The organism is Anaerolineales bacterium (assembly GCA_037382465.1).
Taxonomy (GTDB): domain Bacteria; phylum Chloroflexota; class Anaerolineae; order Anaerolineales; family E44-bin32; genus WVZH01.
Genome location: JARRPX010000001.1, coordinates 57,672 through 108,116 on the forward strand (window position 1 = coordinate 57,672; position 50,445 = coordinate 108,116).

The following is a 50,445-nucleotide window of genomic DNA, read 5'->3' on the forward strand; positions in this document are numbered from 1 at the left end:
CAATGCCTCACCTAAGACGATTTCGATCGTGCCCGTGTACGGAATTAACCGATCGTCCACTTTGTCTTTGATCGTCTGCAACCCGGTCCGGCAAATCTCTACGGCTTGTTGCAGCTGTCCTTGTGCGCGGGCAATATCTGCAAGTGCGTTAATCCCAGCCGAAGCGTTGAACAAATCATTGCCGGCGATCCCGGTGTGCCAGGCTTCTTCGAAAGACTTTCTGGCGGAATCAAGGTCTCCGAGGCGTGAATATCCATTCCCCAGGTTGTATGCCAGCGCGCTGCGAAAGAGGGTTTCGTCTTCTGGAAGACGCGCAATCGATTCAAGGGTGAAGTCGATCACTTTTTGAGGGTCTTCTAAACGCAACTGAAGTAAGTAAGCCCGCACTTTATCGATGTAGTGTCTGGCGACAGGAAAGGATGCTGTCCGTGGTTTCTGCGACGTGGCTTCCGCCTCCAACGATGTTTCAGCGATTTTCAGCCACTTTTTTACCAATCCTGCAGATTCGGGTGTGTCAAGGGTGTTAAGGTGCTCCAACAGAATACAGCTGGCGAAGACGGCACTCAGTAATGCGTGGGAATGTAATACCTCTTCCGGCAGCGATTTCAGCCACTTGTACACCAGAACAGTTTCGCTGCGGTAGAAAGTGCTTAGTACATGCCGATTGATAATTTCTGCTGTGTAATTGAAATCCTGCGTCGCCAATGCATATTTAATCGCTTCATTGATCAGCCCCTCGCGCTCGAACCACCGGCTGGCTCGAATGCGGATCGAACGAATATCTGCCTCGTTTGTCGATAGACTCAGGCGGTGATAGAGTAAATCGGCAAAAAGATGGTGGTATCGGAACCAGAATCGACGATTGTCCAGTGGAATGGTGAACAAATTGATTCGTTCCAACTTGTCCAGTATCTTTTGGCTGTCATCTCGATCGGTGAGCGCATCACAGAGTGGACCGCACATCCTTTCAAGTATCGACGTTTGATAAAGAAAATCCTGAATGTGTGGCGGTTGATATTGAAGGATCTCTTCGACCAGATAGTCCATCACATAACGGTCATCGCCTGCAAACGCGTCAATGAATTCCTGCTTCCCTCTCGCATCCAATGCTTGTAGGGAAAGCGCAGCCAGATGTAGACCGACGGCCCACCCTTCCGTGCGTTTCTCCAACGCAGCGACATCGTCGTCATTTAGATCCAGATTGGATATCGTATTGAGGAATTCGCTGGTCTCTTCTTTTGTAAACCTTAGATCGGCGACTCGGATCTCCGTGAGTTCTGCGCGTGCTCGCCACCGGGATAGTGCCAGAGGGGGATTTTCCCGCGTGGCAATTACGAGGTGGATTCGCGCTGGCAGATGATCGATGAAGTAATCCAAATTATGATGGATTGATTCCTCGCGTATGAGATGGTAATCATCCAACACCAGAATGAGAGGCGAGGGGATGGCAGAAAGATCATTAATGAATATGGTCAATAAGGTATCCATGGGTGGTGGTTGAGACATCTGCAGCGAAGCTTTTACCCCTTCCCCGACCGATGGATGTAGTGCTTGAATGGCTGCAATTAAATACTGCCAGAACCTGCTATGATCGTTATCTTCCGAGTCCAACGAAAGCCACGCGGCGGAATTGCTGTGCTCTTGCAGCCAAGCACTCAAAATTGACGTTTTTCCAAAACCGGCGGGCGCGGAAATTAGTGTAATTCGCCCCGCCAGCCCTGCGTTCAACTGCTCGATCAAACGCTTGCGCGGAACGAGGTCGGGGCGAGTAGGAGGAATGTACAGCTTTGTTGACAATAACGGGTTCGACATAATTGACTACCGATAGTAATCCCTTGTTTGCGTGTGAAAACGACACGATCTTAGCATGATTTTAAGGTATTATCACTTCCCCTCGAAATCCGGGTTTTGGCATCGGGGGATTCTGGCGGTCGACGCCAAGATCAATAGTGGTTTGATACTCACATCGACCAGGAGTTATGGCAGCGTCGTTTCTTATTGACCCTGCTCCCATTGTACATAAGCCGCGTACATTTCCGGCAGCGTCATCCACTGCACCTGTCCGGATTGCACGTACGGCTGGAGGCGCTGCAGCCAGGCCTCGACCACCCCGGTCTCGACTGGCGACCCGATGCTCTTGCCGACGTAATAGATGTTCACCATGCCGGGTTCGGCGAGCGAAATGGCTTCCTCGAGTTCCGCGATGAATGCGTCGATGTCTTCCATCTGCGTGGGCATCTCGCCGTTTTCCGCAAGGATCACCAGCCGGCCATTGGGATCATGGGTGAGCCAATCCAGGCCGCTGTTGGCGCGCCAGGGATGGATCCGCTCGGCCAGGTCGGCGGGAATAACGTCGTGGCATTCCGAAGGTGTCTTGCAGTCGCGGTACTCGGGCGGGCGCAGCGCTTCAGGCATCGACATCACGCTGTACGATACGATTCCGGTGGTGAAGAGATAGCCGGCATCGGCCGAAGCGGTCACCCAATCGCAATGCGAGGTGTTGCCCGAGAGGTGCCGCACGACCACCCCCAGGGTTTCGAGCTGCTCTTTTTCGGCGCGCAGGTCGTCGCTGAAACGGGCGCAGTTGTAATTTTGCTGCCCCCCGATGTCCGCATGCACACCGACGCCGTGGCCGCGCTGCTGCATTTCCAGCAGTACGTTATCGCCCCAGCGGATCGATCCGTCCGTGAGTTCCTTGCTTTCGAACGTAAGTTTCGCGCCGTAGGATTCGAACAAACTGGCCCACTCGCGCACGATTTGGGCATGTTGTTCGAATTTCGCTTCGTCTTCATCGTCCCCCCAACCTTCGAGATGGATCATGAGGCCAAGATAGAGCACGCGTTGATTATCTGCCGCAGACGGCAAACTGCAATCCGCCGGGCAGTTGTCGATGGTCTCCGGTCCATCGCAGACCCCGTCGCCGCACCTTTTATCGGGTGTGGGGGGACGCGATCCGGTCTGTGCAATCGTGGCCGGGCTGGCTTGACAAGCAGTCATGACCAACGCAAGGATGACGAAGCAAGGCAAAGTGATTCGCTGCATGAGGCTCTCCTGGATGCCGAAGGTACCTTCAGGCGAGTATTATATAGAAATCGAGGCATCTCGCTTTTCATGATCGCGTGCTGTGGAAATAACAATTGAACCCCTCATCGTTTTCTTGTATGCTGTAGGCGGAATTTGGCAGCACATCGCTTGGCCCAGGGAAAACGGCAGGCTAAGGCGCAGCGGGGAGCCCGATATCGACACGATGAGAAACCCGACTTCGCAGGAGAACCGGGTTTCTTTCTGTATGCTGCCAAATCGCCCGGCGATATTAGAAGACGGATCCTGCACATCGCTGAGCACGAGATCGAACAGAGAGCGAGAATTTTGATCTGGCGGGGTGATCGAATGGCTGAAGCCGACAGCAACCTGTTGATCGTGAGTGATACGCATTTGAGCGAGGGCTTCAGGCCTGAAACCGGAAAATGGTCGCCGAATGAGGATTTCCTGGCCGATAAAGCCTTCGCCGACTTCCTGCGGTTTCACGAAACCCACCGCCGAAACGGGCTTCCCTGGAAGCTGATCATCGCCGGGGACGGTTTTGAATTCCTGCAAATTCTCTCATTACCGGCAGCCGATCCGCATGCGTTACAGCGCAAGGTCACCCACTACATTCAGGATGAAAATGCCAGCCCATTACGCCATCACGTCGCACTGCCCGAGATGAGAAGGCGGCAAGCGCTTACGCGCCTGGATGAGTCCGTAGAAGTGATGCAGGAGCGATTCGGCGAAACGCACAGGGTGCTGATTGAACAAGCGCAACGACTGAAAGGTTGGGGAGAAAATATCAATCCTGAACGCCTCTGGGATTTGGAGCATTTGACAAACGAAATCTGCATCCTGGCCTGCCGGAAGGAACCATACTTGTCGAAAAGCGAACGCAACTACGGATTGGGCACCACGGAGCCGGAAGCCGTATGGAAATTGGATCGCATCGCCGAGGGCCATCCGATTTTCTTCAGTGCTCTCGCCTGGTTTCTCGATCGGGGGAATTCACTCGTGATCATGAAGGGCAACCATGATGTCGAGCTGTTCTGGCCCGGAGTGCAGGAACGAATTCGTGAGCTGATCCTCGATGCCGCGGCAGATTTGCGCCTCTCCGATCCTCGCTGGTCGACGGAACCGATCAGCCTTGTTCAGAATTTACCCCAATTGGCTGAGTGGGTGCATAACGACTGCACCTTCGCGCCCTGGATTTACTTCAAGCCCGGTGTAGCTTACATCGAACACGGCAATCAGTATGAGTTGGCTGATTTCTTCGAAAATTTTCTCTATCCCGTGCTGCAATTCGATCCTCGACGCCTTCGTCTTCCGCCCGGCGCTTTCTTCGTGCGTTATTTCTTCAACAAAGTCGAAGAGACGTTCCCCTTTGCAGACAATTTGAGACCCATCACGCGTGTCATCACCTGGACTTTCAAAAACCGATTAAGGGACATGATACGGTTGTTTACAAAACACGGGCCAGGTTTGTGGAAGTTCGTCAAAGTGCTCGTCTCGCGCAGCTTCAAGGATTATTTCCGCGATCGACGAAGATCCAGGCTCCGTTATCGCAAGGTGCACAGCGGGGATGAACTGCGCGCCGCCGAAAAATGGCAATCGACAGCGGATAACTATCACATTTACACCCTCGCCAATCTGGCTCGAGGAAACCTCAGCCTCGAACACCTGGAACGGATTGAAGACGAAGCTTTTGTGAAACGGGTCACCCCCCTGCGGAAAATCTTTCGCTTTATGGTTGTCGTAGTGCCGCCGCTGCTGATCATTTTGTTCCTTTTGCTTGTCTTTGTAGGGCCGTTCGTCTGGCAGTTCCTCGTGTCCGCATCTTTCGATATGCTTCTCGACAGTTATCTCAATCATGCGGTCATTTTGGGAATACTGGGCTTCTTGCTCAAATCGATCCTCGTGCCGCTTATCTTTTCAAAGGATGAGGGAGTCGGAGCGTATGACTATATGTTTGCGGCATCGAAAAAAGTCTGGAAGATTCTATCGGATCCCATGGACGCCGGATCCGCGCCGGTTGTCAAATATCTCGTCTTCGGACACACGCACGACCCAGACTGCCGCAAAGTGTCCCGGGATCCTTCTTCCCCCTGGTACATCAACACGGGTTCATGGCTACAGCGGGTGGACGAGATCGACAGGTGGGATCAACTTCAACGGGATTATACCTACCTCATGATCGTGGTCGGTGAAGAGACGACTACCCCTGGACTGTACCGTTGGAATCCGGCTTCCGCACAACCGGAACGTCTCCGCCTCAGGACCTCGGAACAAAAGCAGAGCGGCGGTCAAAAGATGAAAGGTGACAGCGCATAACACCGATTGAAGGGTGTTATGCGCTGCGGATGACGGCGCTCGGATCTCGTTAACGGCTCAAATCCAGATTCGGACTTGAAGTGCGCTGTGACTACGCGCTTTCGGCTGCGATCAAGTTGCGATAAGCCAAAGTCCAAGAACCGGTGACAAAAGTGCGTACGATGCCGTTGGCGACCAACAAGACCGGCAGGTAGAGCAGGATGCCGATGATGGTGTTGGTAAAGCTGGCGAGTTCGTGGCCGTTGACCAGGTTGATGATCAGGGGCAAGACCATCAGAGCGATGGGGATCATCAAAATCAATCCGGCAATGAATCCACCGACGCCCAGGACCAGGCCTACCAGGATGATCTCCCCGGGATTCGTGCGCGCGACTTCCCAGGATCGTTTGAAAGAGCTCATGATGTCGAGTTCTTCAACGATCACCGCGACCTGCGTCAGCATGGTGTAAATCGAGAGCAGGATCATCAAAGGAATCAACAAGCATACGAGCGGGAGCAGGCAGAGCAATCCGATGCCCAAAGTCAGGACGGAGAACAAGGTTCCACCAATGATCCCTGCGATCACGATCACCAGAATCCCTAATCCAATGATGAGTTGGATTGCCATCAGCTTCCAGAAATGACGGATTCCCTGGCGGAAGGATCTGGCCAACGTGGGGGCTTCGCCCATATCGGCCATCTGAAAGCCGGAGATCAAACCGCCGTTGCCGATCGCCGAGAGCGCCCAGAAAATGATCGCCAGCAGGATTATCACGCAGGTGGCGACGACGGCGATGGTGATCCAGGTTTCCTCCGGAACACTCTGTATCCAGTTTTCGATTCGGGGGAAGTCACCCTCGTTGAAGCGGTACTCCATTCTGGGGCCCGCGTTTCCCGACCCCTGACCGCTGCTTCCGGAACAGTTCGCCAGGATACCCAGTACCCAGAGCCCTTTATTCTTCCAGGTAACTTCCCATGCGCGTTTGAAAATGTTTGCGATATCCATATGTTTTCCTTTCATGAACGTCGTTCGTGTATAGGATGATGCTACAGTAGAAAGTGCGGTTTCTTTCCTTTTTGGTCCCTCATTAACCTGACAATAATCCTACGCAGCGGTTCGTTCGTAGATTTATAGGACGATCTTGATTTTTTAGAATCTACTGCTGTTCGACGATGTCGCGCGAATTTTCAACTCTGGCATTGATGCGAGTGCATTGCTTTATAATAAACGGAAGCAAGAAGACGTATGCAGAATGGATAACATCTTTCACGCACATTCAGGTTTGGGGGTGTCTTACCTCTCCCTTTTCTTGATCTGAGAAGCAGTATGGTGAGATACGAAAACGAGCATATTGGTTTTAGGAATCATATTTCGTGTCTGGCAATGGGCTTGATTTACTGCCGGTACATACATTGTAAAGCGTAAAGCGCGGACGTGCGATATCGTGCGTTCATCGAGGAGGCAGACGATGCCCGATGGATCGGGAACGCAAACTGGTGCCTGGGCGGCCAGAGAGCTGCAGGCCTGGCGCGAGCGTACGCTGCGCAAGATTCTGATCGCCATACTGGTTGCGGGTGTCATCCCCATCACACTCACGTTGTATAGAGCTTACCAAGTCCCCCATCACCGTTCCGCCGCTGCGAGCGCTGTATTGGCATATCTCCTGGTGATCCTCCTGCTCGTGTTGAAGCGGCTTCCGCACAGCGTCAGGGGTTGGGGGATGTTGTTGGGCGGATATGTGCTTGCCGCGGAAACACTGGTCGCAGGCGGAATGATCGGCAACGGACGTTTGGTGCTGGTCGCTATTCCAGTGGCGGCGATCGTGTTGATCGATGTGCGTTCGGGCGTCGTGGCTGCCGGACTTAGCTGGCTCCTGTACATCGGCTACACCATCGGTGCATCTCAGGATGCCTTCGCGCAGTGGATGGTCAATCCCAATCCTGCACTGTCCCCTTTCACCTGGGTTTTTGAAATCATCGCTTTTACGGCGATGTTGACCGTATTTACGCTTCACGTTGCGTTGATCGTTCAAGTACAGGGCAGACTGCTCCTGCGCGTGGAGCGTGCAGCGGTGGCGCTGGATGCGGCCCGGGCGCGTGTTTCTACGGCGCGCGAACAGGAGCGTCGAACCGTCGCCGGGCATCTGCACGATGGCCCCGTTCAGGATTTGATCGCCTTGAGTTACCAGCTCAGCGATTATCGAGATCGATCGCAAGACAAGCTCCTGAGGAATGCACTGGAGCAGACGGTGCGGGAGGTCCATCGGATCATGCGAACCGTACGTGATGCCTGCAGCAGGTTGCGCTCCGGTGGATTGGATGCAATGGGGTTGGAAGCTTCGATGGCGGAACACGCCACGCGGTTGATGGAGAAGAAAGACTTAACGGTAAACCTCGATGTACCCGAAAACCGTACTCTGGCGGACGACTCCGTCGCTACGGCGCTGTTGTCGACGTATAAAGAGGCCGTGAACAATGCGGCAAAACACTCCGGTACCCGCGAAGTGTGGGTGAGACTTCGCCTGGACGAAGACCAATATGAACTGGAAGTGCGGGATGAGGGGCAGGGTTTTACCGTGCCGAAACACCTCGACGCGATGGAACTGGAGGGGCATTACGGTCTGGTGATGATGAAAGAACGCCTGGAGAAAGCGGGAGGTCACCTGGAGGTGCATTCGGAATCAGGACGCGGGACGACGGTCCGCGCCTGGGGGCGTTATGAAGGAATCTCATCCGCGACCGATGGAATTCCCAACGAAATTGAACTCGATGCGTGACTGCAATCAAACGACGTCGAGCGGCGAGGTGCATGAATGAACATTCGTGTCGTGTTGGCAGACGATCATCCGGCGATCCGCGCCGGCATTCGGGCCAGGCTGGATCAAGCGGACGATATCGAGGTTGTCGGTGAAGCCGGTGACGGCCTCGAGGCATTGAAGATGATCGACGAGCTGCGGCCTGACGTTGTGCTGCTCGACTGCCGGCTGCCAGAAATGCCAGGATGGCAGGTGGCAACAGAGGTCCGCAAGAAGAACATCCCGACAAACGTCGTCGCGCTGAGCGCGTTCAAAGAAGATCAGGAAATTTTCAGCATGCTCCAGGCCGGTGCAAAAGGTTATATCTTGAAAGAAGAAGCCCTGGATACCGTGGAGCGTGCGGTACGGCAGGTAGTGCAGGGCGACGAGTGGTACAGCATGCAGGTCGTGCGTAAAGTGGCTGCCTGGGCGCGCGGCGAAAGGGAAAGGCCGGTTCTGGCGGATTTGACGCCGCGCGAGATCGAGGTGCTCGGATTGCTCGGAAGGGGGTTGGATAACGGTGAAATCGCTGCCGAATTGTGCGTCAGCGTGCAGACGATCAAGAACTACGTGCACTGCATCTACAGCAAGCTGGGGGTCAACAACCGCGTAGCGGCGGCAAAGATCGCCGTCCAGTTGGGGTTGGATCAGGAAGTCCAGGAATAAAAGTACCGTCGTACTGGGTGAAATCCCTACGCGTGTACCTACAGACCGTTCCATCTTTGATCTACCATCCTATTTGAATTTCCCAGCGCGGCATGGATTTGAACTCGCCGGAACGTTATCGATCAACGCTCCTTGGGCGGAAATTACACGAACTCCATTGACGGCGAATGCGCGTGCCGCTTCCGGGATGAAATGGGGAGGAGCAATGAGTGCCGAAGCCATCAAGCCGTCGAACGAAAAACGTGTAGAGAACGCTGCATCAAGTGATTCGGACCTTACGCATGCCGAGGTGCAGCGTGACAACACCAAACGAGGTATCGGCGGTTGCCTTCTATACCCGCTTATGCTGCTCATCGTACAGCCGATTCTATTTCTGAGTATGTTGAACTCAGTCTCGACGACGTCATATCCGTCGAAGCGCGAAGTGATCTGGCCGTACATGATTTACGATCTTTTACTGCTCGCTGCGGTAATCGTTCTCCTGGTTCTCTTTGTAAAGAAGTCGGATATCTTGCCGGCGATGTTCGTTCTGTTCTTGATTATCTTTTCGATTTTGTCGACTCTGTCGGCAAACCTTTTCTGGCGATTTCCGGAAGCGAGAGTGGCCGGGCGAGGAGATCCAATGCTCAGCCAGATGGTAATGCTTTTCCAGACTCTGCTCCTCGTGCCGTATTTCGTGCTCGATGATCGCGTCCGCAACACGTTCGTGACAGATCTTGCAGCAGATTCCACACTGGGAATCATTACCAGGCCTCTTCTTCCCGTGGCCTCAGGTCTCTATGGTTGGCTGGCGGGCCTTGGGAAAAAAGTTTACGTGTTCGCCATCGTTTTTGTGATTGCAGTTTTTATGTTTGGTTATGCTGTGGATTCGATCGTGCTGCACGGCTTTATTGAGTAAATACGAATATGCGTCCACTGGGGCGAAAGATTCTACAGGTGGGAATCGATGTCGCCGTTTCGCGGTGGAGCAAATGGCTGAAAGAGTCAATATCAACGTGTTATCAGGCGTTCGAACCGGCGAGGTGACGACGATAGCGGTCATGCAAGGGTGGTGCGGACCAAAGAATGGAATGCGGCACAGGAAGTGATGAAAATCCGCATATTGCTGGTCGACGATCATGCAGGAGTGCGTCAGGGAATCCGCAAGGCGCTGGACAGTGCGCCTCGGCTGCAGGTGATCGCGGAGGCGGCGACCGGCGCGGAAGCGCTGCGGTTGGTCGAACGAATGAATCCTGATGTGATCTTGCTGGATTGCAAACTGCCGGACATCTCGGGCCCTGAGGTGGCGCGAAGAATCCGAGATCGCGGGCTGTCGACGAGGGTCTTGGCGATGAGCGCATTCCAGGATGAGGAATACGTCTGGGGCATGTTGCGCGCTGGCGCGAAAGGATACCTGCTGAAAGAGGAAGCCCTGGAGGAGGTCGTTGCTGCCGTTCAGTCCGTTGCAAGCGGCGAGGCGTGGTACAGCCGGGGCGTGATGGATAAGGTAATTGGTTATAGCAAGAACAACGGATTATCGGACAATTCTCTCGAATGAGTGATCTGGAATCGTATGAGTGCAGATGAGAGTTCACGAGGGCAAGGCACTTCATGAATCAACCGGGAGTCTGAGTACATGAAAGACACATTTGTATTGAGTGGACTTTGTATCTTTATCAGTCTATTGATGCTATCGCCGTTGCTCGTAATTGGTTTCCTTCTATTGCGTAAAAAGGGATTGATCAATGTCAAATTCCCCCGGGGCGGTAACCTGAAACGCTTGTTCCTGATTTTAGGGATGATCGTCCTCGGCATAGGCGTCTTCGCAGTAGTCGCCGAACACCTCCAGGACGCAAGTACCTTTCGCAAAGGTCTTCAGGCTTGTCAGAGCGGAAATTTCCTGACCGCAGTGGATGACTACGATGGCATTATCTATTCTTCAAGATTTACAGACATCGGTAACTTCGTCAATAAAGCCATGGAAGAGAAGGTTTCGTGTTTTGAACAGATGGCTGCTTCGAGTAAACAGGACGGGGACTTAGGTATGGCTCTCGTCGCATACCTTGGGTTGATTGGAACCAGCGATGACGAAGCCATTATCGAATCCTCCGGTTCAGAAATCGAAACGATCTTGATTGAAAATGATCCCGCCGACCTTGCGAATCTGGAATTGTGTGACTCGATCGAGCTTCTTTCCGAAGGCCAATGGGTTCCTCAACCGGCCACCCGGCTTCCTCCAGTCTACCTGGCTTGTGGGCAGGTCTATCTGCAAGAAGGCGAGGATTACCAATCGGCGATCGAAACGTATCAATTCGTAATGGATCGATACCCGTATTCAGAAGAAGCATCATTGGCCGCGGACGAGCTTGAGTCGACGATCTACGCGTCCAGCCTGGACACCGGCGAATATGGGAAGTCTCTCATTCGAGAATCATGGGAAGCGGTGTGCAATGGTAAGCCTGCGATTTCGCCCGCTGTAGGCCTGTCAGATCGCGAGTTCGGCAAGCTTTGGTTTGGAGGATCTGAATTCGAGTTGCCATCTGATATGCAGGCAGCAAGTCCCGGTGAGTTTCAGTATGCGATTTGTGTCGAGCGGGGAGTTGAGATCATCGAAACGTGCATTTACGCCGGTGGAACGTCCGTATCCAGAGGGCGGCACTGGCTCAAGGTCAGCATTCGGGATGTTCTCACCGCTGAAATCGTCAAAACGAGGACTTTCTCCGGATCAGATCCTCGAGGATGCCCGCAGTCGATTTCACAGGGCTACAATCTCAACGGAAGCCGGCCGTCAGACTCATTGGCCTTTGACTGGGTGATGGAGAATCTAAGGGGGATCGTTCGATGAGAATTTCTACTCGAACGTATAAGTTTTTCATCGCCACAAGTATGACTTTCTGTATTTTTATTATGACTGCTTGTGAGAATTCCGGATCGGGCGGGCCAATCGTGGCCAGCTCAAGCACACCGGAAGATGAAATATCACGACCAACAGCATGGGTCGTCGACTCCAGCGAAAGCGAAGGCCCCGAATCCTTGATTCTGCACGGCGATCCATTGATGATCTTCCCATCCGAAGTCTTGCAAATGACGGATCTCAAGGAATTGGATCTGGAAGGTAACGATCTGATCGAAATTCCTTCTGCTATCGGTCGATTGGAAAAACTGGAAAAATTAGTCCTGTCCTATAACCTTTTTGGTGAACTGCCGCCTGATATCGGACAGTTGAAGAATTTAAAAACATTGGTCCTATCCAACACCCCTTTTCTTTCGAAATTGCCGCCCGAGATCGGGTTGCTTGAAAGCCTTGAAGAATTGAATCTGGAAGAATCGGCGCTGCGGGAACTGCCGCCGGAAATCGGGCAATTGCGAAATTTGCGCATCCTGAATCTGCGTGATTGCCAACTGAGGGCGCTGCCGCCGGAAATCGGTCAGCTCGAAAACCTGGAAACACTCATTATAAGTGAAAATCTATTTTCGAAATTTCCCATCGAAGTCACACAACTTAACAGACTACGTGAACTGGATCTGGCGAGCAATCAGATAACTGATATGCCCCCTGAAATTGCCGGGCTCGAAAGCCTGGAAATCCTCCTTGCGGACAACAACTCGCTTCAAGAAGTGCCGGCAGAAATCGGCTCATTGTTGAATCTGAAAGTGCTGGATCTGACCGCGATCGATGCGCGAACCGTGCCACCGGAGATCGGCCAACTGACTCAACTGCGCTCGATGACGATAGCCTGGAGCATGCTTTCGGAGCTTCCGCCGGAGATCGGCCAGCTCACTAACCTGGAGCAGTTGAATCTCAGCGGTGATTTGCTGACCACATTGCCGGCCGAGATCGGCGAATTGACTCGGCTGAAGTCCCTGGACGTGTCCAGCAACATGATCGAGGTCTTGCCGCCCGAACTGGGGCGGCTTCAAGCGCTCGAATCGTTGATTCTGTACGGCAACTTCGTCAACGCCGTGCCGCCGGAGATTTGCCAGATTCCGGGATTGCTGATCGATCCGGCGTCGTTGTGCGAAAGTTGAGTTCGCTTTAACCGGATTTCATTCGTTGCATGAACGTGCAGGTAGATGACTAACCACAAAACCGAACACTAAGGAGGGAAATCGATGCGTTGCCGAAAATGTGGAAGGATGTTTGAAGAATCGATCATGATCGGTGGAGGCGCAGTCCAAGTCGCAATCTGTGGCGTCTGTCCAGCGAACAACGTGTACACCATTTGCAGCAACTGTGCCGATCTGGAACAGGTCAAGCGATCCGCGTGTCCGCAGTGCGGGGCTAAAAATATGTGGCAAATCCGCAGTGTAGATCCACGCTGAAGGCATTGAAATCGTCCAGGATCTCACACAACCGTTCGCTAATTTCCATTCAGAAAAACGTACGAGAGTGAAAAGGAGAGCCGAAATGTCAGAGACATCACCAAAAGTAGAAGCCTTGCGCAATAAAATCCAACAATACTTGAGTCAGAAGAATTTGAGTTACGAAGTCAAACCGAGTGGGGAGTTGTGGGTTCGCGAAGGTTCTACCGTCGTGGCGATCGTTGCATATGATTGGAATGAGCAGACGCTGGTGAGCGTCATGGCACCTGTTGCCCTGGACGTGAAGAAAGTTACGGCTGAACTCACACGTTTTCTGGCTGAGAAAAACCACGAACTGTTGTTCGGCAAGTTTTCTCTCAATCCTGAGAACAACAGCGTCTGGTACACACATGTGCTTCTCGGCGATTATCTGGATGAAGCGGAATTGTTCGTCGCCGTTTCCCAGGTTGCTATCGTTGCCGACGACTACGACGAACAAATCGTGAAGATGACGCGTGGAAGACGCTGGATCGATTAGTCGAGTCAAAAGCGATCTTCAGAGGAGGTTGGTAACATGAAGTACATGCAGGTTTCCGGAAACGAGATGGGCAGCGCGCTTTGTTCTGACGACGCCTGTCCATGCGGCTATCCGGGCGCCACGCTTCAGCGCGGCGAAGGATACATTTATATCTCTCCGGAAGTCGTGGAATTCCGGCGGGATTGTCTGACGGAAGCAGAAGCGCAATTGAAGATCCAGCGCTTGTCGAGTCAGATGGGCACGTACCTCGTCGCCGGCGCCGGCGTCTTTGCCCCCATCTTGATGTGCGAACAAGGAGCGAGAAAACGAGGCCTCGACATGAAGGTCGCTGCTGCAGACGCAAAGCACTGGTGGGATACCGGCAAAGTGCCGCTACGAGCGACACCGAAAGCATGAAACAGGAGGGCGTGTGCCATGGCGTACGAAGCAGAAGGCAGAAAAATCGCAGCCGATGTTGCCAATCAATTCGGCCGTCTGCTGGCTGTGAGGTTGGAATCGAAGAGTCCTTCTCGAATCGTTCTCGAATGTGAGCGTCAGGAAGTGACCCTGCCCAATGAATTCATCTTCAAGTTCGGGTACTCGGGTTCGGGTCCGGACTGCTTTCATGCATTTCTTCAAGCATCGGGATTTAACGTCACGAAGGAGCAAATTGCACAGGCCAGGGAGGGAGATGTTTTACGTCCCTGATACCTATGCGTGAACTCGGTGGTCGATCGTCGACCGGAGGCGCGAGATGATGCCCAACATGCCCACACTGGGGATACGTTTCGAGATCGATAAAATCGAATCTGCGGATTACGGAACTGCTAGTTGGAAGATATTCTGGAAGGCGGTGGACGTCAGCAAGCTTGGTGGATGCGTTCTCTTCGAGGGCGATACGCGCGCAAGCCTGAATGGCACGGAAAATGTGTATTGTCTTGCAATTCAATCCCGGGATGAAAAGATCCTCGATGAAATTCGCAGCGTCCTGGGAGAGAGCGTCGATTATCGGGCTTTGGCGGCTTCACCGAACTTCATCGAGGGAAACACCGTGATCAGCGAGCCGTTGCCCGAGGCCGGCAGAGTCGACTTGGCAGGAAATCTGACCGGCGGCTACAACGCTCGTTCCGCGTTGGACGCAGTTCGGCGCGACCAGAGTCGCGGGTAGATCGATTATGAGCCCAAAAGGCGTTTCGGGTTTCGCGGCAAGCGCCGAGAAAGTGCGAACCGGATGGAGACAATGCAGCACATACAAACCCCGTCGGCGATAGAGGCGACGAGGGCGCTGTTCGAACGGGCGCTGCCTTCTATTCCCGTCTGGGATCGACAGCGTATCGAACGAGAGTTTGAAGGATTCAAGCAGGCATGGGGCTCGAGAAGCTTGATTCAAGGTACGGAAGAGTCTCTGCATCAACTCGTTGAAAGAAATCTCGAAAAATCGACGCGAGAATATGGATTTCATTTCTTTACCATCGACGTCATGCCTCAGTTGGGATGCGGCCAGGTGATGGCCTGGTCCGATGGAAACGCCGCTTCGGTCTGTCTCTGGCGTTCGGCTGAGGGGCTACATCTCTGTGGAAATTATTTCTTCACGGAAACGTGACTGCAAACGGCAGCCAGGGAGGAAAATCATCATGGCAAAAATTGAATACAAAATCACGTACATGTATTGTCCCAAGTGTAAAGCTAAATTTGGAAACCGGCGTATTGGACCGGCGCAGATTAAATGCGGATCCTGTGGCGCGGTGTTGGACACAGGTCTGCCGACCTGGGATCAACTCTCGACATCCGAAAAGCTGCGTCTATACCTGTCTGAGATCATCCTGCCATCGTGGCTGGGGGTCAAAGGCTGCAACGGGATATTTGTCGGCTGCCTTACGCAAGTGTTCTTGTGGGGGATGGTGTCGATGCCTTTTATGGCGATCTTGGGTTCCCTGATGGACTCGCCGGATGACATGTCCCCGTTGGCGATGGCCCTGGTGATCGTGATGATGTTTGCCATCCCATTTGCTTATCCGGCGATCCTCGCCCTGCGCGTGCGCCGCATGGCTCGCGAATCCCAGAAATTTGCAGAAACCGGACAACCACCGGTTTGGGGTAAGAAAGAGCGCGTCGAGGAGGAAGAGATCGTCAGTACGGCGCGTTACACAAATGGTGGATACGAATTGCTTTTACGGCTTGGGGCGTTGGCGATATTTCCGATGTTCATCCTCGCGGTGCAGAAAACGATGTACACATTTTTATACGCTGAAGCGCAGCTTGGTGATTTTGTCGTGATCGCCGCTCTTTGGCTGCTCACCTACGTGGCAGGCACGTTCATCCGCCGGGAATTGTCTCTTTGCCTGGGCCGATCGGGGAAGATCGGGGTGATCAGCATACTCTTCACACCCTTCATACTGGCCGTACTCGCTCTCGGCCGACACCGGATCGATGCGGCGATCGGAGAGATAAAGCAGATGGACCGAGACGTGCGTTCATCCCGGTCGAAGTACATCGATCCGATCGATCATTCCAAGCGATACCGCAAATTGTTGGATTATCTTGAAGAAACGCGGGATCCACGCGCCGTTAAGCCGCTCATGCGCGCCCTGCACGATCGGGAAGCCCGCTTCCGCATCATTGCCGCGAAGACGCTCGGCGAAATTGGTGATGCGCGGGCACTTGAAGCTTTAATGGGGACTCTCAAAGACAAAGATCCACAGGTGCGAGCTGCTGCGGCTGCGGCGTTGGGGAAAATCAAAGATGGAAGGGCGAAAGCCGGACTCGAGGCGCTGCTCGAGGACGAAGAACAGGAAGTACATATCGCGGCAAAGAAAGCGCTCGATACGTTGGCTTGATCCCCGGGAGTATCATTTTCTCACGGCGCTGAGCACCATCGAGAATCAGAGTCATGAGAAATGGAGAACCTTCGATGAAAGAATCAGGAATGATCGACGGATGCGCTTATCGACGAGCGTGCACAGCATGCGGTTCGATTCGGACCACGTTGACGGCGCTGCTGATCATGATTCTTACGGCGTGCAGTACAAAAGGGGTTGAAACGAAGAGCATGAGTCTCGAAGAAGAAAAGACTCCGCTGCCTTCGACGACGGCCACCGCGACGCAGCAACCCTCACCGACCTCCACTCCAGCACCGATTCCGATAACGATCGAGAATGCATCCTCGATGACTCGGGTTTCAAAGTTAATAACCGGGAATCGAGACATCATACCCATTATTAGCCTTGCCCTATCGAAGGATGGCGAAACGGTGGCAGGAGAGGACATTATTGGCAGTATATATTTGTGGAATTGGCGGAGTGGGGATTTAGAAATCGTCCTCGAAGGAAGTGAATCCCACGACCTCAGCCAGTACGTCGTTGCTGTCTCCCCGGGCATTGCCTTCTCCCCGGATGGATCACAGATCGTGTCGGGTTCTTATGAAAGTGGGGTCGTTCAACTCTGGGATCGATCGACGGGGAAAGTGTTCGGCACGTTCATCGGCAACGGTGATTACCTTTGGAGTGTGGATTATTCACCTGTAGGTGAGATCGTTGCCTCCAGCAGCCTGGATAGCACGGTAAAAATCTGGAATGTGGCAACCAGACGGCTGGAAACAACACTTAATGGATTGTCCGGGGGATTAAGAGTTGTTTTTTCTCCGGATGGTCGCATATTGGCGGCGGGAGATTACCGCGGCAACATATGTTTGTGGGATCTAGATGAAGGCAGGAAGCTCGACGATCTCATGGGGCATAGAGATATGATCTCGGACCTGGCATTCTCTATCGACGGTAAACTGCTTGCTTCCTCCAGTTTCGATAAGCATGCCCGACTATGGGACATTGAAGCAGGTATAAGCCTGGCGACATTTGACAATGAAGACGCCTATGCAACTGCCGTTGCGCTTTCCCCCAACGGTGAGCTTCTCGCTGTAGTGGGAGGGGATGGTCTCATTCGAGTCTGGGATGCAACATCCGGAAAACTGCTGACGGTGCTTGATGATCATTGTTATGGCGATCTACTCTTTTCCCTCGATGGAACGACCTTGATTTCCAGCAGCGACGACGGAAGCATTCGATTGTGGGGAATCGATCAAACTGACAACTAGCGCAGGCAGCAAAACCGTTAAAATAGGGCGTTGGTTTAGACTCTGCGTGGAAGGAAATCACATCTATGTCCAAAACGGAACTTATCGCACTGCCAATACTCGTTTGCCTCTTCATGCTCGTGGGATGCAGCAACGAGGATAGACTCAGTGAGAACGACATTCCGGACATTTCTGATTTGACCGGCGAAGTGGATTCCCCACCCGTGGATTTCGGCGGGGAATCGGGTGGATTCCAATTCGGCAGCAGCGCGCAATGGCCAGATTATATTCCTGCGGATATCCCCGAACTTAAGGGGCAGATTTCCACGGTGATGGCAGCGCCCGAATCTCACATTCGTATCTTTTACGAAAATATCACCGAAGGACAGATCGAGGATTACCTGGCAGAGCTCCAGGCTGCGGGATTTCAGTTGGAGTACATCGTATACACACGCGAAGGTTTCCCCGACAACTCGGCCGAGAAAATCGAAAAAGGCGAGTACGACGCCGTCGATATCACCAAGGGTGAATACCACATGCGGCTCGAGTTTGGCGGCAGCGAGGCAACGTACGATATTTACACCACCGGATTCGAAGCCGAGGTCATCGCCGCAACCACGCCGCAGTGGCCGGTTGCGTTAATCGATATCGCCCCACCACCCGAGCGCTGTAAGCTGACGAGTGTTAACCAAACGAGCCGTGATGGATTGGGGTACACGATTATGTGTGAACCTGCGGACGACGGAGTCTTCGAGGATTACGCCGATGCGTTGTACGCGATAGGATTTCACAAGGACGCAAACATCGTCTCTGTGAACGAAAGTGAAAACCTGTGGTTGACGGATGGCGAGACGTCGATACGAATCATGTATTCGCTCACATCCGAGTTGATGTTGACGATTGAAAAGGAAGAGGGGAATGCCTCGCCGGCGTTGACCTGGCCGCAGGAACTCGAAGGCTTGATTCCACCGCCCGAACGCTGTGAAATCGCCAACGTTTTCCCCAGCCAGGATGTGCTTCTGGAATGCACGCCGGCGGATGCGGAAGTCCTGCAGGATTATCTAGACGTACTGGTAGGGCTGGGATTTGTTCAAAGCCACGCGCTCGAAGGTGTAAACGGCGAGATCATCACGGTTACACTAACTGACGACGGCGTCTCGATCGAGCTGATGGCCGGTTCGGCCGACAGTATAATGATTCGCATCGTGCAGGACAATCCATAGTCTACCGGCGTATGCTTCTCGTCTGTCATACCCTGTGATCCAGGGCCGGGTTAAAGCTGTGTCTTATCGATTCGTCGAGTTGCCTCGAGTGTATTAAGCGCGAATTCGTTATGCTTCGCAGACACCTGATGAAGATGATGAAACACGCGGCGTGTGGTTACATCCCGCTTCTCATTTCCGTGTCGACGTAAAAAATTACTTTTCGTTGTGCGAAACCATTGATTTGAAGGATCTCTGCTGGCCTCCGTGTATTCGTTTCCTCATTGTCGATTGACGCTGAATCACAGTCCACACTTGGAATTCACTTCCTCCTCCTTCATCTACGACTGATATTTCAGAAGAGACTTTCAATCTAACTGTCCCATGTTCCACTATCCGGGTTGTGACAGAGAGATTCCCGTTTGCAACCCTGGAGACGATCCTGCGTAAAGGGAAGAGAATTGCTTGGGTGTGAATCGGCCTGAACCTTCGACAACACCCCGGCAGTCCACAAAGGAGGAGACATGAACACAAGTACTACCCTGACAAGCGAAAACGGCATGCGCATCGATCTGCGCGAGGTGGTGAAGACTTACGAGTCGGGCGCTGGTGACGTGACGGTCTTGACCGACGTGTCGCTCAAGGTAAAAGAGGGTGAACTCGTCGGAGTCGTCGGCCCCTCGGGGTCGGGCAAGTCCACCCTGCTCAACATGATCACCGGCATCGACCGGCCCACGGCGGGCGAGGTGTTCGTTGGCGGGCAGGCCGTGCACGGGCTCAGCGAGAACCAGCTCGCCCGCTGGCGCGGAAGAAACGTCGGCGTCATTTTTCAATTCTTTCAACTGCTGCCGACGCTGACGATCGCTGAAAATGTGATGCTGCCCATGGATTTCTGCAGCATGTATTCCCGCCGCGAGCGCAAGCAGCGCGCGCTGGAACTGCTCGACCAGGTCAACATCGCCGATCAGGCGGACAAGCTGCCCAGTACGTTGAGTGGTGGGCAGCAGCAGCGTGCCGCCATCGCGCGCGCGCTGGCCAACGATCCTCCGGTCGTCGTGGCAGACGAACCGACGGGGAACCTGGATCGTGCGACGGCCAATGAAGTGTTTGGTTTGTTCCAGCAACTCGTCGAAAAAGGTAAAACGCTCATGATCGTGACGCACGACCGCAGCCTTGCAGATCAAATGGATCGAGTGCTGCATCTGCTCGACGGACGGATCGACCGCGACCGGGCCAACGGCAACGGGAGCGGTGGGCGATGAGTGTAACCTGGAAAAAGGTGTGGCGCGACCTGACGCGCAATAAAGCCCGCACCGTTCTGGCTGTACTTGCCACGGCAGTGGGCGTCTTCGCACTCGGATTGACCTTCGGCCTTTCCGGCGTGATGCGCGAGTCCATGACCGAAGCGCACAAAGCCGTTTTACCGGACCAGATCACGTTCTACGGCGGTCCCTTCGACCAGGATGCCGCGAACCTGTTGTTGGATGAGCCGGACGTCGTGGCGGTGGAAGGCGAACGTAACGCAATGATCCGTTGGAAACTCGAGGGGGAGCAGGATTGGCGCAACGGCTTACTTTACACGCGCCACGACTATGAGAATCAAACCACATACTTCGTCCAACGTGTCGATGGCCAGTGGCCTGCGGGCGAGACTCTTGACGTGGAGCGGTTGGCGTCGGATTACTTCGATATCCCTACGGGTTCCAGCGTTCTCATCGAAACCGCCGGGGGTGAAGCGGAACTGCCCGTGGCGGGCGTGGTGCGCGAGCACATGGTCTTCCCTCCGCTTTGGGGAGGCAATGCGGTCTTCTTCTCTACATCCGAGACGGCGAATTGGGTCACGGGTGTGAATATCGAATACACCAAACTGCGCGTGCGTATCGATGATTACGACGAAGAAACCGTACACGCCACTGCGCAGCGCATGCAAGACAAACTGGAGTTGCAGGGCTATCGCGTCGAGTTGTACGACATAACCGATCCGGAAGTGCATTGGAACCAGGACTTGATTGACTCCTCGTTCCTGATCTGGGCGGTTTTGGGCGTGATGTCCCTGGGGCTCAGCGGCTTCCTGATTGTCAATACCATGACTGCGCTCATCACACAACAGGTGTGGCAGATCGGCGTGATGAAATCGGTGGGCGCCACGGCCAATCAGCTCGTGCGCACCTACTTGATGACGGCCTTGATCTACGGTCTCTTGGCCGTGCTGATCGCCGTGCCGCTGGGCGCCGTAGGGGCGAACTGGCTGGCAGTCTTCATGTTGAATCTGCTCAACATCGAACATGCCACATTCCATCTCGATCCAGGGACCGTTACACTGCAGATCCTGATCGGTTTGAGCGTACCGATCCTGGCAGCCTTGATCCCCATCATCAACGGCGTACGCATCACGGCACACAAGGCCATGAGCCGGCACGGTATCGGCAACGGCTTCGGCGACTGCAGATTCGATCGATTCATCGCTCGTGTCCGGCGGGTACCGCGCCCGATGGCGTTGAGCCTGCGGAATACGTTCCGCCGGAAAGCGCGCGTCGCGTTGACCCTGGTAACACTCGTGTTGAGCGGTGTGATGTTCACCATGATCCTCACCATGGACAAATCCTTCGCCGCCACGATCGATGCGATTTTCGACCTGTTTGGCGACGATGTCATGGTCTACATGGATCAGGCCTACGATCCTGCAGATCTCACGGCCATCGCCGAGAGCCTGCCGGGAGTTGTGGCAGCCGAAGTGTCCAGTCATCGCGTGGCGTCCACAGAATTGGAAAGTGGACAGAGCATCCAGGTTTCCCTGCGCGGAGTTCCAATGGATTCGAAGATGTTCAACCCGCGCATTGTCAGCGGGAGCGGCCTGCCTTTCGGCGATGAGCGTGCCGTGCTGATCAACAGCGTGTTCGCTGAGGAAAATGGCGTCGAAGTCGGCGACGAGGTTGCCTTCACGATCCTAGGTTCGGAGTCAACCTGGAGAGTGGCGGGAGTCACGCTCGACGTGGACAGCTCGCAATTCGAATTCTTTGTTCCCTTCGACGTGTTGGCGAACGAAATCTCTGCGGAACACCTGGTTCACTTCGTACAACTCAAAATCGAGCAGCCGGGCATCGAGTCCGAAAAGCGAATAGCAGAGACGCTGAGCGACCGCTATGAGGAACATGGCTACGGAACGACGGGCTACTGGAGTCTCAGCGAGGGCCGCAAACAGAATGTGGATATGTTTGGCACGCTGACCTATACCCTGATGTCGATGGCAATTCTGGCGGCCGTCGTGGGAAGCATCGGTTTGATGAGCACCATGTCGATCAACGTCGTCGAGCGCTTGCGCGAGATTGGCGTGATGCGGTCGGTGGGCGCCTCATCTCCATCCATCGTGGCCATCTTCGTGACGGAGGGAGTACTTCTGGGCCTGATCTCCTGGCTGCTGGCTGTGCCGTTGAGCGTCCCTTGTGCCAAGCTGTTCACCGATGTGATCGGCCAGACCGTCGTGGGCTTTGGGTTGGATTTCGAATATGCAGTGGACGGCGTGATCATCTGGCTCTCGATCGTGCTCGTGCTGTCGGCCCTGGCCAGCTTGTGGCCGGCGCTGAAAGCCACACGCGTCAGCGTGCGCGAGACTTTGGCCTATGAGTAGTCAAGTGTGTCGGCAATGAAAATGACGAAGCGGCTTGATTCAGGCCGCTTCGTCGATTCTCCACTTTGGCAGCATGATCACAACTATTGGATCTGGTTCCTCAACGCTTCATGGATGATCTCCACGTACGCCGCCGCACCGGTGTAGCTGGGATGTACTGAATCTTCGCAGAACCAACCTGCTTGATCTTCGGACAGTGCGTGCCAATCGATGAGTTCCGCCTGCGGCCAGCGATTCACGCCTTTAAGAATCTGGTTGTTGACGATCGCTTCCCACGCCGCGGGCCTTCTCACGTTGATGAACAAAACACGCACAACGTCTTGTTCCAATAAACTGCGCATCACGTCATCGAAAACTTCGTCTTCGAAGGGTACGTTGGTTCCCAGATGGATGGCGACCGTGCTTGCCAGACAGTCGCCCTCAGCCAACTGCGGGATCAATTCCACGACGTCCTGCATGCGGCGGTTGCGCAGCGCATCCACACAATAGCTGCCAGGCGAGAATTCCTTTTCGAGCCAGGGTTCGACGCTTTCCATGATCGAGTCGCCGATGAAGGTGATCTGCAGCGTGTTCGTGGTTTCCGGCACATCTTCGAGCACGGCGATGGTATTCGAAATCATAAGGCTCTCGTTGGGCTTCGCTGCGGCCTGCGCGTGGGCGGACGAATAGGACGGGTATCCTTCCGTGGTGTCCGGATCCGCAGCAGCTTCGAGTGAGGGCGTTGGGACCGGAAACTTTGAGGCCGTGGCGTTGGCTTGAGACGGAGCAGCAGCGGTGGGCTGAACGACGATGTATCCTGCCACGACCAGCATGCCGGCGACGGCAGTGGCGTTGGCGCGCAGACCGCCCAGCAGCTTCGTGGAATCCGACCACCAGATCCGCATCCCGTACCGGCGGATGGGCTGCTCGATCCAGCGGTAGCTGAGTTCCGCCAGCAAGCCTGTCAGGATCAACTGCAGCGCAAGAGTGATTGCGTCGGGCTGCGCCGATCCGCCGCTCCAATTCCAGACGATCATCAGCGGCCAGTGCCAGAGGTAGATGCCGTAGCTGCGCGTGCCGAGCCAGCGAAGCGGCCGGCACCCCAACAGCCTGGAGAGGTGCGTCCGGGGATTTGAAACCGCCAGAATCACCAGACAGGTCAGCGAGGCGGCGAGCAGAAACCCACCGCGATAAAGAAAGGCTTCGTACTCGTGCAGTCTGCCGAAAACCCAGAATAATCCCAGCGCGCCCAGAAAGCTTGCAGTTTCAACCACCCAGCTTCTGCGAGCAATGCCATTCCCGGGCTTCCAGAGCATGGCCAACCCGGCTCCCAGAAGGAAACCGCTTGCCCTCGTATCCGTGCCGTAATACACCCGGGAGGGATCGGCCTGCGGGTCATACATGCTGATCGTGAGTGCAAACGTGATCCCGGCGAGTAAGAGAACAGGAAGTGCCAGCTTGAAAGTCTGGTTGGAGCTGCGAGGACGAAAGATTCGCAAGATTCCCCAGAGTACCAGCGGCCAGATGAGATAGAACTGCTCTTCGACGGCCAACGACCAGAGGTGTTGGAGAAGCGGGGGTCGGCCGAATTGCTCGAAATAGGGAATCTCGCGGGAGATGAAAACCCAATTGCTGATGTAAAGCAACGCTCCCGGAATATCCTCGCGCAGACGCGGGAGCGCGTCTGGCGCCAGCCACCCGGCCAGCGGAACGACGGCGGCCAAGAGCAGGCAGAGTGCCGGCAGCAAGCGCCGCGCCCTGCGCAGCCAGAATTGACTCAACGCATCGCGTTGACTGGCCAGATACACTCGCAGCAGCAGTGAGCTGATCAGATATCCCGAGATGACGAAGAAAACCTCCACTCCCAGGTATCCGCCAACGGCCCAGGACACGTTGGCGTGATAGAAAATGACGGCAAGAACCGCTATCGCCCGAAGCCCATCGAGCCCCGGCAGATATAAAATTCGTTGATTTGAAGAATTCGAAATGATATTCCGCATCATTTCATCCATCCTTGGCGTCCGGTGGGAGCTGGCTTCTATCTTTTCGCCCTCACATCGAACGAGTTTTTCATAATCCCAGTGTAAGGGTGGATGTTTACGAGATATTAACGCGAAGGTTACTGGAAAGTTACCGTTGTTGGGGTTCGAACTGTGATCCGGATCATACTCTGAAATCACCCCTAAGTATGATTACGCACTCCCTTTCGGTCGCTATAGTAATTGACGATCCGGTCCCGGTCGTTGCACCGGATTGGGATACGACACATTGGTGCATCCAATGGTGTCGTTGATGAAATGAATTCGAAAGAAGGAGACATCATGAATAAACGTCACATCGGAGTCCTCATGACTGTTCTGGTCCCATTGTTGTTGCTGACGGGTTGTGCAGATCCAACTGCCCAGGCGACAATGGTGCCGGAGGTCGATACGGAGCAATCCGGCGAAGCGCCGGCTGCGGAAGCCCCAGAAGAGGCGGTCCCGCAAGATGCTTGGCAGATGATCATCGAAAGCGAGGTCCCTCAGCCCGTTCGCATGGCCGGATTCATGAATGAAAGCTTTGGTATTACCGGCGGTGCCACCGGAGCAGGAAAAACTCACTACTCAAACGATGGTGGAGAGACATGGACGATGTCAGAGGGGAGTGGAGGTTGCATCTACGGCATCGAGATCATCGACGAGGGTACCGTGTGGGTCTGCGGCCGCAATACAGGAGCATCGTTTTCCACGCCGGGCGGAGTGCGTCTGAGTTTGGATGGCGGCCAAACCTGGGAGGAGCCGGCGGATTACCGCATCACCCCCGAATATTGCCCATTGAGTTTCCTCGACGCACAGACCGGCTGGTTTGTTTCCGGAAACCAACTCAATGCGACCTTCGATGGTGGGGCTACGATACAGGCGATCGTGCTGCCTGAAGAGGGTATGCACATCGCGGCGATTTCCCTGCTCTCCGAGGCCGAAGGTTACGTGCTGGGATACGACGGCGTCATCTACGTCACGCAAGACGGAGGCGCGACCTGGGAGCCTATGAAAATCGACCTGCAGCGCTTCGAAGGGATGAAGATGTATGAAGCCGGCGACGTCGGTTCATCCGCGATGCGATTTATCGATCGGGAGACGGGTGTGATCGTCATGAGCTTGCTGGGGGAGAATAAAGAAAGCGCATTGGTAGCGTTGCGCACAACGGACGGTGGGCAAACCTGGACCGATGAAAGGCTCCTGGAAAAACTGGGCACGCCTTTCATCTCGCACGACGGCTTGTACGTCACCGTCAGCGACCTTTTTTCCAGTCTGCTGCGTGTATTCCGCTACACAGGCAGTTGATGTATATCCCTGGCCGGCTGTGTGTGTACGCTATTCGCGGCTAAAGTCGGCCAGGGTATTCTTATGTTGGCCTGGTTACTTGAACCCGGTGTGAACATTAATCGCCTCGTTCGTAGACTGCTGGGTACGGCTAGCAAGCCGACATTCGCTGACTTCGCTAGACCTGGTTAGCTGCTGTAAATCGAGATCAGATCGTTGATCAACGCCAACCCGGTTTCCACTCGTCCTGCGCCGGGGCCGATGAGCGTCACTTCACCGAGTAAATCCGTGGTGTAATGAATGGCGTTGGTCGCGCCGTTGACTGCGGCAAACGGATGGCTCCGGGGCAGGCACATCGGTTTCACGCACGCCACGACCTCGCCGTTCTTTTTTTCCACACTGCCGATCAACTTCCAGCACTGTCCGTTTTCCTGCGCTTCCCCTATCTTTTCCTGCGTCAGGCCGGTAATGCCCGTACGCTCTACTTGATCGGGTCTTATCGCCGATCCCATGAGCACGGTGCTGAGAATCGCCACTTTCGCCGCGGCGTCGTGGCCTTCCACGTCGCCCCGCGGATCGGCTTCCGCATAGCCGAGGCGCTGTGCGTCCTTCAGAGCACTTTGATACGAAAGACCTTTGGTCATTTCACTCAGGATGTAGTTGGTCGTCCCGTTGAGGATGCCTTCGATTTTTCGAACGCCAGCGCTGCGCAGCATCTGCATGCCGAGGCGCAACGCAGGTGTTCCACTCATCACCGTGCCCTCAAAACCAATTCGCACCCCGTTTTCCTGTGCCAGCTCGTCGAGTTCGCTGAAGTGCAAGGCGATGGGTCCCTTGTTCGTCGTGATCACGTGTTTGCCATTTTTTAGCGCCTGGCGGACGTAACTCGTGGCCGGTTCGCCGGAATCGAGATCCGTGAAGCTGATCTCTGCAATGACGTCGGCGTTGCACTTCACGATCGTTGTTTGCGTATCCCATTCGGACTCTTCGGCATCAAGGCCGGTAAAGGATCCGCTATTCTGAATCGCGGATAACAGCGCGGCCGGATCCAGCCCGTCCGGGTCGTAGACCGAGCCGAATTGCAGATCGCTGACCGCCACGATGCGGATGTCCAGGCCGAAAATTTCTTGATACTCCTTTGCACGATCGCGGAGAATTTCCGCAAAACCCTGTCCCACGTTTCCAAATCCAATGAGCGCTACACGAACGATTTTCATGCCAACTTTCTCCATAGCTATGCCGGTGCAATTAACTCGAGAGGCGTATTCACATTGGAATCGTCAGGCGCTGCGGCGATCACCCGCTCTCGGAACTGCGCGGCAGAATGTCCGCCCATTCCATGCCGAAACGATCCAGCACCTCGCGAATTTCCTCGCCAGTGGGCATATTGTAACCGGTGCCCAATTTCTGCACCTTGGCGGCGCCGGTGGCGTTCGCCAGGCGGCCCGTCTGTTCGAGGTCCAATTCCCGCAAGAAGGCGTACATCACTGCTGCGTTCAAGCTGTCTCCTGCTCCGGTGGCGTCCTGGGCCTGTACGGGGAATCCGGGCGCGATGTGTTCCTTCCCGTCGGTGAGCAGGAAACAACCTGCCGCACCGCGTTTGATGACCACGCTTCGAGGCCCTCGCTTGAGCAGCTCGCGGGCGGACACCAGCGGATCATCCAGTCCGGTCAGGTTCCTCGCTTCGGTTTCTGTCGCCAGGAACACGGTCGTGAGGCCAATTGCGTTTTGCCACCAGGACGAATCGACCGCCGGGTTGCCGGGTCCGGGGTCGAAGAAAACGGGCACGTTCGATTTATGCGCTGTCCGCATGGCGTCCAGGATGAGTTTCGGGGTCCACTCGTATTCCGCCCAGCCGCCTGCGAACAACGCCTCGGCTTCTCGTATCGAACGCTTCCATTCTTCGGGGAACGATTTCAAGCGGAGGCTTCCGCCATAACCGAGGTAAGCGGGTTCGCCCTGGCCATCGACGACGACTCCGGCCACGGGAGTCTCCGCTTCGGGGGTGATGCGCACGTTCGATACGTCGATCTCCTCGCGCTGCAATCCGGCGAGCACGGCTCGACCGAAACGGTCGCTGCCGATCTCCCCCATACAACCGACGTCCATCCCCAGGCGCGCTGCGGTGATGGCGACGTTGGTCGCGCCGCCCGGACCAATCTCCAGATACGTGGCCCGTTGGATGTCTCCCGCCTGGACCGGAAAATGGGGAATGTGCAGACTCAGATCGACGATCAAGTCACCGAACACCAGTATCATGGCTGCTTGCCCTCCCTGGCTGCGATCCACGCTTCTACGAAGGCTTCGACGGTGCGCGGAGCGGCGGGTAGCCCGATCGCCTCGGCCAGGCGGATCATCTGCGGTGGTTCCAATCCTGCTGCGTGCAAGATATCTTCCTGCGCCAGTGATATTTGCGCACGGTCGTCTATCAATATCCTACCCTGGGACATCACAACGACGCGGTCGAAATGTTCGGCGCAGAAATCCAAATCGTGCGTGATGGCGATCACCGTGTGGTTTTCCGACTTCAAGCGTTCGATCATCTCGCCCATCATCGCCACACCGTTCGAATCCTGCCCGGTCGTGGGTTCGTCGAAAATGATGATCGGTGTTTCCATTGCCAGGGTGGCGGCGATTGCAACCAGGTTGCGTTTCGACGCATGCAGGTCGTATGGATGCCGGTCGCCGAGGGATTGAAGCGCGGTCAATTGAAGCGCTCGTTCCACGCGCGCATCAACCTCCGCAGGGTTCAAATTCAAATTCTTCGGCCCGAAAGTCACCTCTGCGCGCACCGTGCGGGCGAAGAGTTGATCGTCGGGATTCTGGAACACATATCCGACCCTGCGGGATAGCTGCGCCACCGTGTGCTCCTGTGTGTTCCATTCGCCGATGAGAACGTTCCCCGACGTGGGCAGGAGCAGACCGTTGAGATGTTTGACGAGCGTCGTCTTTCCGGCGCCGTTCTCCCCGATGATCGCCACGGCTTCGTCGTCTTTGATTCGCAAGTCGATATCGCGCAGCGCTTCGACGCCGGAAGGGTATTGATAGGAAAGGTTTTCGATGACGACGTTCATCGAAAGATCTCCGTCGCCTGCTCGAGGGTAATCGGCAGGTCGCCGTCCGTTTTACCTGCTCCGCGCGCTCTGGCCGATTGCGCGGCACGCGTGAAACGTGTGGGTTGAAGCCCGATCTCGTCCAATTTGGAGGAGGTAAGCACGCTTCGAGGTGCGCCGTCCGCGATGACGCGGCCTTCCGACAGGAGCAATACTCGGTCCGAAAATCGAGCCAGCCACTCCAGCTTGTGCTCGACGAGCACCACGGTCATCTCTCGCTCCTGAACCATGCGCTGCAGCGCGAGAAAAAGGTCCCGCGTCCCGGACGGGTCCAACTGACTCGTCGGTTCGTCCAGCACGAGCACCCGCGGCCGCATGGCGATCATCGACGCCAGCGCCAGACGCTGCTGCTGTCCACCCGAAAGGTCAAATGGAGAGCGATCTGATATTTCCTGCAGCCCCATCATGCTCAGCGCCCAGCCCACGCGATCTTCGATTTCACTGCGCGGCAGGCCCAGGTTTTCGAGCCCGAATGCCACTTCTTCGCTTACCGAGAACTCCGACCCCGTGATCTGGTTGAAGGGATTTTGAAACACGAGACCGATGTCTCCGGCGATCTCGCCCAGCGGTGTTTCGCTGATGTTTTTCGTCCCCACCGTGACCTGCCCTGTCAGCCGGCCATGATAGAAATGGGGGATGAAGCCGGTGAGGGCGTAGCACAGCGTCGACTTCCCTGCTTCGTTCGGTCCCACGACGCCGCAGAACTGCCCGGTGGGGATCGTCAGTTCGATTTCCTGCAGCACCTCTTCCTCGCTGCCGGGATAACGGTAGGATAGTTTCTCGACCCGAATCATGGGGTCAGCCCCACGATCCTGGCCGCGATCAGCGCCAACATGACGAGGAGGAAACCCCAGCGCAGAACGGATTGACTTTTTGAATCCGCCAGTTCGGTGAGACTCGTCCTTGGTCCCTGGCGGCTGAAGGCGCGCGCCTCCAGCGCCATGGCGCGCTCGTCCAATTCCAGAACGCTGCCGAGGATCAACGGCGCCACGAGCGGAACCAGCATGCGCATGCGGTGAATCAAGGACCCTTCGGTTTCCAGCCCGCGGGAGCGCTGCGCATCGAGAATGCCCTGCGCCTTATCCTGGAAGCGAGGGATGATTTGCAGGGCGGCGAGGATGATGTAGGCGATCTGCCGCGGCATGCCGCGTTCGATCAGCGCCAGCATGAGTTTGTCCGGCCGGGTGACGATCATCATCAGCACGGCCGCGCCCAACCAGACCAACAAGCGTGCGGTGAAATGCGCCGCCAGCCACAAGCCTTCCTCCTTGAGGGAAAGCGGCCCGAGCTGGAGCAGCACGTGCGTACCGCGGGCGAAGAAACCCTGGATGAGGAAGAGCGACAGTGCGAAGGGCCAGATCAATAATGCGTTGCTCTTGATGAAGGGCCGGAAGACCTGTCCCCAAAAGGCCAGCGGCAGCAGTCCGACGGCGTAGAGCGCGAGCAGCCACCATACGTTGGACAGCGTGGCTGCGGCCACGAAAAAAACGCCCGTCATGGCGATTTTTGTCAGCGGATGAAGGGCGTGCAGCCCACTGGAGCGGGGAATGTAGAGCGTCGGTGTGCTCATCGATTAACCGCGTGCGCCTCCGACCCCTGTCTCGTGCAGCAGTAGGCTGCTTTTAGATCAACGGCTGTTTCCCCAGGGCTAGAAATAGAGAGTTACTCCTGGGAAAAGCGAGCTTTGAAATGCTCCGGCAGGGCTTGCAGGATGGCCCAGATGATGAAAAAGGTGACCGCCTTATCGATCGGATCGGAAACCGCACCTTGTGCCATGTTGGCGCCGAGCATGTCGAGTCCTGCACTACGGAAGGCAGCAACGAGCGCATCTGTGCCGGTACCCGTCACGCCGCCAAAAACGTAGGCTGCGATGGGCGCCGAAAGTACGGCAGCGATGATGCCCGTGATCAGGCCGGCGATGATGGATTTCCACCAGACCTTCATCCAGTCGCCCGTGCGGAAAGCGCCCGCCAATGCGCCGATGATCGCTGCCACCCCTGCCCAAGCGACGGCCTGGGGGAAAAGTCCGGTAATGGTCCACACGAAGTTGGCCAGAAATCCGGTCAGCGCGCCGGCCCAGGGTCCGACGAGCACGCCCACGAGCACCGTGCCAATCGAATCCAGGTAAAGCGGGATTTTTACGGATTGAACGAGCTGTCCTACGGCGACGTTGATGGCGATCGCCACCGGGATGAGGACGAGCGTCAATGTTGTAAACTCACGTCGAATTCGATCCATGACTGTTCCTCCCTCTCGAATGTGTCTGCCTAACGTGAACTATACGTCAGGCGCGCCCTTGAGTCCAGTATGATTTTGGAGATCCACGCGCGTTTGGATCATCGTTTTTACTGCACCACGCAAGCTGTGAGCGGGAGATGCGGAGAGATTTCCGCTTCTATGGTGCACGCGATCAACTCCCGCATGTTCTAAACGCACGCTCCGCGAGATGCATGGGACGAGATGCGGAAGTGATGATCTAAAGCGGATCATCACGACCGAAAGGCACCGTCCACAAATTTCTATACGGATTCGAGGATCTCTACAAGTCCACGGCCGCCGTTGACGCGAACCCGATCGCCCGTGTTCAAGCGCATCGTTGCATCACCGCAGCCGACGACGGCCGGGATTCCCAGTTCCCGAGCAACGATGGCGGCGTGACTGAGCGGTGCGCCCAGGTCGGTGACGATCGCCGCGGCGCGTGGGAAAAGCGTCGTCCAACCGATGTTGGTCAGGGTGGTAACCAGGATTTCCCCGGTTTGGAATTTGTCGCCATCTTCCAGGCGCTCCAACTTGCGTACGACCCCTTCGACCGTGCCGAGTGCCCCGGGGACGCCCGTGAGTGTACCAGCGGTGTCCTCGACGATTTCGTTGTCGGGGGCATTTGCGTTGTAAATGTCGCTGCGCCGATTCGCATCCGCCGCCCATTCGAAGGGGTCGAACCGCCCCACGAGGATCGTCGGGTACGGTGGAAGCACACGGTACCGTTCGTAGGTTTCTTTTCGCCCGGGGATGAACTTGCTTGCGGCATCGTCTCCCGCAAGCAACGCCAGGATTTCATCGATGGTCAGGATAAAAACGTCGTCGCCGATACCGACCAACTCGCCAGCGCGTAGTGCGAAGGCGCGAACCACCGTCGCGCAGCGAGTCGATTCAGAGCGCACCGCTTCCCGCTGATGTGCAGCGCGGGCGGCTTTTTCCAGACGCTTTTGCATCGCCTTTGCCTTGCGCGGGTAACGCTCGCGGAACCGCCCCCATGCAGCTTCGTATGCGTCTTTTTGTCTGGCCATTAGGGCTTCGATGTCGACGGGGTTTTTCTCAAACTCGTCGATCTGCCGGTCTAGCCAGGCGGGGTCCTCCAGGGGACGCGGCCAGGCATATTCGATTTCGTTCTCGCCTCGATGGCCGTAAGCCTCCATGTAGGACTGGCGACTCATCTCGCCACGGGCCACCTTGCTGAGTCCGATTATCGGTCCCAGGCTTGCCAGTGGTGAGGTCAGGCCGCTGAGATTGGACAGCAGTGCGTTGGCGTCCTCCGTTCCGACCAATTCGCCCAGTTCTTTTTCCAAACGATGCGGCAGGTCCGTCGCTGCGGCGTTGGCGATGAAGAAGGTATACAGCGAATAGGGTGTGATCTCGTCCCGCCACAGCGCGAGCAGGCCGGCGGGATCGGCTCGATCGATACGCCGCCGCATTTCAGCACACCATTCGGGGTTCTCTGCAATGAAGCCCGGCATCTTTTTCTGCATGCTTGCCACTTTAAGTCCTATCCGGGCGATGCTCGGAAGCACCTTGAGCCACCACGTCCGGCGCGATATCGGAACGAGGGGGATCTCCAAATCCTCCGGGACATCTCCCCAGAATGCCGTGACCTGCTCGAGTGCTCTACGGGAATCTCCGCCGAAAAAAGGACGAATGGCGGAAACCTGGACGCTCAAGTTCATATACCCGCGCCCGCCGATGATGCCGGCCAGTGGATACCCGTCCAGCCCCATCGACGAACCATCGCTCAAGTCCACGCCTTGATATGTAAGCCCCTTGCGCAAGGAGCAGGAGAAAGGGGTAAGCACGTGTGGCGCGTTTTCGACCAGGTTGGCGCCGGACCAGAGGAAATTGCCGCGCAGACTGTCGTTCCATTCTGCTGTATCTTTTTTATATGTGTTCAGAGTCGTTATGGGGCGCGATTGCAGGATAAATAGTTTTCCATGCGCAAATGCCCATTCGATGTCTTGCGGGTGTCCAAAATCTTTCTCCAGCTTGCAGGCGCTGCGGTAGAGCGAACGGGCACAGCGGTTGAGTTCCGCCGGTCCGCTGAAGGTTCCCTTGGGCCGCTCGAAGGTGAAGCTCTGTGCGTTGGCTTGCCCCGAGACCAGCTTCTCTCCCAACCCCTCGACGAAGTTGCCCGACATGTGCATCTGGTCACCCGTTAGAGGGTCGACCGTGAACAGCACGCCGGAGAACTCCGCGCGGATCAAGCGCTGAACGATGACGGCGATTTCGTGGTCCTGCTGTTCGGGTGTTTGCACTTGACTGTAAGCCTGCACTCTGGTGCTGTGCCGCGAACGTCGTACCTTGAGAATGGCGTCGCGTATCTGTGCATCCGTTTTTACGTCCAGGACCGTCTCGAATTCTCCGGCAAACGAAGCTTGCAGCGTATCTTCGCTCAGCGCAGAAGAGCGTACGGCAAAGGCCACCTCGTGGTCTTTGCGGCGCAGATGGTCGAGGCGTCTTTCGATCTGTCCCCACGCCTCGCCGACCAGTTTGTCACCGGAAAAGGCATCCGTAAGGATAATGAATCCATCAGGCACGCGGTAGCCGGCTCGATAGAGCCGGGCCAATGTGCCGGCCTTACCGCCGGCCAATGACTCCTGTGAATTACCCAATTGTTTAAAACTGCGAATCGTCATTAGAGAAATCCTTATAAAACGAGAGATGAGTTGTCGAAATTATTTGAAGTGTTACTGTGAATCTTCTACATCAACATCTTCTTCTGTAGGATGGAGCATGGATGACATTTCCTCCATATACTCCATAACCATCGATTGTTTGGCCATAGCGATGCCTCGATCCAGATCGCCAATGACGAGCAGCTTATCGCCAGCCTCGATTTTGAAATCGCGTCTGGCTTTTGCAGGGATGACAATCTGGCCGCGTTCGCTTACCGTGACCGAGCCGTAGAAGCGGCGCTTTTCTGATTTGGGCATATTCTCTCCAAGAAATACTAAGTAAATCATGTAAACAAAGCAAATCATACCCTGATTCTGTGTGTATTGTCAACCTTGTTGATATAAATAATCAAGCAGAGGACACAGACTGTAGAAGGTCGTTTATGATGTAATAGTGAAATAATTTAGTCCATCTCCCTGCTCCTCAATCGAATACCGCCGGGTGTAGATCGACGAGATAATCACCCCGTGGAACCGGGTATTTATCGGAGGGAAAATGGCGAACAATCAGAAATTCGAGCCGCTGTGCGATGATCGCGGTCCGTCGATTTCCAATGAAGGCAGCGATTCAGGGGCGCGTCAGCCAAAATTTTGGATTGGCAGAGCAGTACAATTCACCAGCGTTGTGGGGATCGTTCTGGGATTTTCGGGCATGCTGCTGGTGCCCGTCTTCGCTGTGCGTGTATCTTCCTGGGCGGACGAGCGCGCGCTATCGGTTACACAAGAAACGGCGCACCTTGCGGATGCCCTCCGGCAAGCCGGGAGTGTACTGGTTTCCGGTGTGTCCACACTTGAGTCCACAGAAGCGACCATTCAAAGCATCGAGACTTCCATAGAAGACACCGGATCTTTGATTGACTCGACCGCATCTCTGATCGGCGATCAAGCGCCGGAGGTCATCGATGAAACGCGCGTCGCTTTGCTCTCCGCGGAAGAAGGAGCTCGTGCCGTCGATCAAGTCCTGCGCGGGCTTGCGAAGCTGAATTTCTTAACGGGGATCACGTACGATCCTGCGCAGCCTCTCGATGCGGCGATCGCGGACGTGGCAGACAGCCTTGAGCCGCTGCCGGACGACTTGCGCCGAGTCGGCAATGGGCTAAGCCAGGCATATTCGAGCCTCGACGAGGTGAAGCTCTCGTTGTCGGATGCGGTTGATGGGCTGAACGAATTTTCCGAGGAACTGGCTGGCAAGAATGAACTCCTCGCCGACCTGGCAGCGGACCTGGAGACGCTTTCCGAAGATGTCGTTGATGCGCGAGGATCGATTGGATCTGTGATATGGCTCGGCGTCATCCTGTTCGAATTACTGCTGATCATGCACGTTGCCGGGCAATCGGCGATCCACTACGTGGGTGGCGAGATGGCGTCACATTCCCCTGAGTCGTGAGCGCAATCGACGAAATCATGTCTCCCGCACGTCGATAATTTCGTTCACCACCGGCTGCACCACCTGCACGAGCGGATCTTTATGCACGTCCTGGACTTTCAGCATGATCTCCCATTGATTCGGGCGTACGTCCTTGATCTCACTAACGCCCAGGCCGACGATGTTGCCGCCGATGTCGAAGATCGCGGTTGCGATCTTGGCGAGAGTCCCTTTCGTGCCGGTGGCCGACACGGTCAGGCGAAGCCCATTTCGCCGGCCGCCGAGCAGCTCGAGCAGGACTTTGAAGAGATCCGACTCGGTGATGATACCCACGAGAGCATCGCCGCGCATCACGGGTAAACCGCCGACCTCACTATCGACCATGATACGTGCTGCCTCCTCCAATAACGTGTCCTCCGGCACGGTGACGACATCACGGCTCATCACCGATTCAACCTTCAATTTCGCGTGCAGCTCTGTAATTTCCCACACCGCTAATGAGGTCGCCGGTGAAGGCGATGCGTGCAGCAGTGCCTTGTCGGAGACGATTCCGACGAGTTTTCCGTGCCGGTCGAGGATGGGCAGCCGCCGGACGTTATTTTCACGCATGATGTGCAGCGCCTCCGGAACGGAGGTGTCTGGGGTGATGGTAACGGGATTCTGAGTCATATGCTCTTTTACAAACATGATGATCTCCTGTTGGGGAAGGTTATTTACAGTATATTATAGAGCGCAACGATTGGAACAACGCCTGTGGAAGTTGGCTCACTCCCTCGGCTTACATTCATTGGGAATTTCCAGGAAATTGAAATACTGGCCTTGGGCGGAAAAGTAACTTCTGTCCGGCAGCAGACCCAAGTTGGTGTTGAAATAGGCATCGAACAAGATGCGGAACACGTTAACCGGGGTCATGGTTTCGTAGAATTGCGACCACGCCGCGGGAGCGTAGTACGCTGCGAGGATTCGAACGGAATTCTCCGTTCGGCCCTTCGGGGATCCGTGATCCGCTGAGACGACGATGATCGGAGGCGTTTCGGAGCCCTCGATGATTCGGGGCAGGATCTCGAACATCCTTTTATTTATGTATTCCACGGCGTAAGTATGACCGCGCTTGCCATCCTCTTCAGTGTAGATGTTGCCCGCATCAGCGTCGTACGGGATGTTGATGTATTCACCGTCGGGCCCGAAGACAAACGGAGAATGGGGAATCACCAAATGGGCGAACACAAACTTCGGCCCGGAGATTTCGGCCACATTTGGAAGCTGCTCGAGCGCGTAGCGCGTATCCTCATAGTTCTCGTAGTCGGAAAGCCTCTGGCTTTCCGCTTGTCTTAAATCCAGGTAGACCCTCGCCAGAGTCGTTCTCAAGAGCAGGAATTCGAACGGCGATAAAAGTGCAGCGTCGCTCGGTTTGTACACGATCGCCGCATCGTCCCAGACCAATCTTTCCCAGGGAGTCTCGAACACAATCGTCTGGTATCCCAACGCCTCCAGTTGCTGGCGGACCACACTGTATTTGTAGTACGGCAGCAGCCAGGCGGTTTTTTCTTCAGGGTCGAACTCTGATTTGAAGGAATCGATGTACTCCATGTTGAACGTCGATGAGAGTGAAAGGATCGTGCGTGTCTAGTTGCTCTGCGCGCATTCTGCGACGAAAAAGCCCATTTCCCGGAGCCCTCCGAGGAATGGGGAGATGTCGATGTCAAAAACATTTTCCTGGACATCCGCCCTTTGGTATCCATCCAGGACGATGTAGTAGATATCGGGCGGATTTTTGTTCTCCGTCCAGGCAATCATCGGTTCGACGGTATCGCCATCGAGTGTGCCGGGTGGGGAAAAGCTGCGGATGTAAAAAGCCCCAATTTGGAACAAGGGGAGGCAAAACAAGATGGCGGAGAAGAAATTCAAGGTCCTGGTCAATTCTGGATGGATGCGTTTTCGTTTCAAGAGCCATAGCGCTGATGCGACAACGAGGAACGACCAGGCGACAAGCAGATAGCGGTGGCGGCCGATCACAAATCCAAAAAGACTTATCCCCTTGATCAGCGCGTACAGGCGACCGTAGAAGAAGAACCAAACCATCATTAGGCTGGTCGACAGTCCTGCCAACTGACTGTCCTTGAGAAGCCGCCACAGTCCGACAAACGCCAGCGCCGTGATCGACAGGGAGATAATCAGCGGTACCGCCGCTTCGCGAGCGTAGACTTGCTCGATGTTAAATCCCGGGAGGCCAACGACGGGGTATACCGCAAGGAGAAAGGGATGAAGAGGAAAGCTGCGATAGATTTCCCGGAAATCGATTTGTTTTCTTCGGGTGAGCCGATGCATTACCTCACCTGCGGCTTTCATCTTGCAGTACGCGGCGTGCGTATAGGTTAAATTGGGAAGAGGCGGCCGCATGCGATGAAATTTACACGTCTCTCATTGTGTGACCCCTGCTGCAGTACCTGTCGACAGACCGTTCCGCTTTCGAATCATCGCGTTAATGTTGATACACGTCCATCAATGGGATTCCCCGATAGCTGATGCGCAAGGCGGGTTCGCGCGACTCGATCCAGGCCAGTAATGGACTTGATGCAGGATCTTCGCCGATGAACGTCTGCCGGTAGTGCAGTACGACGAAATCGGCTTGTGTGAAGGACTGCTCGCGCAAGCGAGCGTCTGGCGTTACGATACTCGTTGCATAAGGCGGAGTAGCGATCCAGACATCATCCCGTAAGAGGCCATGCACTTGATAGTAGACCATCACGTCCTGACTCCACGGGTCGGTCCACACACTGTCTCCGGCTTCTGCATTTTCGTTGATATACGCCAACGCGGAGGCGTAGGTTTCACACCAATACGTCGTTTCCAAACCCATGCGTCTGGCGCCGGGCAAGCCGCCGACGGATTCCGAATAGTACGAAAGCCAGTGTGGATAAAGTGGGGCCGCCAGCAGCAAGTGCGGGAGAAATACCAGCAGCACAAGGATCGCCATCGCCGGACGTACGATCGATTCGCGCCCCGATTTCTTCAGCCCGTTTCGGACACCTCTTAGCAGCCAATCCAAACCAATCCCGGCCAGAGCGGCCAGGAAGGGGAAAGTGGCCATGAAAAGGCGTTCGTTATCGTAGACCATGCTCTGCCCGATGGACAGGGCCAGCATGGGGACCAAGGCGTTGAGCAGCAGAAGGACTCCCATGGGTCGATGCGTTTTCTCTTTGACCGTTCTGACTGTACCGATCAACGTTGACAGGAATAACGTAAGCGGCACGACGGCAAAAAGCATCACGAACGGAAAATGCCAGGGTGGGGGCATGGTAAACTCGTGCAGATAAAACTGTCCGATTTCCCAGTGATCCACGGTGATGAATAGGATGTATTCCTCAAACCGCTCGGCCAGCGCGGGATAAAGCCAAGGCCAGGTCATTAAGAAGATGGAGAAAGCCATGACGCTTGCCAGCGCCAATTGAATGAACAGGCGGATTTCCCGCTGGAAAATCAACAGCCACAGAAACAAAACCGGCATCACGAAAATGGCATTAATTTTCGTTGCCACCGCCATCCCCCAGACCACACCCCAGATCAAGCCCATACCGAGCGTGCTCCACGCCCCGCTGCGGTCTTTGGTTTTCCAGAAGAGAAACACAACGGCGAAGATCGTCACTGCTGCAGGCATATCCAGGGCGGCAAGATGTGCGTGGAAAAAGAAACGCGGCAGGGTCAACAATGCGGCCACGGCGAGGAATCCCGCCGTGCGACCGTATTCCTTTGCGACCATCAAATACAGCATGGCCACCAATGCGGCCACAAGCAGCATGTTGCCCATGCGATGCGCAACCAGATCGTCGAAAGCCAACCGTGCGACATTCCATACGGCGCCGGACCAGATCTTATCTGCTGGTGGATGTTCGTGGTTGATCCCCCAATAGGCATCGATCGTCTCCTGATCGAGGGCTTGTTTGGGATTGGAGATCAACTGCCCGAACCAGGATACATAGGATTCGGATGCCGCGATGTAGGCCGGCTCGTCCCAGGTCAATCCGATTTGTGGTGCGGTCAAGACGAGCGCCACGATCGTCACCAGCGCCAGTATGGCGGCTATCCATTTATCATTCAATTGATTGGTACCTTTCGATGCCATCTTCAATTCCTCGTTTACGACGTTGTCTCAAGCCCGGATTTTACCAGTTCATATTTATCCCGGACGCATTCGTTATACTCTCGTCCGTGCCTATGCTATTAAAAAAATTTGCAATGTATAGATATACTTGCTAGTTTTCACCATTTCGCACGGTGGCCATCAAGACAAAGGTGCGTGGCCTCATAAATATTTTCGCAGACATCGGCGGATTACATGTTCGCCCCTAGCCTGGAAAAAGGCCCAGTGCGACGGCAATACTGATGAGCAGCAGGACGACGATGATTACGCCGATGATCGCGATTGCGAAAGGGACAAATCTTTCCCAAAAAGGCGGATAGTGCCGATTGGGAGTCTTTGAATTCTCGTCTTTCGGTTTGCGCATCGATTCCTCCGGCTGAAATTTACGAACCGGCTTATTTCGATCGACTACACATCATAACCCATTATCCACACGCGGTGAAATGGCTGTGCTTGAGCGTTTTGGTATAGAATGGGATGAGACGCCAGACCGTTTCATGTACGAAGGAGATCTTTCTGCTATGATCCATCCTGATGTTCTAGGTCTAATACTGGGCGGTGGACGCGGCACGCGCCTGTGGCCACTGACGAAATTGCGCGCTAAACCAGCCGTGCCGATCGGTGGAAAGTATCGTTTGGTGGACATTCCGCTCAGCAATTGTCTAAATTCAGGGATACAACGAATCGCTGTTCTGACGCAGTTCAATTCAGTATCTTTGCATCGGCACATCTCCCAAACCTACCATTTCGATTTTTTTCATTCCGGCTGGGTGCAGATCCTGGCGGCAGAGCAGACCGTCTCAAGTGAGGATTGGTATCAGGGAACGGCGGACGCCGTGCGTAAGCAGATGTTCGAGATCGAAGTCGCCGACCCTTGTGATGTGCTTATTCTTGCTGGAGATCATCTCTACCGCATGGATTTTTCCAACCTTATCGAGGCTCATCGCAGCCTGAAGGCAGACGTAACTGTTGTCGTCAAGCCGGTATCCAAAACAGATGCCTCGCGCTTTGGTATTCTGAAGATGGCAGGGGATCACAGCGTCACGGCCTTTACCGAGAAACCGAAAGACCCGGCTGTGATGAAAGAATTTGCCAGCCGAGATGATCCAGGCCTTCCTTTTTGGGGGTCGATGGGGATTTATCTGATTCAAACCCACGTACTGAGAGATCTGCTTGAATCCGATCTTGATGATTTTGGCGGCGATGTCATCCCGGCGGCGATTGACACACATCGCGTTTTCGGATTTCCATTCGATGATTATTGGGAAGATATTGGAACGATACGTTCTTTTTATCATGCCAACCTGGCACTGGCGCAGCCGAATCCGGCTTTCAATTTCCACGATCCGAATCATCCCATCTATACTCACCCTCGATTCTTGCCCGGCTCACGCATTTATGATGTTCGCCTCGATTGTGTGAAACTGGCGGATGGCTGTATTGTCGAGGGGGCGGAGATTCAAAATTCGGTTATTGGTATCCGCAGTGTGATTGGAGATGATGTGTTGATTCGAGATACGGTGATGATGGGGGCGGATTACTATGAAGAGGAATCGAAATATAAGGCGCTCGATGCTCCGCCATTGGGTATCGGGAAAGGCTCTCGCATTCATGGTGCGATCATCGACAAGAACGCCTGCGTGGGGGAGAATGTGGTGATTGAACCATTCCCGCCCGGAACCGAAATCGATGAAGGCGATTGGTTCGTGCGCGACGGCGTAGTTGTTATCCCCAAGCATGGGGTAATTCCGGATGGTACTCACATCGGCGCTTGAATTTGTGTTGGGAGCGTATTACCCAAATGGATAATAGACTTGGCGTCGATAAAAATGCTACAATCCCGCATATTAAGGTCACCGCCTTAAAAATCGAATACACGGAGATTTGCGTATGGGTCTCTACCGCAGGTAGAGACAACGAGGAGGAGGTTCCTCGCCGAAGGCGGGGCTAACCCCGGCTAACCGCCGGGGGAAAATCGAATAATCAGCGGATGCCTCCGGAGCCTGCCACAGGCTCCGTTCTCCTTTCAGAAAGCCTAGCCTCAAAACTCTCTGGTGACGGAGGGGCCAAGGGCGAAGCGGTGGTCAGACACACTGTGTGTGCCTGCATTCCTGAAAGGGTGAAAAGCACCATGTTTTTTATGGGCACGCCCGACGTGCCGTTTTTAATTTTCAGATATCAGCACAAAGCTCACGCAGCAGCCAGATCGGCAGATGCCGTCCGCGAGCGTTTCTCTACGCTTGATTATGCCAGCGTACCGTCAAACATTTTGAGTCACCTCGCGCGCTTTCTTTTCCCCATGATCCCGGAAAGGGCATGCCGATGCACTGTTATTCCCGTTATTCCACATCGATTGGCTGGAATTTCAGCTTCGGTAAACGAATACCTGCATCTGTAATTCAACCATATCAGCGATCCACGTTACGCATATTCTTAAGGAGGGCTCAAATGCAAATCGATACAGGAGACACAACATGGGTACTTGTCTCAACAGCGCTGGTGCTGGTGATGACACCCGCGCTCGCTTTTTTCTACGGCGGCATGGTGCGTAAGAAGAACATCCTCTCGACGTTGAACCTGAGTTTCATCATGATCTGCTTGATCAGTATACAGTGGGTGATCTACGGTTACTCGCTGGCTTTTGGCTCCGACGTCGGAGGTCTGGTGGGGGGTCTGGATTTTCTCGGCTTCAATGGTGTTGGGGTTGATCCGGCGGCGATCGCGCCGACCATCCCCCACATGCTTTTTGCCGCCTTTCAGATGATGTTTGCCATCATCACGCCGGCCTTGATCACCGGAGCGTTCGTAGAACGTGTACGTTTTAAGGCTTTCCTCGTGTTTAGCTTGCTATGGGCGACGCTGATTTACGATCCCGTAGCGCACTGGGTTTGGGGGCCGGGTGGCATCCTGGGCGCCGACGGATTGGGCGCGCTGGATTTCGCCGGCGGCACCGTCGTACATATCACGGCCGGTTTCTCGGCGCTCGCTTTCGCATTGGCGATCGGACCACGTAAGGGATTCGGGAACGTCTCGTTCGGCCCGAACAACATCCCCTTCTCGGTGCTTGGCGCCGGGCTGCTGTGGATGGGTTGGTTCGGTTTCAACGGCGGCAGTGCGCTGGCCGCTGACGGATTGGCCGTGAATGCGCTGGTCACCACCAACACCGCAGCCGCCGCGGCGGGTTTTGTGTGGATGCTGCTCAGTTGGATGGACAACAAACCCAGCGTGTTGGGAATCGTCACCGGCGCCGTTGTGGGTCTCGTCGCGGTGACGCCCGGTGCGGGTTTTGTGACCCCTCTGGGAGCGCTGGTCATCGGCGCAGTTGCGGCACCGATCAGTTACTATGCCATCAAATACATCAAGGGCCGTACGCTGGTCGACGAATCCCTGGATGTGTTCGCGTGCCACGGTCTGGGAGGTTTCTGGGGCGCTTTGGCCACCGGATTGTTCGCCACAACGGCTGTGAACGCCGGTGGTGCAAACGGTTTGTTCTACGGCAATCCGAGTCAATTCTTCAGGCAGCTTGGCGCTTCGCTTGTGGTGATCGTGTTCGCCTTCACGGTGACGTACGTAACCGCCAAGGTGCTGGACATCGTGATGGGCATTCGCGTCTCGAGAAACGCGGAGGAAGCCGGGCTCGATATCAGCGAGCACGCAGAGCGCGCATATAGCTAAGGAGAGGATACCCAATGACAAAGAAAATCGAAGCGATCATCCGTGAAGAAAAATTGGATGACGTCAAAGCTGCACTGCAATCGATCGGTATCGTCGGCATGAACGTACTCGAAATCCGCGGTCATGGTCGACAAGGCGGACTTTCGCTGGCCGGACGATCCGGTACCTATAAAGTCGACATGCTGCCGAAGATCCAATTGAACATCGTTCTGAGCGACCATAACCTGGAGAAGACCATCGAGGTCATCCGCGAATCCGCAGTCACGGGTGAACAGGGGGATGGTGTCATCTTCATTTATCCGGTGGATGAGGTAGTCCGTGTGCGGACCGGCGAGCGGGGCAAGGAAGCATTGATGTACGAGGGGGATATCGACACTCGCTAGTGCAAGCTCGCGATGCAGGTGTGCAAGCCCGGCCGGGTGTAAGGTCCCGGCCGGGCTTTTCCTTGCAGCTATCCTTTCGGCGTAATCGTAACGTAGGTTGGAAACGGCATCTCGATTTTTTCCTGCTCGAAAGCTCGTTGGATGGCCATAACCCCCTCGTTTTTCGCCTTCAAGACCCCTGCCTCACCGGTGTCGATCCAGTAATATGCGGTGAAATCGATGGTGAAATCCCCAAAATTGGAGAACACGATTTGCGGAGCCGGTTCCTGCAGGATCCCCGCGACGTTCTCCGTAAGTGTCTCGAGCGCGACGCGAGTGACCTTACTCAGATCGGAATCGGGCGCTACGCCAACAGTGAACTCGATTCGCCGGCGAGGCGCGGCGCTGAAATTGATGATCGGGTTGAGATAAACTTCCGCGTTGGGGATGATTACGTGTCGTCCGTCCCACGTACGCAGGGTGGTGGAGCGCAGCGATATTTCCAACACCGTACCCCCGTAGCTGACGACCTCGATGTTGTCCCCGATTTCGAAGGGTTGTTGGATGAGCAGCAGCAAACCGGCGATGAAATTCTTGGCTACGTCCTGTAACGCAAAGCCGATGGTAATGCCGGCGACTCCCAGCCCGGCGATCAGACTGCTGAAGCGTCCGGGAGCGATTTGCTCCACAGCCAGTACGATCCCGAGCGTGAGTGTGCCCCACTGCGTGAGCATTTCCAGGAGTACAATAAGCTCCTGGTCGAGCTTGCGGCGTTTCATGGCCCGGCGAACGTGTCTTTTCAGGACTCTGGCAATCCAGTAGGCAATAAGCAGGACGAGCAGGGACAAGCCTAGTCGTGGCAGGAAGTCCACGATCTTGTTGATCCATTCATCGAAGCTCAGATTGGACAGATTCATGCAAGACCTCCCCGAAGATCAAGTTCATTCTTCCGATGATAGCACACCTGCACCGATGGTGTCTGTGTTGATGCCCTGCTTCAACGTGGACGAAACGGTCGACGAAGCCATGGGGTCACTCGTCACCCAGACGCTTACAGACATCGAAATCGTGGCCGTGGACGATGGGTCCGGCGATGCGACCGCCGATAAGTTGGCAGATTGGCGCAGGCACGATGCGCGCATACGCGTTGTGACGATTGCGCATGCGGGGATCATCGACGCGCTGAACGAGGGTTTGCGATACTGCCGGGCAGCGTTGATCGCCCGCATGGACGCCGACGATCGATCCCATCCCGCGCGGCTGGAAAAGCAGGCGGCGTATCTGGATGCCCATGCGGATATCGCTGCGGTCGGCTGCCTGGTTGAACACTTCCCTGCCGAGGGGGTGCGTGAGGGGTTTAGAATTTACACAGACTGGCTCAACAGCCTGGTAAGCACGCAGGCGATCGCCAACGCAATTTATATCGAAAGTCCGCTCGCTCATCCGTCGGTCATGATGCGGCGCACCTGGGTCGATCGTGTGAGCGCGTATCAGGATCGCGGCTGGCCGGAAGATTACGACCTGTGGCTGCGTATGCATCTTGATGGTGCGAGGTTTGCCAAGGTGCCGGAACTGCTGCTTTTCTGGCGGGATCATGGTGCAAGACTGACGCGCACGGATTCTCGCTATTCGGTAGAAAATTTTCTACGCGCCAAAGCGCGCTACCTTTGTCAGGGTCCGTTGGCGGGGCGAGATGCGGTGATCGTCTGGGGCGCAGGACAGATGGGCCGGCGTTTGTCCAAGCATCTGCTCGCCGAAGGGGCGGCGCTGCAGGCATTCGTGGACATCGATCCGCGCAAAATTGGACGCAAACGACGGAATCGGCCGATCATTCCACCTGAGGAACTGCCGGCTTGCCTGGCGCGATACGAGAATCCCGTCGTCCTGGCAGCGGTAGGCTCACGCGGCGCACGCGCTTTGATTCGCGAGCGGTTGGTCCAGATGGGCCTGGAAGAAGGCGTGAGTTGGTGGGCCGTAGCCTGATCATCGTTGGATAACTTCGTTCTGGAAGTTGGGATAAACAAACCGCTTTTAGCTACCCGGGTCGGTGGACGTGTTTTCCGAAGTGTGTCGGGAAGTGTGGAAAGCTAGTTGCGCTTGGTTATCGCTTTGCGGATTCTGGCATACGCATGCGCTGCTGGTTTCGCGCTCATGACCAGGATCGCCGTCATCAGAACGGCGGAGGCCAAACACCAGGCGCACGAAGCGCCGATTACGAAGGGCTCCAGGAATGTAAGGTAGATGGAGAACAAGGTACCGAACATGGCCATGGTGAAGATGGCCATGAGCCCGTAATCGGATATGCGATCTGAGAAAATGCGCGTCATTGCCCACGCGATCAGGATGGCGATGTAACCAATGATGCCCATCATGCCGATGGGAATGATGCCGAGGAATACCGCATAGGAGCTGTTTTGTACGGTGTTGCAGTCTCCGACCGGCCCGCAGACGGCCTCCGTCCCGCTGCTTTCCACGTAGAACAGGTATCCGGCGACGGCGATTCCTGCGATCAACAGCGGAAGGATCGCCCAATGCAGGGGAACCGGGCTGCGTTGGATGTGCGGATTGCGCAGACTGGTGAAGACGAAGCCGAGGCTGACGAGCATGCCCAGCAGGACGACGACGGAAATGCTGTTGGCCAATGGATCTTGTTTGAATCGCTCGATTACGGAGCTTCCCGTTTCGATGTCGATCGCGGCGGCCTCTTCGGGGTTTTCTGCCCCCGCAGCGGCCGGTGTTGCTTCAGCCAAAACCGTCGTTTCGAATGCCAATCCGGAAAGAATCTGATCGATCCCCGGTAATGCAGGCCAATCGATTCCGCCATTTTCCAATCCGTTTGCGATCAATCCGGGGAGTTGAGCGGGAATGTCACCGCTGCCCACCAGGCGCAGATCGTCGATGAACATCGTCGGGACGTACCCCTCAGTTTCCGGGAGGTCGAACGCATCGAGGGCGGCGGTAAAGAATTCGCTGCCTTCCTGGGTTGCGACATCCACGTACAACACCGAAAGTTGTTCGCCCAGAAACGCAACAAACGGCGGTTCCGCTGCTTCCTCTTCCGTGGCCGCTGCAGATCGATAGATGTCGATCGAGCCCCCGTAGGTTTGCCACAGCGGAGGCAAAGTCTCCGAGATCACCAGATGACAGTGTGGACACGTGGGACTGTAAAACAGGACCGCCTTTACGTTGGCATCTTTTTGTGCGCTTGCCGTCATGGGCAGCAGTAGAGCAAACAGGACGCTGAGGAGAAGGTTCAGACTTACGATCGCGCGTTTCATGAAGGCTCCTGAACGAGAAAACATCCAAATGTTGGCGTGAAATGAGTCCCCAAATTATACCTCCTGGCGTTGTTGCCACAATGCCCAAAGATGGTCCAGGCTGTTTTTTAAGCGGCCAGCCAATGCATCATCACCTTGTGTTGTTACGTCGTCTTCGTCATCCATGATGGTATAGGGCACTTTGAAACGCCTGACCAGAAGGAAATCCGGATCGCTCGCACTGAACGAATGCCAATCGTCGTAGCGATAGAGTGCTTCCATTTTATCGTCCCCGAGGCTGTGTTCGAGGATGCTGTCCAATCGATCGACGTTCCCTCTGCGTTGGTTCTTCCTCTTCGACTCCTCGTACGAAACCTGGATGTACAAACACGCGGCTTGTTTCAGGACCTGGTCACTCAGGTGCTGGTATGCGGCTTGATAGCCGCCAATCGACGTTCCACGGGAAAACTCGATGATACAGGTGTGCGCCTCCTGCTCGTCTCGAATCCACTTCTGGTAGTCGAGATCAAGCCGGCGGATCAGCAGGTTCCACAAATCGTCGTGAATGAAATAGCCCTCGGGTGTCGTGTGCAGGCGCGGGCGGTGAAAAATGTGGGAGAGGAGGTCGTCTTCTTCGAACCAGGCCCACAACATGGGGAAATCGTCGAGTATGTGCATCGGTCCGACGTGAAAGCGGGCGATCCGGTCGTCGAGGGTTTGATGTTGGAGGTAGTTGATGATTTCGCTTTTCCCGGCCGCAGGCCGGGCGTTCAAGATCAAGATGGGGAAAAAGTCGGGCATCGATTTAGCCTTTTACGTTCAGAGGCTGCGATGTCAGCGTTATGACGACTCGTTCATGCGGTAATGTTCCTGCAAACTGCAAACGTTCAGCGACCGTGCTCGCAGGGCCTGGATGCCGTTGACCGCCGCCTGCGCCGCGCTGAGGGTGGTCGTGTTGGGAACGCCAAATCGAACGGCGGCCATGCGCAGCCTGGAACCGTCGCTGTAGGCTTCTGAACCCAGCGGGGTGTTGATGACCAGATCGATTTCGCCGCTGCTGATGAGATCCACAACGTGCGGGCTGCCTTCGCTGACCTTGTTGATCCTTTCGACTTCCAGGCCGGCGCGCGAACAAAACGCCGCCGTGCCTTGTGTGGCGACGAGCTTGAAGCCGAGTCGCGAGAGATCGCGGGCAAGCTTGAGCGCGTTGCTTTTATCGTAATCGTTAACACTGATGAACACGGTCCCCGACAGCGGCAGCGAATTGCCGGCGGCGAGCTGCGCTTTGGCGAATGCATGACCGAAGTCTTTGGCGTGGCCCATAACCTCTCCCGTGCTGCGCATCTCCGGTCCCAGGCGGCTGTCGACGCCGAAGAATTTCTTGAAGGGGAGCACGGCCTCTTTGACGAAGAAACCACCTACCTTGGGGTCACTGCCCAATCCAACCTGGGAAAGATCCGAACCCATGATGACCCTGGTGGCCAATTTGGCCAGGGGGAAACCCGTGGCTTTGCTCACGTAAGGAACGGTGCGGCTGGCGCGTGGATTTACCTCCAGGATGTAGACGATGTCGTCTTTGACGGCGAATTGGATGTTCATCAGCCCGCACACTTTGAGCACCTGGCCGATCTGTTCGGTGTACTCCCGGATGTGGGAGAGGTGATAGGCGGACACTTTATAGGGCGGCAGCACGCATGCCGAATCCCCACTGTGGATGCCGGCTTCTTCGATGTGCTGCATGATACCGCACACTGCCACCTGCTCGCCGTCGGCGATGGCGTCGAGGTCGATTTCGTAGGCGTCCTCGAGATAATGGTCGATCAAGATGGGCTGTCCCGGGGCCGCCTGGAAGGCGCTCTGGATGTATTGGCCCAGGCTTTCATCGTCGTAGACGATTGCCATAGCGCGCCCTCCCAGAACGTAGGAGGGACGCACGATCACCGGATACGTCACTTCCGCAGCGGCCTGGAGCGCTTCATCGAGTGACTGTGCCATGCTGTGTGCCGGCACGGGAATGCCCAACTCGTCCATCAATTGGCAGAAACGGCCGCGATCTTCCGCGATGTCGATCGAATCGAAAGAGGTGCCGAGGATGGTGATTCCGGCCTGCTCGAGGGCGGCCGCAAGTTTGAGCGGCGTCTGCCCACCAAACTGCACGACGACGCCCTTGATCGGCTGCTCGCGTTCGATGATGTTGAGTGTGTGCTCCAGCGTGAGCGGCTCGAAGTACAGCCGATCGGACGTGTCGTAATCTGTGCTGACTGTTTCCGGATTGCAGTTGATCATGATTGCTTCGTACCCCGCCTCGCGCAAGGCGAATGCGGCGTGGACGCAGCAGTAGTCGAACTCGATGCCCTGCCCGATGCGGTTGGGGCCGCTGCCCAGGATGATGACTTTCTCTCGATCGGTAGGTTCGGCCTCGCTCTCCGTCTCATAGGAACTGTAGAGGTAAGGCGTGTAGGATTCGAATTCGGCGGCGCAGGTATCGACGACGTGATAGGTTGGCAGAATCCCTGCGGCGATACGCCGGGTGCGCACGTCCATCGCGTCGATCTGCGGGGATTCGAGGCTGGGTTCTGGTTCGGACAGATCGGATTGCAGCAGCAGCCAGGCGATGTGTTCATCGCTGAAGCCGGTCTGCTTGGCTACCCGGAGCAGATCCTGCGGAAGCTCTTTCAACGATCGATACTTGGTGAGCGACTTTTCCAGGGCGGCGATCTCTGCGATCTGCGTGGTGAACCACAAGTCGAATTGGCTCGCCCCGGCGACTTCCTCCACCGTCTTGCCCTGGCGCAGCGCTTCCCACACGGCCCAGATACGTTTGTCGGTGGGATGTCCCAGGCTGTCCAATTCGCCGTCCCACATGCGGTATTCGGCGGTCGGGAAGGACGGCCTTGGCAGTTCGAGGGACTGCAATCCCTTCAGAAACGACTCGCGGAACGTGCGTCCGATGGCCATCACCTCGCCGACGGATTTCATCTGGCTTCCCAGGGTGGGATCTACACCCGGGAATTTTTCGAAGGCCCAGCGCGGCATCTTGGTCACCACGTAATCGATGCTGGGTTCGAAGGCTGCCACGGTTGTCTGGGTGATGTCGTTTTGAATTTCGTCCAGTGTGTAACCCACTGCCAGCAGCGCGGCGATTTTGGCGATGGGGAAGCCGGTCGCCTTGCTCGCCAACGCGGATGAACGGCTCACGCGAGGGTTCATCTCGATCACCAGCACGCGCCCGTCTCGCGGATTGACGGCGAACTGGATGTTCGAGCCGCCGGTTTCGATGCCGACGACGTCGATGATGATGCGGGATTGGTCGCGTAAAACCTGATATTCCCGGTCGGTGAGAGTTTGCGTGGGGGCGACGGTGATCGAATCGCCGGTGTGGATGCCCATCGGATCCAGGTTTTCGATCGGACAGACGACGACGAAGTTTCCTGCGTTGTCGCGCATGACCTCCAATTCGAATTCCTTCCATCCGATGAGGCTTTCCTCGATCAGAACGGTATCGACCGGGCTTTCCTGCAATCCGAATTCCACTTTGGCTGCGAACTCATCTTCGCCGTAGGCGATGCTTCCGCCGCTGCCGCCGAGGGTGAACGATGGGCGCAATAAAATCGGATAACGGCCGATTTCGCGGGCGATCGCTTGCGCTTCTTTCACCGACCTGGCCAGGCCGCCTGTGGGGCAGGACAACCCTGCCTTTTCCACGGCTTCTTTAAAAAGCAGCCGGTCTTCGGCGAGGCGGATCGTTTCGAGTTTGGCGCCGATCAATTCCACGTTGTAGCGGTCGAGGATCCCGCTCTCCGATAACGCAA

General features: G+C 55.5%; 44 protein-coding genes (1 of these 44 cut by a window edge). 23 read left to right on the plus strand and 21 right to left on the minus strand.

The genetic code is table 11. The features are described from left to right. Positions 1-1,812, minus strand: the 5' portion of a protein-coding gene (locus P8Z34_00240; protein ID MEJ2549093.1) for a LuxR C-terminal-related transcriptional regulator. It extends 939 nt beyond the left edge of the window; 1,812 of the gene's 2,751 nt are visible here — the first part of the coding sequence; the start codon lies at positions 1,810-1,812; its stop codon lies beyond the left edge, outside the window. A 183-nt stretch (positions 1,813-1,995) separates the two neighbouring features. Next, positions 1,996-3,042: a hypothetical protein gene (locus tag P8Z34_00245; GenBank protein ID MEJ2549094.1), complete on the minus strand. Its 1,047-nt coding sequence runs from the start codon at positions 3,040-3,042 to the stop codon at positions 1,996-1,998. A gap of 135 nt (positions 3,043-3,177) precedes the next feature. On the opposite strand from P8Z34_00245, the gene P8Z34_00250 reads away from it, so the two are divergent. Then, the gene (locus tag P8Z34_00250; protein MEJ2549095.1) at positions 3,178-5,358 is read left to right on the plus strand and encodes a hypothetical protein; all 2,181 of its coding nucleotides are present in this window, start codon (positions 3,178-3,180) and stop codon (positions 5,356-5,358) included. A gap of 91 nt (positions 5,359-5,449) precedes the next feature. Here the strand turns inward: P8Z34_00250 and P8Z34_00255 are convergent, their stop codons facing one another. Beyond that, on the minus strand, positions 5,450-6,343 hold the full coding sequence (locus P8Z34_00255; GenBank protein MEJ2549096.1) for a hypothetical protein: 894 nt from the start codon (positions 6,341-6,343) through the stop codon (positions 5,450-5,452). A gap of 463 nt (positions 6,344-6,806) precedes the next feature. On the opposite strand from P8Z34_00255, the gene P8Z34_00260 reads away from it, so the two are divergent. The 16 genes from P8Z34_00260 (at position 6,807) to P8Z34_00335 (ending at position 22,495) form a co-directional block, all read left to right on the plus strand. Next, a complete protein-coding gene (locus tag P8Z34_00260; protein ID MEJ2549097.1) occupies positions 6,807-8,114 on the plus strand; it encodes an ATP-binding protein in 1,308 nt (435 codons plus the stop codon). A gap of 36 nt (positions 8,115-8,150) precedes the next feature. Then, positions 8,151-8,798, plus strand: a complete 648-nt coding sequence (locus P8Z34_00265) for a response regulator transcription factor (GenBank protein ID MEJ2549098.1) — start codon at positions 8,151-8,153, stop codon at positions 8,796-8,798. A gap of 205 nt (positions 8,799-9,003) precedes the next feature. Beyond that, the gene (locus tag P8Z34_00270; GenBank protein ID MEJ2549099.1) at positions 9,004-9,696 is read left to right on the plus strand and encodes a DUF2569 family protein; all 693 of its coding nucleotides are present in this window, start codon (positions 9,004-9,006) and stop codon (positions 9,694-9,696) included. A 153-nt stretch (positions 9,697-9,849) separates the two neighbouring features. Further along, on the plus strand, positions 9,850-10,335 hold the full coding sequence (locus P8Z34_00275; protein ID MEJ2549100.1) for a response regulator transcription factor: 486 nt from the start codon (positions 9,850-9,852) through the stop codon (positions 10,333-10,335). 78 nt (positions 10,336-10,413) lie between these two features. Further along, on the plus strand, positions 10,414-11,622 hold the full coding sequence (locus P8Z34_00280; protein MEJ2549101.1) for a hypothetical protein: 1,209 nt from the start codon (positions 10,414-10,416) through the stop codon (positions 11,620-11,622). A gap of 101 nt (positions 11,623-11,723) precedes the next feature. Continuing rightward, positions 11,724-12,806, plus strand: a complete 1,083-nt coding sequence (locus P8Z34_00285; GenBank protein MEJ2549102.1) for a hypothetical protein — start codon at positions 11,724-11,726, stop codon at positions 12,804-12,806. A gap of 379 nt (positions 12,807-13,185) precedes the next feature. Further along, complete coding sequence (locus P8Z34_00290; protein ID MEJ2549103.1) at positions 13,186-13,617, plus strand: YbjN domain-containing protein; 432 nt, start codon at positions 13,186-13,188, stop codon at positions 13,615-13,617. Positions 13,618-13,653: 36 nt separating this feature from the next. Next, positions 13,654-14,013, plus strand: a complete 360-nt coding sequence (locus P8Z34_00295; protein ID MEJ2549104.1) for a hypothetical protein — start codon at positions 13,654-13,656, stop codon at positions 14,011-14,013. 18 nt (positions 14,014-14,031) lie between these two features. Then, a complete protein-coding gene (locus tag P8Z34_00300) occupies positions 14,032-14,304 on the plus strand; it encodes a hypothetical protein (protein ID MEJ2549105.1) in 273 nt (90 codons plus the stop codon). Positions 14,305-14,350: 46 nt separating this feature from the next. Continuing rightward, positions 14,351-14,764 carry a hypothetical protein gene (locus tag P8Z34_00305; protein MEJ2549106.1) on the plus strand — a complete coding sequence of 138 codons (414 nt, stop codon included), beginning with the start codon at positions 14,351-14,353 and terminating at the stop codon, positions 14,762-14,764. A gap of 72 nt (positions 14,765-14,836) precedes the next feature. After that, the gene (locus tag P8Z34_00310) at positions 14,837-15,199 is read left to right on the plus strand and encodes a hypothetical protein (GenBank protein MEJ2549107.1); all 363 of its coding nucleotides are present in this window, start codon (positions 14,837-14,839) and stop codon (positions 15,197-15,199) included. Between the two features lie 31 nt (positions 15,200-15,230). Continuing rightward, positions 15,231-16,433: a HEAT repeat domain-containing protein gene (locus P8Z34_00315; GenBank protein MEJ2549108.1), complete on the plus strand. Its 1,203-nt coding sequence runs from the start codon at positions 15,231-15,233 to the stop codon at positions 16,431-16,433. 74 nt (positions 16,434-16,507) lie between these two features. Then, positions 16,508-17,686: a WD40 repeat domain-containing protein gene (locus tag P8Z34_00320; GenBank protein MEJ2549109.1), complete on the plus strand. Its 1,179-nt coding sequence runs from the start codon at positions 16,508-16,510 to the stop codon at positions 17,684-17,686. 65 nt (positions 17,687-17,751) lie between these two features. Next, positions 17,752-18,888 (plus strand): hypothetical protein, encoded by a 1,137-nt coding sequence (locus P8Z34_00325; protein ID MEJ2549110.1) that lies wholly within the window; start codon positions 17,752-17,754, stop codon positions 18,886-18,888. A gap of 503 nt (positions 18,889-19,391) precedes the next feature. Further along, positions 19,392-20,129: an ABC transporter ATP-binding protein gene (locus P8Z34_00330; GenBank protein ID MEJ2549111.1), complete on the plus strand. Its 738-nt coding sequence runs from the start codon at positions 19,392-19,394 to the stop codon at positions 20,127-20,129. Continuing rightward, positions 20,126-22,495 (plus strand): FtsX-like permease family protein, encoded by a 2,370-nt coding sequence (locus P8Z34_00335; GenBank protein MEJ2549112.1) that lies wholly within the window; start codon positions 20,126-20,128, stop codon positions 22,493-22,495. Before P8Z34_00330 ends, P8Z34_00335 begins: the two co-directional genes overlap by 4 nt. Before the next feature lie 83 nt (positions 22,496-22,578). On the opposite strand, the gene P8Z34_00340 is transcribed toward P8Z34_00335, so the two are convergent. Further along, on the minus strand, positions 22,579-24,477 hold the full coding sequence (locus P8Z34_00340; GenBank protein ID MEJ2549113.1) for an acyltransferase family protein: 1,899 nt from the start codon (positions 24,475-24,477) through the stop codon (positions 22,579-22,581). A 318-nt stretch (positions 24,478-24,795) separates the two neighbouring features. On the opposite strand from P8Z34_00340, the gene P8Z34_00345 reads away from it, so the two are divergent. After that, a complete protein-coding gene (locus P8Z34_00345; GenBank protein MEJ2549114.1) occupies positions 24,796-25,797 on the plus strand; it encodes a YCF48-related protein in 1,002 nt (333 codons plus the stop codon). Between the two features lie 167 nt (positions 25,798-25,964). On the opposite strand, the gene P8Z34_00350 is transcribed toward P8Z34_00345, so the two are convergent. From P8Z34_00350 to P8Z34_00385, 8 genes are all read right to left on the minus strand, one after another. After that, positions 25,965-26,993, minus strand: a complete 1,029-nt coding sequence (locus P8Z34_00350) for a homoserine dehydrogenase (GenBank protein ID MEJ2549115.1) — start codon at positions 26,991-26,993, stop codon at positions 25,965-25,967. A 79-nt stretch (positions 26,994-27,072) separates the two neighbouring features. Continuing rightward, complete coding sequence (locus P8Z34_00355) at positions 27,073-28,035, minus strand: carbohydrate kinase family protein (protein ID MEJ2549116.1); 963 nt, start codon at positions 28,033-28,035, stop codon at positions 27,073-27,075. After that, a complete protein-coding gene (locus P8Z34_00360; GenBank protein ID MEJ2549117.1) occupies positions 28,032-28,850 on the minus strand; it encodes an ABC transporter ATP-binding protein in 819 nt (272 codons plus the stop codon). Before P8Z34_00360 ends, P8Z34_00355 begins: the two co-directional genes overlap by 4 nt. Beyond that, entirely contained in the window at positions 28,847-29,683 is an 837-nt protein-coding gene (locus P8Z34_00365; GenBank protein MEJ2549118.1) for an ABC transporter ATP-binding protein, read from the minus strand. The genes P8Z34_00360 and P8Z34_00365 overlap by 4 nt, the downstream gene beginning before the upstream one ends. Beyond that, complete coding sequence (locus P8Z34_00370; GenBank protein ID MEJ2549119.1) at positions 29,680-30,459, minus strand: energy-coupling factor transporter transmembrane component T; 780 nt, start codon at positions 30,457-30,459, stop codon at positions 29,680-29,682. Before P8Z34_00370 ends, P8Z34_00365 begins: the two co-directional genes overlap by 4 nt. Before the next feature lie 92 nt (positions 30,460-30,551). Further along, entirely contained in the window at positions 30,552-31,127 is a 576-nt protein-coding gene (locus P8Z34_00375) for a hypothetical protein (GenBank protein ID MEJ2549120.1), read from the minus strand. A 281-nt stretch (positions 31,128-31,408) separates the two neighbouring features. Then, positions 31,409-33,793: a PEP/pyruvate-binding domain-containing protein gene (locus P8Z34_00380; protein MEJ2549121.1), complete on the minus strand. Its 2,385-nt coding sequence runs from the start codon at positions 33,791-33,793 to the stop codon at positions 31,409-31,411. A gap of 51 nt (positions 33,794-33,844) precedes the next feature. Further along, positions 33,845-34,090, minus strand: a complete 246-nt coding sequence (locus P8Z34_00385) for an AbrB/MazE/SpoVT family DNA-binding domain-containing protein (GenBank protein ID MEJ2549122.1) — start codon at positions 34,088-34,090, stop codon at positions 33,845-33,847. 238 nt (positions 34,091-34,328) lie between these two features. Between P8Z34_00385 and P8Z34_00390 the strand changes: the two genes are divergently transcribed. Next, on the plus strand, positions 34,329-35,219 hold the full coding sequence (locus P8Z34_00390; GenBank protein MEJ2549123.1) for a hypothetical protein: 891 nt from the start codon (positions 34,329-34,331) through the stop codon (positions 35,217-35,219). Between the two features lie 15 nt (positions 35,220-35,234). On the opposite strand, the gene P8Z34_00395 is transcribed toward P8Z34_00390, so the two are convergent. The 5 genes from P8Z34_00395 to P8Z34_00415 form a co-directional block, all read right to left on the minus strand. Continuing rightward, entirely contained in the window at positions 35,235-35,885 is a 651-nt protein-coding gene (locus P8Z34_00395; protein ID MEJ2549124.1) for a CBS domain-containing protein, read from the minus strand. Between the two features lie 78 nt (positions 35,886-35,963). Next, complete coding sequence (locus P8Z34_00400) at positions 35,964-36,788, minus strand: hypothetical protein (protein MEJ2549125.1); 825 nt, start codon at positions 36,786-36,788, stop codon at positions 35,964-35,966. A gap of 36 nt (positions 36,789-36,824) precedes the next feature. Continuing rightward, the gene (locus tag P8Z34_00405; protein MEJ2549126.1) at positions 36,825-37,526 is read right to left on the minus strand and encodes a hypothetical protein; all 702 of its coding nucleotides are present in this window, start codon (positions 37,524-37,526) and stop codon (positions 36,825-36,827) included. Between the two features lie 154 nt (positions 37,527-37,680). Then, on the minus strand, positions 37,681-39,321 hold the full coding sequence (locus tag P8Z34_00410) for a glycosyltransferase family 39 protein (GenBank protein MEJ2549127.1): 1,641 nt from the start codon (positions 39,319-39,321) through the stop codon (positions 37,681-37,683). 223 nt (positions 39,322-39,544) lie between these two features. Next, the gene (locus P8Z34_00415) at positions 39,545-39,703 is read right to left on the minus strand and encodes a hypothetical protein (protein MEJ2549128.1); all 159 of its coding nucleotides are present in this window, start codon (positions 39,701-39,703) and stop codon (positions 39,545-39,547) included. Positions 39,704-39,782: 79 nt separating this feature from the next. On the opposite strand from P8Z34_00415, the gene P8Z34_00420 reads away from it, so the two are divergent. From P8Z34_00420 to P8Z34_00430, 3 genes are all read left to right on the plus strand, one after another. Then, positions 39,783-41,114, plus strand: a complete 1,332-nt coding sequence (locus tag P8Z34_00420) for a glucose-1-phosphate adenylyltransferase (protein MEJ2549129.1) — start codon at positions 39,783-39,785, stop codon at positions 41,112-41,114. A gap of 673 nt (positions 41,115-41,787) precedes the next feature. Beyond that, positions 41,788-43,014: an ammonium transporter gene (locus P8Z34_00425; protein MEJ2549130.1), complete on the plus strand. Its 1,227-nt coding sequence runs from the start codon at positions 41,788-41,790 to the stop codon at positions 43,012-43,014. Positions 43,015-43,028: 14 nt separating this feature from the next. Then, positions 43,029-43,397, plus strand: a complete 369-nt coding sequence (locus P8Z34_00430) for a P-II family nitrogen regulator (GenBank protein MEJ2549131.1) — start codon at positions 43,029-43,031, stop codon at positions 43,395-43,397. A 68-nt stretch (positions 43,398-43,465) separates the two neighbouring features. Here the strand turns inward: P8Z34_00430 and P8Z34_00435 are convergent, their stop codons facing one another. After that, complete coding sequence (locus P8Z34_00435) at positions 43,466-44,293, minus strand: mechanosensitive ion channel family protein (protein ID MEJ2549132.1); 828 nt, start codon at positions 44,291-44,293, stop codon at positions 43,466-43,468. Between P8Z34_00435 and P8Z34_00440 the strand changes: the two genes are divergently transcribed. Then, complete coding sequence (locus P8Z34_00440) at positions 44,292-45,359, plus strand: glycosyltransferase (GenBank protein MEJ2549133.1); 1,068 nt, start codon at positions 44,292-44,294, stop codon at positions 45,357-45,359. The genes P8Z34_00435 and P8Z34_00440 overlap by 2 nt on opposite strands. Before the next feature lie 104 nt (positions 45,360-45,463). On the opposite strand, the gene P8Z34_00445 is transcribed toward P8Z34_00440, so the two are convergent. The 3 genes from P8Z34_00445 to carB form a co-directional block, all read right to left on the minus strand. Further along, positions 45,464-46,654: a vitamin K epoxide reductase family protein gene (locus P8Z34_00445; protein ID MEJ2549134.1), complete on the minus strand. Its 1,191-nt coding sequence runs from the start codon at positions 46,652-46,654 to the stop codon at positions 45,464-45,466. Between the two features lie 54 nt (positions 46,655-46,708). Then, complete coding sequence (locus P8Z34_00450; protein MEJ2549135.1) at positions 46,709-47,434, minus strand: hypothetical protein; 726 nt, start codon at positions 47,432-47,434, stop codon at positions 46,709-46,711. 39 nt (positions 47,435-47,473) lie between these two features. After that, the coding region (gene carB / locus P8Z34_00455; protein MEJ2549136.1) for a carbamoyl-phosphate synthase large subunit at positions 47,474-50,445 on the minus strand (2,972 nt) is incomplete at its 5' end.

Bases quoted from the DNA above. Each gene is read 5' to 3' on its own strand.
- P8Z34_00330 (MEJ2549111.1), top strand. From the start codon at position 19,392: ATGAACACAAGTACTACCCTGACAAGCGAAAACGGCATGCGCATCGAT.
- P8Z34_00410 (MEJ2549127.1), bottom strand. From the start codon at position 39,321: ATGGCATCGAAAGGTACCAATCAATTGAATGATAAATGGATAGCCGCC.
- P8Z34_00260 (MEJ2549097.1), top strand. From the start codon at position 6,807: ATGCCCGATGGATCGGGAACGCAAACTGGTGCCTGGGCGGCCAGAGAG.
- P8Z34_00415 (MEJ2549128.1), bottom strand. From the start codon at position 39,703: ATGCGCAAACCGAAAGACGAGAATTCAAAGACTCCCAATCGGCACTAT.
- P8Z34_00380 (MEJ2549121.1), bottom strand. From the start codon at position 33,793: ATGACGATTCGCAGTTTTAAACAATTGGGTAATTCACAGGAGTCATTG.
- P8Z34_00375 (MEJ2549120.1), bottom strand. From the start codon at position 31,127: ATGGATCGAATTCGACGTGAGTTTACAACATTGACGCTCGTCCTCATC.
- P8Z34_00265 (MEJ2549098.1), top strand. From the start codon at position 8,151: ATGAACATTCGTGTCGTGTTGGCAGACGATCATCCGGCGATCCGCGCC.
- P8Z34_00295 (MEJ2549104.1), top strand. From the start codon at position 13,654: ATGAAGTACATGCAGGTTTCCGGAAACGAGATGGGCAGCGCGCTTTGT.
- P8Z34_00320 (MEJ2549109.1), top strand. From the start codon at position 16,508: ATGAAAGAATCAGGAATGATCGACGGATGCGCTTATCGACGAGCGTGC.
- P8Z34_00395 (MEJ2549124.1), bottom strand. From the start codon at position 35,885: ATGTTTGTAAAAGAGCATATGACTCAGAATCCCGTTACCATCACCCCA.
- P8Z34_00255 (MEJ2549096.1), bottom strand. From the start codon at position 6,343: ATGGATATCGCAAACATTTTCAAACGCGCATGGGAAGTTACCTGGAAG.
- P8Z34_00310 (MEJ2549107.1), top strand. From the start codon at position 14,837: ATGCAGCACATACAAACCCCGTCGGCGATAGAGGCGACGAGGGCGCTG.
- P8Z34_00360 (MEJ2549117.1), bottom strand. From the start codon at position 28,850: ATGAACGTCGTCATCGAAAACCTTTCCTATCAATACCCTTCCGGCGTC.
- P8Z34_00300 (MEJ2549105.1), top strand. From the start codon at position 14,032: ATGGCGTACGAAGCAGAAGGCAGAAAAATCGCAGCCGATGTTGCCAAT.
- P8Z34_00245 (MEJ2549094.1), bottom strand. From the start codon at position 3,042: ATGCAGCGAATCACTTTGCCTTGCTTCGTCATCCTTGCGTTGGTCATG.
- P8Z34_00355 (MEJ2549116.1), bottom strand. From the start codon at position 28,035: ATGATACTGGTGTTCGGTGACTTGATCGTCGATCTGAGTCTGCACATT.
- P8Z34_00365 (MEJ2549118.1), bottom strand. From the start codon at position 29,683: ATGATTCGGGTCGAGAAACTATCCTACCGTTATCCCGGCAGCGAGGAA.
- P8Z34_00400 (MEJ2549125.1), bottom strand. From the start codon at position 36,788: ATGGAGTACATCGATTCCTTCAAATCAGAGTTCGACCCTGAAGAAAAA.
- P8Z34_00435 (MEJ2549132.1), bottom strand. From the start codon at position 44,293: ATGAATCTGTCCAATCTGAGCTTCGATGAATGGATCAACAAGATCGTG.
- P8Z34_00290 (MEJ2549103.1), top strand. From the start codon at position 13,186: ATGTCAGAGACATCACCAAAAGTAGAAGCCTTGCGCAATAAAATCCAA.
- P8Z34_00425 (MEJ2549130.1), top strand. From the start codon at position 41,788: ATGCAAATCGATACAGGAGACACAACATGGGTACTTGTCTCAACAGCG.
- P8Z34_00370 (MEJ2549119.1), bottom strand. From the start codon at position 30,459: ATGAGCACACCGACGCTCTACATTCCCCGCTCCAGTGGGCTGCACGCC.
- P8Z34_00325 (MEJ2549110.1), top strand. From the start codon at position 17,752: ATGTCCAAAACGGAACTTATCGCACTGCCAATACTCGTTTGCCTCTTC.
- P8Z34_00405 (MEJ2549126.1), bottom strand. From the start codon at position 37,526: ATGCATCGGCTCACCCGAAGAAAACAAATCGATTTCCGGGAAATCTAT.
- P8Z34_00390 (MEJ2549123.1), top strand. From the start codon at position 34,329: ATGGCGAACAATCAGAAATTCGAGCCGCTGTGCGATGATCGCGGTCCG.
- P8Z34_00340 (MEJ2549113.1), bottom strand. From the start codon at position 24,477: ATGATGCGGAATATCATTTCGAATTCTTCAAATCAACGAATTTTATAT.
- P8Z34_00335 (MEJ2549112.1), top strand. From the start codon at position 20,126: ATGAGTGTAACCTGGAAAAAGGTGTGGCGCGACCTGACGCGCAATAAA.
- P8Z34_00345 (MEJ2549114.1), top strand. From the start codon at position 24,796: ATGAATAAACGTCACATCGGAGTCCTCATGACTGTTCTGGTCCCATTG.
- P8Z34_00385 (MEJ2549122.1), bottom strand. From the start codon at position 34,090: ATGCCCAAATCAGAAAAGCGCCGCTTCTACGGCTCGGTCACGGTAAGC.
- P8Z34_00440 (MEJ2549133.1), top strand. From the start codon at position 44,292: ATGCAAGACCTCCCCGAAGATCAAGTTCATTCTTCCGATGATAGCACA.
- P8Z34_00305 (MEJ2549106.1), top strand. From the start codon at position 14,351: ATGATGCCCAACATGCCCACACTGGGGATACGTTTCGAGATCGATAAA.
- P8Z34_00420 (MEJ2549129.1), top strand. From the start codon at position 39,783: ATGGCTGTGCTTGAGCGTTTTGGTATAGAATGGGATGAGACGCCAGAC.
- P8Z34_00430 (MEJ2549131.1), top strand. From the start codon at position 43,029: ATGACAAAGAAAATCGAAGCGATCATCCGTGAAGAAAAATTGGATGAC.
- P8Z34_00350 (MEJ2549115.1), bottom strand. From the start codon at position 26,993: ATGAAAATCGTTCGTGTAGCGCTCATTGGATTTGGAAACGTGGGACAG.
- P8Z34_00315 (MEJ2549108.1), top strand. From the start codon at position 15,231: ATGGCAAAAATTGAATACAAAATCACGTACATGTATTGTCCCAAGTGT.
- P8Z34_00270 (MEJ2549099.1), top strand. From the start codon at position 9,004: ATGAGTGCCGAAGCCATCAAGCCGTCGAACGAAAAACGTGTAGAGAAC.
- P8Z34_00450 (MEJ2549135.1), bottom strand. From the start codon at position 47,434: ATGCCCGACTTTTTCCCCATCTTGATCTTGAACGCCCGGCCTGCGGCC.
- P8Z34_00445 (MEJ2549134.1), bottom strand. From the start codon at position 46,654: ATGAAACGCGCGATCGTAAGTCTGAACCTTCTCCTCAGCGTCCTGTTT.
- P8Z34_00280 (MEJ2549101.1), top strand. From the start codon at position 10,414: ATGAAAGACACATTTGTATTGAGTGGACTTTGTATCTTTATCAGTCTA.